The 57,671-nt window shown below is 50.6% G+C and carries 50 protein-coding genes (2 of these 50 running past the window's edge); 26 read left to right on the top strand and 24 right to left on the bottom strand.

All coding sequences use genetic code 11. The features are described 5' to 3' along the window. Positions 1–228: the 5' end (the start) of a LysR family transcriptional regulator gene (locus ACO0LC_RS01290; protein ID WP_422999840.1), read on the bottom strand. 696 nt of this gene lie to the left of the window's left edge; only the first 228 of its 924 coding nucleotides appear in the window; the start codon lies at positions 226–228; the stop codon falls past the left edge of the window. Positions 229–369: 141 nt separating this feature from the next. Between ACO0LC_RS01290 and ACO0LC_RS01295 the strand changes: the two genes are divergently transcribed. The 4 genes from ACO0LC_RS01295 to ACO0LC_RS01310 are packed head-to-tail and all read left to right on the top strand — an operon-like array spanning position 370 to position 3,176. Next, positions 370–1,332, top strand: a complete 963-nt coding sequence (locus ACO0LC_RS01295; RefSeq protein ID WP_422999842.1) for an NAD-dependent epimerase/dehydratase family protein — start codon at positions 370–372, stop codon at positions 1,330–1,332. Positions 1,333–1,377: 45 nt separating this feature from the next. Continuing rightward, complete coding sequence (locus ACO0LC_RS01300; RefSeq protein ID WP_422999844.1) at positions 1,378–1,809, top strand: PaaI family thioesterase; 432 nt, start codon at positions 1,378–1,380, stop codon at positions 1,807–1,809. Between the two features lie 58 nt (positions 1,810–1,867). Beyond that, a complete protein-coding gene (locus tag ACO0LC_RS01305) occupies positions 1,868–2,383 on the top strand; it encodes a flavodoxin family protein (protein ID WP_422999846.1) in 516 nt (171 codons plus the stop codon). After that, positions 2,373–3,176 carry an arylamine N-acetyltransferase family protein gene (locus ACO0LC_RS01310; protein ID WP_422999848.1) on the top strand — a complete coding sequence of 268 codons (804 nt, stop codon included), beginning with the start codon at positions 2,373–2,375 and terminating at the stop codon, positions 3,174–3,176. Before ACO0LC_RS01305 ends, ACO0LC_RS01310 begins: the two co-directional genes overlap by 11 nt. A 583-nt stretch (positions 3,177–3,759) precedes the next feature. Here ACO0LC_RS01310 and dbpA read toward each other — a convergent pair. Continuing rightward, positions 3,760–5,145, bottom strand: coding sequence for an ATP-dependent RNA helicase DbpA (gene dbpA / locus ACO0LC_RS01315; RefSeq protein ID WP_422999850.1), 1,386 nt, complete (start codon positions 5,143–5,145; stop codon positions 3,760–3,762). Positions 5,146–5,278: 133 nt separating this feature from the next. Continuing rightward, positions 5,279–6,931 (bottom strand): DUF4214 domain-containing protein, encoded by a 1,653-nt coding sequence (locus ACO0LC_RS01320; RefSeq protein WP_422999852.1) that lies wholly within the window; start codon positions 6,929–6,931, stop codon positions 5,279–5,281. Between the two features lie 214 nt (positions 6,932–7,145). Between ACO0LC_RS01320 and ACO0LC_RS01325 the strand changes: the two genes are divergently transcribed. The 3 genes from ACO0LC_RS01325 (at position 7,146) to ACO0LC_RS01335 (ending at position 8,973) form a co-directional block, all read left to right on the top strand. Beyond that, positions 7,146–7,670 (top strand): SRPBCC family protein, encoded by a 525-nt coding sequence (locus tag ACO0LC_RS01325; RefSeq protein ID WP_422999854.1) that lies wholly within the window; start codon positions 7,146–7,148, stop codon positions 7,668–7,670. Positions 7,671–7,702: 32 nt separating this feature from the next. Then, on the top strand, positions 7,703–7,993 hold the full coding sequence (locus tag ACO0LC_RS01330) for a hypothetical protein (RefSeq protein ID WP_422999856.1): 291 nt from the start codon (positions 7,703–7,705) through the stop codon (positions 7,991–7,993). Between the two features lie 92 nt (positions 7,994–8,085). Continuing rightward, positions 8,086–8,973, top strand: a complete 888-nt coding sequence (locus ACO0LC_RS01335) for an AraC family transcriptional regulator (RefSeq protein ID WP_422999858.1) — start codon at positions 8,086–8,088, stop codon at positions 8,971–8,973. A 2-nt stretch (positions 8,974–8,975) separates the two neighbouring features. Here the strand turns inward: ACO0LC_RS01335 and ACO0LC_RS01340 are convergent, their stop codons facing one another. Together ACO0LC_RS01340 and ACO0LC_RS01345 are read right to left on the bottom strand one after the other, a co-directional pair. Then, positions 8,976–10,556, bottom strand: a complete 1,581-nt coding sequence (locus ACO0LC_RS01340) for a pyridoxamine 5'-phosphate oxidase family protein (protein ID WP_422999860.1) — start codon at positions 10,554–10,556, stop codon at positions 8,976–8,978. Positions 10,557–10,597: 41 nt separating this feature from the next. Further along, positions 10,598–11,131: a carboxymuconolactone decarboxylase family protein gene (locus ACO0LC_RS01345; protein ID WP_422999862.1), complete on the bottom strand. Its 534-nt coding sequence runs from the start codon at positions 11,129–11,131 to the stop codon at positions 10,598–10,600. Between the two features lie 339 nt (positions 11,132–11,470). Here ACO0LC_RS01345 and ACO0LC_RS01350 point away from each other — a divergent pair, with 339 nt between their 5' ends. Next, on the top strand, positions 11,471–13,636 hold the full coding sequence (locus ACO0LC_RS01350) for a S46 family peptidase (protein ID WP_422999864.1): 2,166 nt from the start codon (positions 11,471–11,473) through the stop codon (positions 13,634–13,636). Positions 13,637–13,848: 212 nt separating this feature from the next. On the opposite strand, the gene ACO0LC_RS01355 is transcribed toward ACO0LC_RS01350, so the two are convergent. The 5 genes from ACO0LC_RS01355 to ACO0LC_RS01375 all read right to left on the bottom strand — a co-directional run bounded on the left by ACO0LC_RS01355 (position 13,849) and on the right by ACO0LC_RS01375 (position 20,633). Then, complete coding sequence (locus ACO0LC_RS01355; protein WP_422999866.1) at positions 13,849–16,086, bottom strand: sensor histidine kinase; 2,238 nt, start codon at positions 16,084–16,086, stop codon at positions 13,849–13,851. Beyond that, positions 16,083–16,568, bottom strand: coding sequence for a cache domain-containing protein (locus tag ACO0LC_RS01360; protein ID WP_422999868.1), 486 nt, complete (start codon positions 16,566–16,568; stop codon positions 16,083–16,085). The genes ACO0LC_RS01355 and ACO0LC_RS01360 overlap by 4 nt, the downstream gene beginning before the upstream one ends. Positions 16,569–16,711: 143 nt before the next feature. Further along, positions 16,712–17,179: a cache domain-containing protein gene (locus ACO0LC_RS01365; RefSeq protein ID WP_422999870.1), complete on the bottom strand. Its 468-nt coding sequence runs from the start codon at positions 17,177–17,179 to the stop codon at positions 16,712–16,714. A gap of 158 nt (positions 17,180–17,337) precedes the next feature. Further along, positions 17,338–17,763 (bottom strand): GFA family protein, encoded by a 426-nt coding sequence (locus tag ACO0LC_RS01370; RefSeq protein ID WP_422999872.1) that lies wholly within the window; start codon positions 17,761–17,763, stop codon positions 17,338–17,340. 44 nt (positions 17,764–17,807) lie between these two features. Continuing rightward, the gene (locus tag ACO0LC_RS01375) at positions 17,808–20,633 is read right to left on the bottom strand and encodes an EAL domain-containing protein (RefSeq protein ID WP_422999875.1); all 2,826 of its coding nucleotides are present in this window, start codon (positions 20,631–20,633) and stop codon (positions 17,808–17,810) included. A gap of 203 nt (positions 20,634–20,836) precedes the next feature. Here ACO0LC_RS01375 and ACO0LC_RS01380 point away from each other — a divergent pair, with 203 nt between their 5' ends. Further along, on the top strand, positions 20,837–21,034 hold the full coding sequence (locus tag ACO0LC_RS01380) for a DUF1737 domain-containing protein (RefSeq protein WP_422999877.1): 198 nt from the start codon (positions 20,837–20,839) through the stop codon (positions 21,032–21,034). 29 nt (positions 21,035–21,063) lie between these two features. Continuing rightward, positions 21,064–21,870 (top strand): lysostaphin resistance A-like protein, encoded by an 807-nt coding sequence (locus ACO0LC_RS01385; RefSeq protein ID WP_422999879.1) that lies wholly within the window; start codon positions 21,064–21,066, stop codon positions 21,868–21,870. 78 nt (positions 21,871–21,948) lie between these two features. Here ACO0LC_RS01385 and ACO0LC_RS01390 read toward each other — a convergent pair whose 3' ends face one another. From ACO0LC_RS01390 to ACO0LC_RS01415, 6 genes are all read right to left on the bottom strand, one after another. Beyond that, on the bottom strand, positions 21,949–23,043 hold the full coding sequence (locus ACO0LC_RS01390) for a hypothetical protein (protein WP_422999881.1): 1,095 nt from the start codon (positions 23,041–23,043) through the stop codon (positions 21,949–21,951). A 98-nt stretch (positions 23,044–23,141) separates the two neighbouring features. Further along, a complete protein-coding gene (locus ACO0LC_RS01395; protein WP_422999882.1) occupies positions 23,142–23,624 on the bottom strand; it encodes an SRPBCC family protein in 483 nt (160 codons plus the stop codon). Between the two features lie 71 nt (positions 23,625–23,695). Continuing rightward, the gene (locus ACO0LC_RS01400) at positions 23,696–24,061 is read right to left on the bottom strand and encodes a response regulator (protein WP_422999884.1); all 366 of its coding nucleotides are present in this window, start codon (positions 24,059–24,061) and stop codon (positions 23,696–23,698) included. Between the two features lies 1 nt (position 24,062). Then, positions 24,063–27,209, bottom strand: a complete 3,147-nt coding sequence (locus ACO0LC_RS01405) for a response regulator (protein WP_422999886.1) — start codon at positions 27,207–27,209, stop codon at positions 24,063–24,065. Positions 27,210–27,260: 51 nt separating this feature from the next. Further along, the gene (locus tag ACO0LC_RS01410) at positions 27,261–28,061 is read right to left on the bottom strand and encodes a hypothetical protein (protein WP_422999888.1); all 801 of its coding nucleotides are present in this window, start codon (positions 28,059–28,061) and stop codon (positions 27,261–27,263) included. Further along, complete coding sequence (locus tag ACO0LC_RS01415; protein ID WP_422999890.1) at positions 28,054–29,115, bottom strand: response regulator; 1,062 nt, start codon at positions 29,113–29,115, stop codon at positions 28,054–28,056. The genes ACO0LC_RS01410 and ACO0LC_RS01415 overlap by 8 nt, the downstream gene beginning before the upstream one ends. 267 nt (positions 29,116–29,382) lie before the next feature. Between ACO0LC_RS01415 and ACO0LC_RS01420 the strand changes: the two genes are divergently transcribed. From ACO0LC_RS01420 to ACO0LC_RS01450, 7 genes are all read left to right on the top strand, one after another. Then, positions 29,383–31,413, top strand: coding sequence for a UvrD-helicase domain-containing protein (locus tag ACO0LC_RS01420; protein WP_423000197.1), 2,031 nt, complete (start codon positions 29,383–29,385; stop codon positions 31,411–31,413). A 166-nt stretch (positions 31,414–31,579) separates the two neighbouring features. After that, a complete protein-coding gene (locus ACO0LC_RS01425) occupies positions 31,580–32,326 on the top strand; it encodes a substrate-binding periplasmic protein (protein ID WP_422999892.1) in 747 nt (248 codons plus the stop codon). Positions 32,327–32,366: 40 nt separating this feature from the next. After that, positions 32,367–32,996, top strand: coding sequence for a pyridoxamine 5'-phosphate oxidase family protein (locus tag ACO0LC_RS01430; protein ID WP_422999894.1), 630 nt, complete (start codon positions 32,367–32,369; stop codon positions 32,994–32,996). A 118-nt stretch (positions 32,997–33,114) separates the two neighbouring features. Further along, entirely contained in the window at positions 33,115–34,020 is a 906-nt protein-coding gene (locus tag ACO0LC_RS01435) for a TraB/GumN family protein (RefSeq protein WP_422999896.1), read from the top strand. Positions 34,021–34,144: 124 nt separating this feature from the next. Continuing rightward, positions 34,145–34,378 (top strand): hypothetical protein, encoded by a 234-nt coding sequence (locus ACO0LC_RS01440; protein ID WP_423000217.1) that lies wholly within the window; start codon positions 34,145–34,147, stop codon positions 34,376–34,378. Next, positions 34,284–35,282 (top strand): acyltransferase family protein, encoded by a 999-nt coding sequence (locus ACO0LC_RS01445; protein ID WP_422999898.1) that lies wholly within the window; start codon positions 34,284–34,286, stop codon positions 35,280–35,282. Before ACO0LC_RS01440 ends, ACO0LC_RS01445 begins: the two co-directional genes overlap by 95 nt. A 136-nt stretch (positions 35,283–35,418) precedes the next feature. Continuing rightward, the gene (locus ACO0LC_RS01450) at positions 35,419–35,835 is read left to right on the top strand and encodes a hypothetical protein (protein ID WP_422999900.1); all 417 of its coding nucleotides are present in this window, start codon (positions 35,419–35,421) and stop codon (positions 35,833–35,835) included. Positions 35,836–35,851: 16 nt separating this feature from the next. Here ACO0LC_RS01450 and ACO0LC_RS01455 read toward each other — a convergent pair whose 3' ends face one another. After that, complete coding sequence (locus tag ACO0LC_RS01455; protein WP_422999902.1) at positions 35,852–36,634, bottom strand: substrate-binding periplasmic protein; 783 nt, start codon at positions 36,632–36,634, stop codon at positions 35,852–35,854. Positions 36,635–36,843: 209 nt separating this feature from the next. Continuing rightward, the gene (locus ACO0LC_RS01460; RefSeq protein ID WP_422999904.1) at positions 36,844–38,043 is read right to left on the bottom strand and encodes a GIN domain-containing protein; all 1,200 of its coding nucleotides are present in this window, start codon (positions 38,041–38,043) and stop codon (positions 36,844–36,846) included. Positions 38,044–38,248: 205 nt separating this feature from the next. Between ACO0LC_RS01460 and ACO0LC_RS01465 the strand changes: the two genes are divergently transcribed. Continuing rightward, entirely contained in the window at positions 38,249–38,866 is a 618-nt protein-coding gene (locus ACO0LC_RS01465) for a YcbK family protein (RefSeq protein ID WP_423000199.1), read from the top strand. Between the two features lie 64 nt (positions 38,867–38,930). Here ACO0LC_RS01465 and ACO0LC_RS01470 read toward each other — a convergent pair whose 3' ends face one another. The 3 genes from ACO0LC_RS01470 to ACO0LC_RS01480 all read right to left on the bottom strand — a co-directional run bounded on the left by ACO0LC_RS01470 (position 38,931) and on the right by ACO0LC_RS01480 (position 45,482). After that, the gene (locus ACO0LC_RS01470; protein WP_422999906.1) at positions 38,931–41,648 is read right to left on the bottom strand and encodes a M16 family metallopeptidase; all 2,718 of its coding nucleotides are present in this window, start codon (positions 41,646–41,648) and stop codon (positions 38,931–38,933) included. 70 nt (positions 41,649–41,718) lie between these two features. Continuing rightward, positions 41,719–44,475, bottom strand: a complete 2,757-nt coding sequence (locus ACO0LC_RS01475; RefSeq protein ID WP_422999908.1) for a M16 family metallopeptidase — start codon at positions 44,473–44,475, stop codon at positions 41,719–41,721. A 182-nt stretch (positions 44,476–44,657) separates the two neighbouring features. Further along, a complete protein-coding gene (locus ACO0LC_RS01480) occupies positions 44,658–45,482 on the bottom strand; it encodes a D-hexose-6-phosphate mutarotase (RefSeq protein ID WP_422999910.1) in 825 nt (274 codons plus the stop codon). Between the two features lie 161 nt (positions 45,483–45,643). On the opposite strand from ACO0LC_RS01480, the gene ACO0LC_RS01485 reads away from it, so the two are divergent. From ACO0LC_RS01485 to dcd, 6 genes are all read left to right on the top strand, one after another. Further along, the gene (locus tag ACO0LC_RS01485; RefSeq protein WP_422999912.1) at positions 45,644–46,027 is read left to right on the top strand and encodes a SirB2 family protein; all 384 of its coding nucleotides are present in this window, start codon (positions 45,644–45,646) and stop codon (positions 46,025–46,027) included. 11 nt (positions 46,028–46,038) lie between these two features. Then, positions 46,039–47,604: an amidase gene (locus ACO0LC_RS01490; protein WP_422999914.1), complete on the top strand. Its 1,566-nt coding sequence runs from the start codon at positions 46,039–46,041 to the stop codon at positions 47,602–47,604. Between the two features lie 296 nt (positions 47,605–47,900). Further along, positions 47,901–48,389 (top strand): MerR family transcriptional regulator, encoded by a 489-nt coding sequence (locus tag ACO0LC_RS01495; RefSeq protein ID WP_423000201.1) that lies wholly within the window; start codon positions 47,901–47,903, stop codon positions 48,387–48,389. Positions 48,390–48,507: 118 nt separating this feature from the next. Continuing rightward, positions 48,508–48,948, top strand: a complete 441-nt coding sequence (locus ACO0LC_RS01500) for a hypothetical protein (protein WP_422999916.1) — start codon at positions 48,508–48,510, stop codon at positions 48,946–48,948. Positions 48,949–49,014: 66 nt separating this feature from the next. Next, positions 49,015–50,286 (top strand): hypothetical protein, encoded by a 1,272-nt coding sequence (locus ACO0LC_RS01505; RefSeq protein ID WP_422999918.1) that lies wholly within the window; start codon positions 49,015–49,017, stop codon positions 50,284–50,286. A gap of 1 nt (position 50,287) precedes the next feature. Continuing rightward, positions 50,288–50,920 carry a dCTP deaminase gene (gene dcd, locus ACO0LC_RS01510; RefSeq protein ID WP_422999920.1) on the top strand — a complete coding sequence of 211 codons (633 nt, stop codon included), beginning with the start codon at positions 50,288–50,290 and terminating at the stop codon, positions 50,918–50,920. Between the two features lie 96 nt (positions 50,921–51,016). Here the strand turns inward: dcd and ACO0LC_RS01515 are convergent, their stop codons facing one another. Continuing rightward, on the bottom strand, positions 51,017–52,618 hold the full coding sequence (locus ACO0LC_RS01515) for a GMC family oxidoreductase (RefSeq protein WP_422999922.1): 1,602 nt from the start codon (positions 52,616–52,618) through the stop codon (positions 51,017–51,019). Between the two features lie 128 nt (positions 52,619–52,746). On the opposite strand from ACO0LC_RS01515, the gene ACO0LC_RS01520 reads away from it, so the two are divergent. Next, the gene (locus ACO0LC_RS01520; RefSeq protein ID WP_422999924.1) at positions 52,747–53,781 is read left to right on the top strand and encodes an AraC family transcriptional regulator ligand-binding domain-containing protein; all 1,035 of its coding nucleotides are present in this window, start codon (positions 52,747–52,749) and stop codon (positions 53,779–53,781) included. Here ACO0LC_RS01520 and ACO0LC_RS01525 read toward each other — a convergent pair. Next, positions 53,772–56,105 carry a PAS domain-containing protein gene (locus tag ACO0LC_RS01525; RefSeq protein WP_422999926.1) on the bottom strand — a complete coding sequence of 778 codons (2,334 nt, stop codon included), beginning with the start codon at positions 56,103–56,105 and terminating at the stop codon, positions 53,772–53,774. The two genes, ACO0LC_RS01520 and ACO0LC_RS01525, sit on opposite strands and share 10 nt — an antisense overlap. 19 nt (positions 56,106–56,124) lie before the next feature. After that, on the bottom strand, positions 56,125–56,592 hold the full coding sequence (locus ACO0LC_RS01530) for a thioredoxin family protein (protein WP_422999928.1): 468 nt from the start codon (positions 56,590–56,592) through the stop codon (positions 56,125–56,127). 298 nt (positions 56,593–56,890) lie between these two features. Between ACO0LC_RS01530 and dinB the strand changes: the two genes are divergently transcribed. Then, positions 56,891–57,671 carry the 5' portion of a DNA polymerase IV gene (gene dinB / locus ACO0LC_RS01535; RefSeq protein ID WP_422999930.1) on the top strand. It continues 377 nt past the right edge of the window, so the window shows 781 of its 1,158 coding nt (coding positions 1–781); its start codon is at positions 56,891–56,893; its stop codon lies beyond the right edge, outside the window.

A 57,671-nucleotide genomic window follows, 5' to 3' on the forward strand; every position in this document is an offset into this window, starting at 1 on the left:
CTCCACCAGGTTTTCACCACTACTGGTCAATTTCAAACCACGTGCCACTCTTTCAAACAAGGCTGCACCTACGCTGCTTTCCAGCTCTGCAATCTGTCGTGACAGCGTGGGCTGACTCAGGCCCAGCACCTCGGCTGCCCGCGTCAAGGAACCCTGTTCAACCACAGCAACAAAGCTGCGTATCAGGTTCCAGTCAGTCTGGCTGGGGTCAAAAGTGAGCTTGGACATGGTATTCCTTGATGGCGATTGTAATAGCGGTATGCAAATTTGAATAATATCTATCCATATATGTCGATTGTAAATGCATAGGCTGTGCTTGAAAATGCTTTCATCAGCTAATTTGCTGACAGGCATAAAAAGGGATTTCCTATGAATCTTGCAAGCAAAGTGAGCAATGTCCAACTGCCTTCGGTTCTGGTACTCGGTGCGAAAGGCCGTCTGGGTCAGGGTGCTGTCGAGGCCTTTGCCGCAGCAGGCTGGCGCGTGATTGCCCAGGCACGTACAGCCAGCCATGACAGGCCGGGGCGCAATATAGAATTCCTGCAATGCGATGTACTTGATACCACCCGCATACTGGCTGCCGTGCCCAGGGTGGATGTGGTGATCCATGCCGTTAATCCCGACTATACCCGCTGGGATACGCTATTGCCCCCAACCACCGAAGCAGTCATACGCATCGCTACCGCCAGCCAGGCCTTGTTGATGGTGCCCGGCAATGTGTATAACTTCGGTGCTGATTTACCGGCGGTGCTGGCAGAAGACACCCCCTTTGTCGCCAATACACCCAAGGCTGCACAACGCATCGCCATGGAAGCAAGCCTGGCAGCTGCTACACAGCAAGGCTTGCGATGCGTCATCTTGCGCGCTGGTGATTTTATTGGTGGCACCGGCACCTGGTTGGACTTGGCGATCACCAAGTCACTCGCCAAAGGCGTGGTCACTCATATGGGGCCAGATGATGTGCCACATGCCTGGGCCTACCTGCCCGATCTGGCCAGGATATTCGTGCGTGTTGCTGAGCAACGTCAAGATCTGCCTGCATTCGAGGTCATGCATTACCCCGGTATCACCGCCACGGGCAAGGATGTACATGCCGCACTCGAGCAATTGAGTGGCCGCACATTGCAAGCCAGGGCCTTGCCGTGGTTGTTGATGCAAGGCATAGCCTGGTTTTCTCCCATGCTGCGCGCGGTCATCAAAATGCGTTATCTGTGGCAGCGTCCACACCAATTGCATGGCGAGAAGCTGGAGCATTTACTAGGCAAGATATCCACCAGCAGCTTGCCAGATGCCTTGCATGGCTATGTGCATAAGTCGCCTACCAGCAATTGATATTGCGCTGGCTTATACTGTGTTCATCTTTTCAGTGGAGATGGTATGAGCAAGCAAAATTTCTTTTGGCAGATACAGGCCGGTGAATTGCCGACGCCACCGGCAGCAAAGACCCTGGGTATACGCTTTACGCAGATAGATGCAGAAGCAGGCACGATAGAAACCGAGTTCCAGGCTGTCCATGAATTTACCAATCCGGCTGGCAATATCCAGGGTGGTTTTCTGGCAGCCATGCTGGACGACAGCATGGGGCCAGCATTAGCCGCCACTTTGGCTATTGGTGAATTTGCTCCTACCCTGAACCTGAATGTGTCTTACCATCGTGCCGCAAAAGTGGGGCTGATACAAGGCAAGGCGCGCATAGTAAAGCGCGGCAAGGATATCTGCTTCCTGGCGGCTGAGTTATATCAGGATGAGCATTTGATCGCTAGCGCGACGGCCACAGCCATGGTGCGCAATATGGCTGTGCAGGCCTGATCTGCAAGAATTGCCATAGCAGAGTATATTCAAGTTTTTCTTGTTGTTCATCGCATCCATGACTGAAACCAGCACCGTCATTATCGTTGGCAGTTCCAGAAGCACAGGCAATACTGCTGAACTCGCCATCGCTGTTGCCAGGAAACTCAAAGCCAGCGTTATCGATCTTAATCAATATCAGATCGCCCCCTTTGATTATGCATTCAAAAACCGGGAAGATGATTTCCTGGCACTCATGAAGCAGGTACTCGGCTTTGAACGCATCATATTTGCTACACCCATGTATTGGTACGCCCCCAGTGCTACCATGAAAACTTTCATGGACAGGATTTCTGATTTGCTGAAAATCGAAAAAAACCTGGGACGGCAATTGCGCAGCAAGAAGGCTGCCTTGCTGGGCACGGGTTGTGATGCTGAGCCAGCAGCCTGTTTTGAGCAAGTGTTCCAGCTGACTTTTGCTTATCTGGGCATGGCTTATCAGGGCATGCTGTATGCGCATTGCGAAAATGAATTTATCCATGCCCAGCATTTACTGGCGATAGACAAATTTACAGAGGCCTTGCATGCTCAATGAAACTCAAACCTCAGCTTATCTGCACAGGCTGGCATATCAGGGCCCACGCACTGCCAACCTGGCGACTCTGACAGCTTTGCATCATGCGCATCTGCAAAAAATTGCGTTTGAAAATCTCGATATCAGCCTGGGGAAAAAACTCGATTTATCGACGGCAGCTTTACTGGATAAATTACAGCAGCAAGGCCGCGGTGGTTTCTGCTATGAGCTGAACCAGGCTTTTGCACTCTTGCTGGAATCCCTGGGATTTAGCGTCAGCCGCTTGTCTGCCCGGGTACACAACGGCAAAGACTATGGGCCAGACTTTGATCATATGCTATTGCTGGTGCACGCGGGTGGGCAAGACTATCTGGCCGATGTGGGCTTTGGCGATTGCTTCCGTACGCCTTTGCAATTAGGTGGTGAGGGTTCGCATGAACTGGGCCTGCATTATTATCTGGCTGCGGATGATGAGCAACATCACGTGCTCATGCAGGCCAGGGATGGCGGTGCCGGACATGCGCAATACCGCTTTAGTTTGCAAGCTTATGCGATTAGCGATTTTTTTGAAATGTGTGAGTATCAGCAGACTTCGCCTTTATCCCATTTCACGCAAAAATCGATTTGTTCCATTGCGACTTTGGCGGGGCGTGTCAGTATGTCGAATAACAAGTGCATAGTCACAGATAGTCTCGGGCGGCATGTGCATACTATCCATGGTGAGGATGAATACAGGGCCTTGTTGCAGGAGTATTTTGGGATGAGATTGGCGGGGGATGTGGATGTAGGGAAGTTGTTGGTGAGGCAGGTATAGGAACTGTTTGCTTCAACCACTGACAATCTCATTAACGTCATTCCTGCGTAGGCAGGAATCTAGGGGCGTTCGTGGCATGCCGTGATGTCTATTAACTTCGATTCGTAGGTTGGGCCGGGCCTCGCTAGGCTAGCCCAACACTCGGCATTTGTTAACGCATTCCTTAAAAAAAAAAGCGATATTTTTGAGTTAGGTTTTTAATTACCTGCTTACGTTATTTAATATTGCAGGCCGGTGGTAGACCGGCGGCTACACACCTTTTTGCTTCGCCAAAAAGGTGTGCCAAAAAGGCGACCCAGGCGTCGCTGCCCCCTGAAGGGTGTCCCCTTTGCTGCAAGTCAAAAAATGGGAAAGTCCGAAAACTCGCTTCCCTTGCAGGGCGCACAATCGCTTGCAAGCGATTGCCGTTACGCAGGCGGACAGCATGCTGTCCGAAACCCCTGCTACACCTCAAACATCGGCCTTTCTTTTTCCATTTTCTGCCTTGCAGCAAAGGCATCGACACATGGGAACTGCAGAAAATCAACTGCAACGTCAACAGCACCATCAATCCAATTGCTGTTGATATTTCATGACACCGCAATCAATCAACAATCCGCATCCTGAATTGCCTGCCCTTGATATTGGTACGGCTCAGCCTATCTACCGTTTTTTCAGCAACCTGTCTGTCGATGGCGACGTAAGTCACAAATTCCGAGACATTGATTTTGCCTACCTGTTCTTTTTTCAAACCCAGGTCGGCAGTCAGCGCGCCGAGTAAGTCGCCGGGGCGGAGTTTGTCTTTTTTGCCGCCCATGATGCAGATGGTCATCATCGGGGCTTGCAGGTCTCTTTCCGGGCCGGCTTCAATTGCGTGGATATCGCCCCAACTGACGGATTCACCCTGATACTCTTCTATGAGTTTGACCCACTTCTTTTCGCCCGGTGTAGCGAGGCTCAGGGCCAGGCCTTTTTCACCGGCGCGGCCTGTGCGGCCTATGCGGTGGATGTGGACTTCGGTGTCTTTTGATACATCGACATTGATGACGGCACCCAGCGTTTGTATATCGAGGCCGCGGGCGGCGACGTCGGTGGCGACGAGGACTGAGCAGCTTTGATTGGCGAAACGTATCAGGACCTCGTCGCGGTCACGCTGTTCGAGGTCGCCATGCAGGGCCAGGGCGCTGATACCCTGAGCGTGCAATTCTTCTGTCAGTTCGCGGCAATGGATTTTGGTATTGCAAAAGGCAATCGTGGATGTCGGCTGGTAATGATGCAGCAGCGTGGCGACAGCGGTATTGCGCCCTTCTGGTGTGACCAGATAAAACATTTGCTCAATGTGATTGGCGGCATGCTGGGATTCGACCTTGATCTCCACCGGGTCGCGCAGCAGTTGTTCGCTGGCCTGGCGTATATCGTCCGGGTAAGTTGCCGAGAACAGCAGGGTTTGCCGGCGCGTGGGCGTGGCGGCGACGATGTCGTAGATATCATCATAAAAGCCCATATCGACCATGCGGTCGGCTTCATCGAGTACCAGGGTTTGTACGGTTTTCAGGTTGATGGTGTTGCGGCTGATATGGTCGATCAGGCGGCCAGGTGTGCCGACCACGATGTGGGCACCATATTCGAGTGAAGCAATTTGTGGCCGCATGGCCGTGCCACCGCACAGGGTGACGATCTTGACGTTTGGCATGGTCCTGGCCAGACGGCGCAATTCATTGGCGACCTGGTCAGCCAGCTCACGTGTAGGGCATATCACCAGGGCTTGTACGGCAAAATAAGTGGGATTGAGCTTGGCCAGCATGCCTATGCCAAAGGCGGCGGTCTTGCCGCTACCGGTCTTGGCCTGGGCGATCAGGTCTTGTTGCTGCAGGATGATGGGCAGGCTGGCTGCCTGTATCGCTGTCATTTCCTTGTAGCCCAGGCTGTCCAGATTGGCAAGCATGGGGGCGGATAGCGGCAGGGTATTAAAGGCGGTGGATTCTGACATGGGATGTATTTTGTATGAAGACGACGACAGCAGGCCGCTCTTTCATGAGCAGCCCGGCGGATATGTCGTCATTGTAGGTTAAGCTGCCGCCAGCGTCGCGGGCTTTGCAGTGTGAAAGAGTAAAACGCAGTATTTATGCCGGCCAGACCAGGTATTCAATGCCATTTTGTATAGAACCTATGACCAGGGCTTGGTTTTCGGCGCTTTCACAAAAACTGGCGAGGGCACCGGCAGCAGTAATTTTATGGGTATTGAGCTGGTCCAGCCAGTAATCGAACCCCGCCTTGTCTGGCGTCCTGTGCAAGACATTCTGGTAAAAATTATTGATCAGGGTGGTGTTCGACGGCGCACTGCCATATATTTTCTGGAACTCTGGGGAGAGCATGAAACCTGCTGCCACTGTAGTCAGGCTGGAGCCATGGTCCATGTCATTGATCCAGTAACCCAGGCCCTTCAAGTCTGGCTTGCGGTCAAAGGCGGCCTGGTAAAGTCGGTATGCCTGCCCAGCTGTGCCACTGATATCAAGGGCTATGTTTTCATCGCTGAAATGCAGACGCTCTACACTGACTAGTGTATCCGTACCTTCTATACCAGTTTTAGCGTTGACGACCGCGGTGATGCCACTTGCCGTGATCGTGTAATCGCCGTGCAAGCCACTGTAGTTGGCCGTATCCAGACCCAGGCCACCGTCTATGGCATCATTGCCACCGTTGCCAGTGAAAGTATTGTTGAGTGTGTTCCCTATCAAGCGATCGTCCCCGGCACCACCTATGGCGTTTTCTATATAGGCACCAAAAGCGATGCCCAGGTTGCCTATGCCGTCATAGGTGGGGACGGTGCCGCCGGTATACCCCTTGGGATTGGGGGCAGATATCATGCGGATATCAGAATAATTGCCAGGTGTGAGGTCTATCACGCAGCCCAGCGTGAAATTGGCGACGGAAATCGTGTCATTGCCACCAGCATCCCAGATGGTTTTGAAAAATGGGGTATTCGGATCAAAGGTGTAGGTATCATTGCCGGTTTTGTAATTATTATTGGCTCCATACAGATATTGCATGACAGCGATATCATAGACCATGGGTGTTTCCTGAACGACATCCTTGAAGGTAAACACGGGCTTGTTATTGCTGTCATAGGTGATGGTGCGGAACAAATCATTGTCTACGCTGGTATACGACATGATGGTATTCTGTCGTGTATCCATGGCGGCTGGCAAGGTCGTGCCAGCGTCAAAAGGATGCTTCAAGCCCAGCGCATGACCAATCTCATGCATCAGTGACATGAAATTATAAGAACCGGTACTCCAGTCCTTACTGGTAGCGCCCGAGCTTTCCGTCGAAATCCAGATATCACCACCATCAGGATAGCTTTTGTTCGGCTGGTAAGCCCAGCCCCAGGCTTTTTTATTCGACACCGTCATATCTATGGCCGAGGTCCAGGCGATGCGTATATCACCGGCACTGTTGATATTGTCAGCTACCGGGACGAAATTCAGGTTCGCGACATCGGCCCAGGCCTGGAAGGCTTTGGTAGCAGAAAGCTGTTGTTCTGCAGTCAAGGCAAAATGGGATGTGGCCTTTTGTTCTTCCAGTGTGGAATACTTGCCGGCAGGAGTGAGGCCGTAAAAATAAGAATCTCCACTTGTCCAGGGAAAGCTATACGAGACGGTCGCGCCTGTGGATGAGCCTCCCCCCCATTTGATGCCATGCAAGATGGCGTCAATAATGAGCTGGCCAGACAGAGGCACGTTGCTGGCGGGTGAGGCAGAATTAGGCGTAGGCATGGCGATGTATGGTCAATGCGGTAAATGCGATAAGTACGACTCTTGGCATGCTCGCATGCCAAGTATCCAAATTCTTATTTTAGCGGGTATTCATCAATTCTGATGGTCCCCTTGATAATAAAGGCAGACTGGTAATAATACGATAAGCGCATTAAGCTAGAAGGCATTCTTCCCTTCGCTCGGGATCATCACTGAATATTTCAGGAGACCTGCCATGATGCTTGCTGCCATAGTCTTGCTTTTGCTAATCGCTTTTATATTGTTTGTCGCCACCCGGCCAGATGATTTTCGTATTGAGCGTTCGCTCATCTTGCAGGCCAGACCGGAACAGATTTTCCCCCTGATTAACGACTTTCATGAATGGGAAGCCTGGTCGCCATGGGAAAAAGCTGATCCTGCTGTGCAGCGCATCTATAGCGGTGCGGCACAGGGGCAGGGAGCCATCTATGCCTGGAAGGGTAACAAAGATCTTGGCGAAGGCAAGATGGAAATTCTCGAAACCCGCCCCCATGATTACCTGCGTCTGCAAATCAATTTCTACAAGCCATTTACTGCGCAAAACACCATCGAGTTCCGCCTTGAAGAAAAAGAGGGTCACACTGTCGTCAGCCATGCCATGTTTGGCCCCAGCAATTTCATGTCCAAACTCATGAGTTTGTGCTTCAGCATGGATAAAATGGTGGGTAGTAAATTCGATGAAGGCTTGCATAGCCTGAAAAACATCGTGGAGAAAACCTGAGCTGGTTGATCAGCCTATAGAAAGGACTACACATGGCAAGACAGCGAAAATTCTATACCTGGTTATGCCAGCACAGTATCACCAGCTTTCTTATATTGACCCTGAGCTTCGTGGTATTTGGCAAACTGTCTTTTGATATTGTCCATCTGTTCAGCGCGAATGCAGAATACCTGCTCGATAATGGCTGGATAGGTTTGGTGGAAGGTGGTTTGCAGCAATTGCTGGAATTGATACTGTGCGCCTGTGCTGCCATGGCTGCATATATGCTCTTCAAATTATGCGAGCAGGCTTTGCTGGAAAGGCTGCGTCACCGCGCTGACTAAAAAAATAAAAAACCAAAAAACAAAACACAGCAAGAACTATCATGCGACAACACTGAGGTCTGGCTATTCTGAAGTCTGTCAGGGAGAAATGATTGAGCGAATCTAATTATCAAACGCGCATGCTGCGAGTATTAAGGTATATCGACAGCCATCTGGATGAAGATCTGTCGGTGGAGCGTTTAAGTGAAGTCGCAGCTTTCTCAAAATACCATTTTCACCGGCAGTTTTCTGAATACTTTGGTCTGGCGGCATTTCGTTATGTGCAGCTATTGAGGCTTAAAAAAGCCATGTATGAACTAGCGTTTCGCAGCCATAAACAGGTCATTGATATCGCCCTGGAGAATGGCTATGAAAGCAGTGAGGCTTTTTCCCGTGCTTTTAAAAAAAGCCTGGGGCTCAGTCCAGCGCAATTCAGGAAACAGCCACAATGGCATGCCTGGCATGCCTGGCAGGACAGCAATCTGACCATAGACCACATGAGAGAACAGCATATGCCTACTACGTATCAAATCGCCGACGTGCGCATCACGAACTTCCCCCAAACCCGCATAGCCGTGCTGGAGCACCGTGGCGCTCCCAGTCTATTGGGTAAGAGCATCCAGCAATTCATTGCCTGGCGCAAGCTCAATAAACTACCACCCAGCATCAGTGCGACTTTTAATCTCATCTACGATGATCCTGAGCAGACACCTGCTGACGATTATCGCTTTGATCTGGCTGCTGCAGTAGCGGCACCAGTGGCAGATAATGAGCATGGTATCGTCAACAAGATCATCCCTGCCGGAGAATGTGCGGTGATCAGGCATATAGGCAGCGACGCACAATTGGGCAATGTGGTACGTTTTTTGTATAACAACTGGTTGCCCCAAAGCGAACGCAATTTACGGGATTTTCCTTTGTTTTTTCAACGTATCAGTTTCTTCCCGGATGTACCTGAGCACTTGATGGTGACAGACGTATTTCTGCCATTGCAAAAATAAACTTACAGATCAAGCACCAGCTCACCTGCTTGAGCACGCGAGACACAGATGCAGATACGGTTTTTTTGCTCTGCTTCTGTCAACACGGCATCCCTGTGCTGGGCTTGTCCGCCCAGCAGTTTCACGGCGCAAGTACCACAATTGCCGGTTTCACACTCGGCATCTGCTGCCACACCATGGGCGCGCACTGCCTGCAAGATACTTTGATCAGCACGGACATGGATGATTTTTTTACTGCGCACCAGCTCCACCCGGATTTCTGCATCATCTGCTGACTTCTGTGCTGCAAATCTTTCATAGCGTATCCTTTGCTTATCCATGCCCAATGCTGCGGCGCTACTCAGCACCGCGGCTATCATGCTGGCAGGGCCGCAGACATAGATCAGACTATCCTTGCTGGCTGCCGCCATGATCTGGGGTATATCCAGACGCTGCTGCTGGTCAGCTGCGTGCAGATGCAGGGACGCCCCCAGCTGCCCCTGCAATTCCTTACGATATGCCATGGCCTGAAGATGACGGCCAGCGTAATGCAATACATATGGCCGGCCTTGGGCCTGCAAGCGCTCTGCCATGGGCTTGATGGCCGTGATACCTATGCCACCGGCAATCAGTATGGCCGGTGCAGCATGGGTATGTAGTTTGAAGTCATTGCGCGGCAGGTCGCAATGCAGATGCATGCCAAGTTCATACAGACCATGCACAGCCAGGGAACCACCACGCCCTTCAGGCTCTGCCAGTACGGCAATTTCATATACCTCCGGCCGCCCAGCAGCGGAGCTGATGGAGTATTGACGGGTTCCGGCTTGTCCATCTGCGAGCAAGACTGGTACGCGCAAATGCGCACCGGCAGTCACCACAGGCAAGTCTCCACCTTTAGGATCACGCAATTCATAGGCACGTATGCGCTGGCTTAGTTGGCGCACGCCAGTAATGACCAGTTCCAGAGGACCGTGGCCCAGACGGCTGAGTTTTACTGGTGAGGGCTGTTGCTTTAATTGTTCTTCGAGCTGACGGTTTTCTGCCAGCAGGCTGGCCAGCATGGCTTGCACTTCTTTATCGGTAAACCGGGGCGTGATGTGTTGCGGGCAATTCCATTCTATGGCTTCCACCGTGATTACTACGGCACGTTCGACACGAGCGCGGTAGCTGGACATTTCCAGTTTTGCGATCAAACGGGGATCTTCACTTTCATGGACGATCCTGGCCCGGCCCCAGATTTTCAGGCGGCGGCGGTTGGCGTAATCCATGAGTATCAAAGAGATCTTGTCGCTGGCAAACAGGTTGCCTACGCTCAGGTATTGGGCATTGCCGGAAAAATCGGCATAGCCTATGGTTTTATCATCAATGACTTTGAGAAAACCGGCCGGGCCACCACGGTGTTGCACATAGGGCCAGCCGTTTTGCGAAATCGTTGCTTGATAAAAGCTGTCACGGGCAGTGATGAACTCCATGTCCCGTTCCAGCAAGTAGTCACGTTTTTCTTCCGCCAGTTCAAAACCTCGATTGGCTTCACGGCTGCCATACAGGCTTTGTGCAGCTTTCACGCTAGGGGTAAAACTGATATCGGCGAATGCGCGTGACATGATGATTTCCTTGTTGTTACGGGACGGGAGTATTGCTGGAATCAGAGGCTGACTTTAGGGAAGTCAATTTCCAGGCGGCTGGCCTTGCCCAGGATATTCGTCAGGATATTCATCCCTACATGGGTGATGACCTCGACTATATCCGCATCGCTAAAACCCGTGTCGCGCATTTCCAGAATTTCTGCCGTGGTGACTTCGCCACCATGCTCGACCAGTGAGCGGGCAAATTTCACGGCAACGGCTGCTTTGGCATCCTGGCTGCTGCCAGCACGATTGGCCGCCATTTCTTCATTATTCAAGCCTGTGCCGCGACCTATCGCAGTATGGGCAGACACGCAGTACTCACAGGAATTCTTCTGTGCTACAGCCAGGGCGATACGCTCACGGGTTTGCGGGTCCAGGCTGCCCTCACTGGCGATACCATGCAAGCCCAAAAAAGCGCGCAAGGCAGCGGGTGAATTGGCGAAGGCCTTCAAAAAATTGGGGACCATGCCCAGTTTTGTTTGTATTGCTTCCAGCAGGGCCAGTTGCTCAGCGTTGGCAGTTTCTTTAGTGACGAGATTGATGCGGCTCATGATTTTTCCATTCAAAGTAGGGTAGTAGCAAGTGCTATAGGGAGCAAGTGCATGGACTACAGTTTGTGCCTTCCTTTGAAATATAGGAATAGACTAATTTATTAATTAATTATTTCATTAAGTGGAATAATATGGAAAACCCTGCATAAGCCTGGAGAAATGCTGGAACTATTTAAACTGGGATATGTCTCTATTTACGCCTAATTCCAGCTATTTCATGCTAATTAGCTAATTGATGTGCGTATTTTTTTAAAAAATTGAAAAATCTTCACTGGCCCTACTGTTCAGTCTGCTTGCAAGTGGCAGGCGCAGCTATACTGCCGCCCAAGATTCGTGCTCATGCTGTCAGAATTTAATTTGGAGTGTATTTTGTTGAAGACCCTTGCTTTTCCGCTGGCCCTGGCTGGCGTTTTTTCATCTGCTTATGCTGACGAAGGTCAGTGGCAGCCCTATCAGTTGCCGCAACTTAAATCTGAATTGAAACGCATAGGCATTAATGTGCCAGCAGAAAAATTGGCAGATTTGAACAAACACCCTATGTCAGCCATGGTCTCACTAGGGGGGTGCTCGGCTTCTTTCGTCTCCAGTACAGGCCTGGCGGTGACCAACCATCATTGCGCCTATGGGGCAATACAAAGAAATTCGACGGCAGAAAAAAATTACATCGCCAATGGTTTTCTGGCCAGGACCATGGCAGAAGAATTGCCAGCGGGTCCCGATACCCGCATGTATATCACTGACAAGGTCGAAAATGTCACGGCGCTAGTCACACAAGGTTTGACAGCCGCCATGTCTGGCCGCGCCAGAACAGAACATGTAGAAAACCGTATCAAGGCCCTGATTGCAGAATGCGAACAAGACAAGGCCTATCGCTGTTCCGTGCCGGGCTTTCACCGTGGCCTGGAGTACTACCGTATACGCCAGATGATGATACGTGACGTGCGCCTGGTATATGCGCCCTCAGACAAGGTAGGCAATTTTGGCGGTGAAGTCGATAATTTTGAATGGCCGCGCCATACTGGCGATTACTCCTTCCTGCGTGCCTATGTAGGCAAGGATGGCCGCCCTGCCGACCCTGCTGCCGGCAATGTGCCATATCAGTCCAAAGACTTCCTGGTGGTATCTGCGCTGGGCTTGAAGGAGGGCGATCCTATCCTGCTGGCCGGTTATCCTGGCCGTACCAGCCGCTACAAGCTGCCAGCAGAAATACGCTTTGCCCGCGATGTCAGCTATCCCGCCAAGGTGGCAGAATCCAAGGCCGACCTGGCTGTAATTGCTGCTGCGACGCAGGGCAACGCTGGTGCTGGCGTACGCTATGCGAGCGTGGTCAAAGGTATCAATAATGGATTGAAAAAAACCGAGGGCTTGCTTGACGGTTTTGCCCGTAAAGATATCGCTGCCATCAAAGATGGCCAGGACGCCGAGTTTCGGCTATGGTTTGCCCAGCATGGCAGTAACAAGAATTTGCTGAAGGAACTGGATGACATCATCGCTGCCGACATGGCCATGTCGGACGAAGAGTTCGCCTGGAACGTTGCCAATACCAGTGAATTGCTGAAGAGTGCACGCACGCTGTATCGCCTGGCCATAGAAAGCGAAAAACCGGATGCAGAACGCTATACTGGCTACCAGCAAAGGGATATGGCTATTATTGCCGGCAAACTCAGTCGCCTGGAGCAATCCTATTTGCCCAATGTGGATCAGGCCAGGTTTACGGCGGCCTTGCAAAGATATAACCTCTTGCCTGCTGCATCCCATCCGAAAGGCTTGGATGCATTGCTGCCGACTCCTGAAAGTGTTGCCAGCTTGTATCAGCAAAGCAGCATGGGTGAAACTGCCGAGCGTCTGGCCTGGATGAGCAAGGACCGCAAGGCTTTCGAACAATCGGACGATGCCTTTATCCGCCTGGCGGTGAAATTGCATGACACCGGTATGTCGCTGGAAAACCACCACAAGGAACTGGACGGCAATCTGGAACGTGTCATTCCCCAATATATGCAAGCCGTCATCGAGTGGAAAAAATCCCAAGGCAAACCAGTATATGCTGATGCCAATTCCACCCTGCGCGTGACGTATGGCACGGTAGCCCCCTATTCACCACGTGACGGCATCAGCAAGGGGCCGTTCACGACTGTTGAAGGCATAGTCGAAAAACACACAGGCAAGTCACCCTTCAATATGCAAGAAAGTTTGCTGACTGCGGTCAGGGAAAAACGCTATGGCCTGTTCAAGGATAATGTCTTGCAGACTGTGCCAGTCAATTTCTTGTCGAGCGCCGACACCACCGGTGGTAATTCTGGTTCTGCGGTCTTGAATAAAAATGGTGAACTGGTGGGTTTGAATTTTGATTCCACCTATGAGTCCATCACCAAGGATTGGTATTTCGATAGCGCCATTACACGTGCGATCCATGTCGACATACGTTATATGCTATGGGTCATGAAAGAAGTCGATCATGCCGATAATCTCTTGAAAGAAATGACCATCAAGTATCCAGGCAAATAAGGCTGGTATGCATGAGGTAAGGGGCTGATTTTTTTCAGCCCTTTTTTTATTTTTGGCAAATTTATAGTGTGGCTCCGTGCCCAGCCCTTGCGGCATAAGACAAACAATTTAATTTCTGCGGCTAGCTCTGGTGCATTTGACATATGCCTGTTTTTTTAGTCTGTGTTGTGTGCGGGACACATCTGCCTGATCGCATTCTGGACCATACTGACCTAGGCTGTATGAATATCAGTCTCTGCTGTATCCGTTGTGTGCTTACCCCTGACTTTCAAGGGCAGGTGGATGATGATGCGGGTGCCTGCGCCAGATGGGCTTTCTACTTTTATACTTCCTTCCAAAGTGCCAGTTACCAGGTTGTAGACGATATTCATTCCTAACCCCGAGCCACCCTGCCCCAGTTTGGTGGTGAAAAACGGATCAAAGATGCGGCTCAGATGTTCAGGGGCGATACCCAGGCCGTCGTCGGTGAAGATCAATTCCAGTTCTTCATTTGGCAAGCGGCGACTGCACAGTTGCATGGTTCCGCCTGCCCGGCCTTCAAACCCATGGACGATGGCATTACTGACCAGGTTGGTGATGATCTGTGCCAGGGCACCAGGATAACTATCCATGTTGAGCCCTGCTTCCAGATCCAGGTGGAGTTGATGCTGTTTGACGAACATGGGTTCTATTGTCACGATCAGCTCTTGCAATACTTGCTGTAAGTCGAAACTGCGTCTGCGGTCACTGGACTGGTCTGCCGCCACTTGTTTGAAACTGGCGACCAGGGTGGCGGCTCTTTCCAGGTTACGGATGACGATGAAGCCGCCTTTATGGATGAGTTCAGCGGTAGAGTTAAGTATGGAACGACGCGGGCGCTCACTTTTCAATTCTTCCAGCAAGTCATCAGCATAGGCCTGCACGCTGCTGGAAGCGGTCAGGCTGTTACCTAGCGGTGTATTTAATTCATGGGCGACGCCAGCAACCAGCATGCCCAGTGCTGCCATTTTTTCGGTGCGCACCAGCTCACTCTGCATGGCAGTGATGGAACTCAGCGCTTCCTGCAAATTCGCGGTACGGTCGGCGACACGTTGTTCCAATTGCTCGTTGAGCTGACGAATTTCGCTCTCGACTTCACGTTGCCTGCTGATATCAATGGGCGAAAAAATCACTACTTTCTGTCCCTCGGATTCCAGCATGCGTGCCGATAACAGGCAGGTAATGATCTTGCCATTCTTTTGCCGGAGCAAGGCTTCATAATTGTCGACAAAAGCTTGTGACTGTAATTGCTGCAGATAAGGGGCACGTGCCTGAGGGTCTTTCCAAAGCGCGAGCTGTAGCGGGGTCTTGCCCAGGAATTCCAGACGGGTATAACCGAATTGCAGGAGCAGGGCATTATTGACTTCCATCAGCACATCATCGTCGACGGCCATCAGGGCCAGCGGTACCGGCGAGCTTTGAAATAAATCCACAAAGCGGCCCTCACTCGCCCGCAACTTGTTTTCCGAGCGTTGCAATTTGTCCATATGCAAGACCAGGTACCAGGTCAGCAATAAGTGAAAGACGATGAAAATACCGGAAAAAAACAGCCTGTCCCTGGTACGGGCCTGCCAATTGACCAAGACCTTATCGAGTTCACGTCCAAACAAAGTGGTAACTGGAAAACCATTGACCTTGCGATAGGCATATTGATACAAGTGCTGCTGACTGTCGTCATGGTAGGCTTCAAATGCGCCTTCCACCGCTGTGGCTTGCAAAGCATGCAAAACCGGTGCCGGTAATTTGTTTTGCCTGAATTCGCGCCCGGCAGAGGCCGAGCTGACGATCACCAGTCCATTATCAGACACCAGTTGCACCAGGGCCTGGCTATCCTTGGCGACACGGTCATACACTGTATTGAAATAACTCAGCGACACTTCTGTGCTGATCAAGCCGACGTGGCGGCCATGGCGATCATACAGATTGCGTGCCAGGGGCAGCACCAGCTCCGCATCGATGAAGCGCTGCAAAGGGGACCCTATCGTTACCAACCGATATTGTGGGCGCTGCAGCAACCATGTCATGTAATCCCTTTCTTCAGTATTGAAGACATAGGAAGGGAAATCCATGGTGCTGACCCAGCGTTCACCCTGGCGATTGGCGAATTGCAAGGCACCGGCAGAGCGGCTGTTTTTCAAGGTTTCTTCTATAACATCATGGATGGCGGCATCGTCGCTCGCTTTTTCCTGACGGATGGCTTGCACACCGTTGGCGACCGTATCAAGCCGGATGGAAGCTGTGGCCAATTGCTGCTGCGCATGTTCTTCCAGCAAGCGCACAGCAACCAGGCCATTTTCTCGCTCAGATGCCAAAGTGATACGGCGATCTTCGAAAATGGCCCAGGCAGTTTGCAACAAGATGGCGATGGAAGTTAATCCCACGAAGAAGAGCAGTACGGTGCGTGGATTTCCCAATTGCCGCCAGCGCATCATCGGGCCCATTCCTTGGGTATGCCGCAACCAAAAAACAAATCGCCAGCACGTTCTATATACGATGTTTTCAATTCAACGAATTTGCCACGGGTGGCGCCAGGCCATTTGTAATCTACCCAGCCTTTGCCGCTCTTGCCATTGGCGACATCGAGGAAGCGCCGGATAATATAAATACCATCGGGGTCCCGCATATCCAGCAAGTTCTTTCCTACCAGCGCGGGGAACGCGGTGTTGGCCTGGGTGATGCCATCACCCTTCAAATTAAAGGCAAACAGATACAACTCACCGTCAACCAGCACGCCTTTGGGATTATTGATTTCTGCCAATGTGCGTTCACGACCATGCTGGTTTTGGAAAGCGATGGCTTTCTGGACCAGGGCAATGACTTCATCAGGACGCCTGATTTTGCGCTCGGCCCTTGACTCTGCCGTGACACTGCTCAAAAGCAGACCGACAAGCAAGCTGACAAGAAATTTCCACACTAACCTCTCCCTGGCATGAAGCTGGTCGTACAGAACAAGTTTGGATAGTGCCGCCCGCTATAAGCTTGGAGGGGAAGCCACTGCTTCCCCCATGGCGTAGAAGAATTGGCTGCTAACAATGATGGCAAACGGATTAAACGGATTTATTTGTAGATACCGCAACCTATCCAGATATCGCCCACGCGTTCTATATATGATTTTTTTGCCTCCAGTGCCTTGGTGATGGAATTGGGCCATTTATAACTGACCCAACCCTTGCCTTCCGGGCTGACGGCTATCTTGTTGGCTTCGCGTATCAAATAGACACCGTCTACATCTTTCATATCCAGTAGTTGCTTGCCTATCATCTTCTGGTTTTGCCCGTGTGCCAGGACGATGCCATCGCCATTGGCACCGTACACAAAAAAATACAACTCGCCTTTGACAAATTCACCATTCGGATCACTGAACGCTGCCAGGGCTTTTTCCTTGCCATTTTTCTTATAGTATTCCACGCCCTTCTTAACAAAGGCAACGGCCTGTTCTTCTGTCGCCTTTTCATTCGCACTGGCGGTGCCGCCAGCAACTAAGCCAAACAACACTATCATGAACTTTATCAATAAACCTCTCATTGCCTATCTCCATGTTGTCAAGTGGGCAGGGATGGCTGCATTTGCAAGTGCTACCATGCTTACAATCTAGATGAACTGAATAGGTTTTCCTATAGAAATTTTGCAAAAAAAGGTTATTTAACTTTATAGAAAATTTGAATGGAAATTAAATAGTGTAATTATTGTTGCCTGGGCGGACGAGTAGGTGCCTGCGCAAACTGCCTGCAATCGTCACTTACCTGTAGCCAGCTTAACTGGCTTTCACAATACAAGGCCAGGCGCGGCGCCAGTTCTTCATGCACTGCGACCGTACCCAGATAGAGCATGGCCAGGCCAGCATATTTTTCCGGATTGGAATTGTAAACAGGCGTGCCGCAGTGACGGCAAAAATGCCGAGTAGTTTGCGCTGTGACTGGATAGGCGGACAGCGCTGCCTGACCTCGAGTAAAGCATAATTCTGCGGCCTGTACTACCACGTACGCAGACAGCGGGGCTCCCGTCATACGGCGACACAGGCCGCAGTGGCAAATCACGACTTGCAATGCTGGTGAAGGACAATGGTAGAAAATTTTCTCGCAACTACAAGCACCAGATATGGTTTGCATATGAGTTTTCACAAGTGAATGCAGCCGGTAAGGAAGATGAGTATTTACGCACTTTCCCATTCCAGGTTTTTGCCATGCCCCCAGATGACAGGGGGTACATAAATTTTTGCCCATGCCGCTATGTGTGCGGCTGGCATGGGGCGGGCAATGCCATAACCCTGGGCCAGATCGCAACCCAGACGCATCAGCGCCACGCCGTGCTCTGCGGTTTCCACACCTTCTGCAATGACGCTGCGCTTGAAGGCACTGGCCAGGCCGATGATGGCGCTGATGACAGCCAGGTCATCCTTGTCTTCCAGCATGTCACGTACAAAGCTCTGGTCGATTTTCAAGGTATCGGCTGGCAGTCGCTTCAGGTAAGACAGTGAGGAATAACCGGTACCAAAATCGTCAAGTGCAAAACTGACACCAATTTGCTGGCACGCCAGCATGACTTCGCGCACATACCCGATATCCTGTATGGCGGCAGATTCCAGTATCTCTATCTCCAGTTTTTCTGGTGCGACATCAGGATAGGCGGCGAGTATCCCGCGCAGGCGTGCGACGAAATCCTTGCATTGAAAATGGCGTGCGGCGATGTTAACGCTGATGACCCAATCTGCATGCGATTCATTCCACGCGCGCAATTGTGCCATGGCCTGATGCAAGACCCAGTCACCGACATCGATGATCAAATCCGTATGTTCTATCAGCGGTAAAAAATGCAGCGGGCCAACTATGCCCTGTTCGGGATGCTGCCAGCGCAATAAGGCTTCCATGCCTGTAATGCGGCCTTGACGCATATTCACCTTGGGCTGGAAGTACAGACGCATTTCACCTTGCTGCAAAGCCTGGCGTATGCGGGTGCGCTGATTATGATGGGTGCGCAACTGCTGGTCTTGCTCGGCATCGAATAAATGAAACTGATTGCGGCCATTTAATTTGGCCTGGTACATGGCCTGGTCGGCGCAGCGCAGCAGGGTATCGGCATTGACATCGTCGCGCGGATAAATCGCCACGCCTATGCTGGCTGACAGGCTGATGCTGTGCTGCTCTATTTGATAGGGTTGTGCCAGTTCTGCCAGGAGCAGGGCCAGGTTCAATTCCACACCAGCGACATCGCGCTGGTTTTGCAACAACACCACAAATTCATCACCACCCAGGCGTGCCACATGATGTTCACTGGCGGTGCTGTTTTCCAGGCGACGGGCGACTTGTTGCAATAATTTGTTGGCGAATTCCTGGCCGTGACTTTGATTGATGGCTTGAAAATGATCGAGGTCGAGCAAGCAAACCGCCAGCCACTTTTTCTGGGTGCGTGCGGCTTGTATCGCCGCGCTGAAACGTTCGTTCAGTGCTGCGCGGTTTTCCAGTCCGGTCAGGACATCGTGGCCAGCCTGCCAGCTCAGTTGCTGCATGAGCTGCTGCTTTTCACTGACATCACGAAACACCAGTACACAACCCATGACCTTGCCATTTTTTTGACGTATCGGAGCTGCCGTATAGTCGACCGTAAAGCGTTGGCCACCCCGCGCATGCAGGCTTTGATTATTCGCTTGCAAGATGTCGCTGCTCTGGCAAATTTTTTGCAAAAATCCTGCCAGTTGCTGGTGCTGTTGTTCATCACCCAGAGAAAACACTTCTGTCAGTGCATGTGCCTGCGCTTCCTTGCGGCTCCATCCACAAATTTGCTGTGCGACCTTGTTGAGCATCAGTATGCGTCCATGGACATCGGTACTGATGACGGCATCACCTATCGATGCCAGCGTGGTTTCCACTCTCTCGTTTTCTGCTGCCAGGGTGGCCTGCGCCTGATTGCGTTCACTGATGTCTATCAGTGCTCCTATGCTGCCGGTGGCCTGGCCTTCGACATTGGTAAAGCTGGCCTGGTAGTAAATCACATCCAGAATTTTCCCGTTTGCCTGTATTTGCATTTCCATGACAAGTTTGTCGTGGCCATTTTCTTGTGGCGGTCTCTTGCTGGCGTGCAGGGCCAGCACTGGCATGGGGCGTCCGACTACATCGATGGCGCTCAAGGCAAACAATTCTTCCCAGGCGCGATTGATGCGCTGGCAGATGCCATGCTGGTCCTGGAAAAAAATAGGGATGGGCAGGGCATGCAACAATTGCCAGGTGAAGTGCAGTTGCTCGCTATTGGCGCGCTGGCTGCGCTGCAGTGTCAGCAGCAAGGCTTGTACTTCGGTCGCCATGCTATTAAAGGTGAGCGCCAGGGCGCGCGCCTCGGCTGTGCCAGTAACGGCCATGCGTATCGTATGCTGGCCCTTTTTGAATTTGTCGCTGGCTTCCGCCAGTTTATGCAGGCTGCGCGCATTGGCGCGCAGTATCAAACCCAGCAAGAAATAAATCGTGAAAATAATGCTCACAGAAATTTTTGCCTGGCTCATGACTTTTTGCCAGATATGCAGGTGTTCATTATCTGCACTGCTGTCCAGGCGCAAGAGCGCTACCTCACCATCCGGCAGTTTGACTTCTGTGGCCACACTCTCTGCTGGCAAAGACAAGTACCTGACAAACCATGCCGGTACTGCAGATGCAGGGGGAACTTCATCCTGCTGCTGGATTTCTTGTTGCCGGTATTGCCAACTGATGCGCCAAATGGCCGGGCTGGATGCGACTTCCTGGGCCAGCAAATTGCGTATGGCTGGCGTATTGGCTTGCTCTGACAAGCTGCTCAGTGCCGGGATCAGGTAATGTACGCTGTGGCGCAATTCTGTGCTCTGCCTTTGCCGGGCATCCCTGACTTCGCCATCTATCATCAGGTAGTAACGCAAACCACTGACTATGACGATCAATACAAAGATGGGTATGAATAAACGGGTATATACGCCTCGCTGCTGCCATCGCTGTAAAAGATCTTGTAATTTTTGCACAAATTCGACGAATTCCAGTAGTAAAGACGGTTTGCTTGAGTATGCGAGCGGGTCAGGAATGGGGACAATTTTAACCTGAAGATGCATATTGTCACATTGAAAAAAATTGATACTCAGCAAAGAGGCGGCAACCAGCCAGCATGTACTCATCGAATATAATGAAGCACTCAGCTTGAACATATTATCTGGATAGCAAACTCATCATGAAACTCTATCGTTACCTGACTGGCCCGGACGACAAGGCTTTTTGCCTGCGTGTGACAGCAGCCCTGAATCAGGGCTGGAATCTGTATGGCGGGCCTACCCTCAGTTTTAATGGCCAGCAGACCATCGCAGGCCAAGCCATCATCAAGGAAGTGGATGGTGAGTTTACGCCAGACCTGGATTTATCCAGCTTGTAGGCTGGAGCAGGCTGATACGGTAACTGACGATGCAAGAAAAACACAAAAATTTCCCTTCAGGGCTGGAAGCTTTTTTCCTCATCGTCTTCTTGCTGGGCATAGAGTTCATCATTGCTATCCTGGTCCATGACACCAAGTCCTGGACTGGCGTGGGGGCGGAAGACATCGATGGTGTCATTGCGGTCTTGTCGAATGCTGTCTTGTTCTCGGCCATATTGCACTACAAGGGCTTGAGCTATACAGAGTTGTTTCATTCCTCTGCGGGTAAATCCAAAGGCAGTATTTTTCTCTTGATCTTGCCTATATTATTGTTGCTGCCAGGACTGGACATGTTGCTGGTTTTTTTGGGGACCTTGCTGGAAGCATGGCAACCCGTGCCAGCTGGTCAGCAAAGAATGTTTGATGAGATGATGAACAATGGGGTGCACTCCATCATCACGGCCTGCCTGGTCGCCCCCGTATTGGAAGAAATGCTGTTCCGTGGCATTATCCTGCGCAGTTTTTTACATCTGTATTCACGCTGGGTGGCGATACTGGGTTCGGCCTGCCTGTTTGGCCTGGCGCATCTGAATATATACCAGTTTCTCTGTGCCACAATAGTAGGCGTGGTCTGTGCATGGCTGTATCAGAAGACCCTGTCCTTGTGGCCAGGTATCATCTTGCATGCGTGCTCAAACGGGGTGACGATCTATCTGTACAGAGCCTCTGTGACCCGAGGGGTGAATATCGCCTGGCAGCCCAGCGCGGGCGTGTATGCCGCGGTATTGCTGGCAGCCGGTCTGGGTATTTATTTTTTACGACGCCTGCTGGTCAGTGAAAGTCATGCTGGCGTATAGATGCCATTAAAAAAGGTGCTGAAAACGATGGTTTTCAGCACCTTGCGATACCACATTTCAATTATTCAAAAATCAGCCTCAGGCTGGCAGCATTTCACGCTTCAGGCGACGTGGTACTTCCCAATCCAGTTCGGTTTCGCGTTTTTTTTCCAGCGCATCGATATGCTTGAGCTTTTTGCCTTCGACAAACTGGCCAGACAAGAGCAGGCGGGGTTTGCTGACGGCAGATACCATGCCATGCGTGGCCCAGCGTGAGCGCGGCAGGCTGGTGGCAGCCAGGATGCCATAATCGGCACCGCAACTGATACCTTTTTCAGCGACGATGGACTCTCCGGACTTGATGTATTTGGCGGCATAGATGCTGCCCTTGGTGGCGATCCAGCGACCGCAGTGGATTTCACCACGCAGGCTGCTGACTTCGCCAGTGGCACGCAAATAACCCCAGGTGCTGATATCGCCCTGGCTATGGATGCTGACCACATCCAGGTTACCCTGGCATATCAGGTTGGCAGCAAACAGAGCACCTTCGACCTGGATATCGGTTTCGCTGAACAGCTCGCCCTGGCAATTGCAGTCACCCGCAACATGGATGGCCGCTGCTGACAAATGGCCGCCAACAAACTGGATTTCACCGACTTCCAGCACATCATCAAGTTGTACATTGCCATGGCAATCGAGGTCGGCGCAGGCCACATAACCGAGTGCCTGGATATCGCCAAAACCACCAAAGGCATCATGATGGTCATACCTTGCCAGGATGGCGGGGTGCACCAGAATATCCATATAGCTGCTGCCATCGGCTGCTGGTTTGCGTTGGTCCAGTTCCAGCATGCGTGCCATCCAGTCGGCGCTGCAACCGGTTTTGATGAGGTATTCGACATCGATATTGCCACCTGCATCAAGGGCATGACCGACATACAAGGATTGCACACGGATGTCACCAGTCACCGTCAGCTTGCCCAGGCAAAACACTTCTTCCGCTTCTAAATCGCCATCAATGAGGCAATCGCCACCGACGATGAACTGAGTGGCAATCACCGCATCACCCTGAATGTGCACATCGCCAGTGCTGGCAAATTGCTTGCGTTTCAAACGTGTGGTTTGTACCGGGGCAGGCAGGGGCTGCTTGGCCAGGACGGGCTTCTTGCTTGCAGGAGTGGTACGCTTGGTCATGGGAGCCTTGGAATAATGATAAGTGAGAGGGATGACAGAGCCGCATTATCCCTGAAATGCCGGCGACTCAGCAATCCTTCTGCTGATTACCGCTTTGATCAGGATGGCAGGGCATCGAGCCGCCCGCTTTCGGCCAGTTCGCGGATGATGCGTATGGTCTCTACATCGGCTTCCTGATAGGCGGATTTGCGGTATTCGTTATACATCCTGTTTTCTGCATCTTCTGCTTCAGCATGTCCGCTGTCATAGACGAAACGCACAAACAGCGCCTGTGGTTGTGGCTCTTCTATACTCATGCGCAGGGAAGATTGGGGAATATCTTTCTGGGCCGCGACATCGTAATGCACATGTTCCAGATGGACAAAGCTGACGCGGTCAGTGATTTCCAGCGCACCGTACTTCAGGGTGCGTGTCATGCTGGCTTCGTTGCGGTCCATGATGCTGGCATCATCGAGGTAAGAGACAAACAGTTTTGGCATTTCTGCCCGCAAGACCAGGCCACGCCACAATTGTTCGCGACTGATGACTTCGACCATGGGATTGGTCAAGTCATTGATTTCAATTAAATGTTCAAATTTCATGGAGCACCTTTGTTCTGATGCCAGCAGTTTACTCCGCTTGCTTCTGCTTGTCCCAGCTTGTCTCCGCCTGATCAAGCTTTGAGTATGGACTCAACCAGGGACAAAAACGCCTGATAGCGTATCGGTTTTGCCATATATGCATCACAACCGGCTGCGCGAAAGCGATCTTCATCACCGCTCATGGCAAAAGCAGTCAGGGCAACGATCTTGATATGGGTAGTTGCCGCATCGGCTTTTAGCTGACGGGTAGCGGTGATGCCATCTATGCCAGGTAACTGCATATCCATCAGTATCAGCTCGGGTAATTCATCGCGGGCAATTTGCAATCCCGCTTCTGCGTCTACAGCTTGTAGCACCTTATAGCCAGCGTTTTGCAGCAAGAAGGCCGCCAGCTTCATATTCACGGGATTGTCTTCTATGATCAGTACGCGCGTCATCTCACTTACCCCTGCCTGTCATGGCACGCCTGACTTCGCCTATAAAACGGCCATGATTGAAATCGGATTTTTCCATGACTTTTTTGACATCACCATTCAAGCGCATCCTGTCTTCTGCCGTGACCTGTTTGGCGGTCAGGACAATAATTGGAATACTTGCAGTTACTGTATCACTTTTAAGAGCTTCCACCACATCAAAACCATTGATTTCTGGCATCATCAAATCCAGCACGATAAGATCAGGCTTGTGTTGTCTTGCCATATTGATACCATCCTGTCCACCCAAAGCTGCCACAGTGCGATAGCCCAGGGAGCCGAGCTGGGTCGTCACCAGTGTCACGGCCTTGGGATCATCATCGACCACCAGGGCGGTTTTTTGTGCTGCTGCCGGGTCGTTGCAAAAACCCAGTACCGTCAGGGCGGTCGTTAAATTTTCTCGTGCGATGGGTTTTTGCATGACATGGGCTGCCCCCAATGACAGGCCGCGGCCTCGGTCTGCCACGATGGAGATGATGACAACGGGCGTAGATGCAAACAGAGGATGTTGCTTGAAGCGCTCCAGGAATTCCCAGCCATCCATGCCGGGTAATAAAATATCCAGGGTAATCAGGTCGGGGTGGGCTTCTTCTGCCATGCTGAGTGCTGCTTCGGCTGACGTTGCACGCAGTATGCGAAAGCCTTCACTCTCCAGTTGGACTCGCAAAACTTCGGCAGCCTGGTCATCGTCTTCTATGACCAGGGCCAGCAATTCTCCATGCGCCAGACTGTTAGCAGTATGGGCAGCAGCAGTAGTTACCAGTGCTTTGGCGTGCTTGCCTGGCAGGTTGGCAGTGCGCCAGGGCAGCAAGATAGTGAAAGTCGAACCTTTGCCAACAATACTACTCATGCTGACACTGCCTTCATGCAATTCTGCCATGCGCTTGACCATTGCCAGGCCCAGACCCGTTCCCTGATGCTTGCGTGACAGGCTATTGTCGATTTGGGAAAAGGGTTGGAAGAGCAGCGCCTGGGCATCTTGCGGTATGCCTATACCGCTATCGCTGACCATAATTTCCAGATAATGTTCAAAGCGGCCAGCAGGCACCTGGTGTCCATCGATACGGCGCGCCGACAAATGCACGCGGCCACCCTCTGGGGTAAATTTAACGGCATTTGACAAGAGATTGTAGATGACTTGCTTGACCTTGATTTCATCGAGCCAGATGTGGCCCAGGCCTTCCTGAACCTTGGCCGAGACTTGTAGGCTTTGCAGGACAGCCTGCTCGCGTATGACCTGCAAGCTGGCTTGTACCAGTGAGGCTATGTCGGTGGATTCCAGATTGATCTGCATCTTGCCGGCTTCTATCTTGGACAGATCCAGTATGTCATTGATCAACGCCAGCAAGTGCTTGCCACTATTGAAGATATCGACGGCAGCGTCTTTTTGCTGCGGCAGTAAATGTCCCATCAGGCCATCCTTGAGAATTTCGGAAAAACCGACGATGGCATTCAGAGGGGTGCGCAGTTCATGTGACATATTCGCCAGGAATTCTGACTTCATGCGGCTGGCCTGTTCCAGTTGCTGGTTCTTGGCAGCGATTTCATCACTGCTGGTGCGCAGTTGATCTGCCAACAGTTTAAGGTCACTATATTGACGCAGATTGTGCAGGGCAACCCCGAGCTGGCCAGCCAGCCTTTCCAGAAAAGCCTGCTCACCTGCTATCACATTATTAGTGGTGGCCAATACCATCACGGCCAGGCGGCGTTCCTGGTAGACCACCGGTATCATCAATACATGTTTGGGGCTGAAATCTGCCAGCCCGGTTTGCAGGCTCAGGCGGCTGGCATCCAGGGAATAGCTTTTGCCAGTCAGGGCCGCCTGACCTAACAAACCCTCGCCCATTTCAAATTCACGCGGTATATCCCGACCCAGGCCGTAACTGGCTTCACAGCGAAAACGTGCATACCACTCGTCATAGCTGTACAGCGCCGACATCAGGTAGCCATGACGTTCGGCCAGCAGTGACAGTAAACCATCGAAGATTTTGTGTCGCTCGAAGCTGGCAGCGAACAGATTTTGCGCCTTGACCTGAGTGTCATCATAATGGGCGGCTGCCCTGAGTTTGCGTTCGGTCAGTGTGAATTCAGTTACGTCTACGTTCACTGACAAACCACCAACGAGCTGGCCAGCATTGTCAATCAGGGGGGCAGTACTATTCGAGATGGTTTTGCGGCTGCCGTCAAAACAGCGTATATCAGCCAGTTCATTGAGTATGGTTTCACCGGTTTTCAGGGTGCGTGCCAATGCCCATTCGTCGGCGGTGATGCGTTTGCCACTGTCTGGCCACCAGCCAGCATATTCACCATACTGTTCCGTCCCTACATGTCGAGCTCCCCCCCAAATTGCTTTGCCACCGGGGTTGATCTGGGTCAGCATGCCTTCGCGATTACAAATAAAGACCCCAACCGGCAAAATATCCAGGACTTGCTTGAGCAAGGATTCGCTATCGCGTACCGCTGCTTCAGCCTGGCTTCGTTGATCCACATCGCGCCTGAACTGCCACCACAATGCCGCACCACCCAGCAGAGTAATGATGAGTACCAGTATGCCTATGTTGCGCGCCTGCACGAAATTGTTTTCCACCTGGACCTTGCGCTGCTGCAGTAAGACACGCTCTTCTTCTTCCATGCTGCTGATCTGTGCCAACAGGGCTTCCATGATGAGGCGTGGTGTGCCACTGATCAAATGCTGGCGTACGGCAGGGTAGGCCTGGTTTTGATAGATTTGCAAGGCTTTGTCGAGGGAAATCAGTCTCTCTTCAAGTTTTAGTGCCAGGGTTTTATACAATAATTGCTGGCGTGGATTATCGTTCGTCAGTTCGGCTACTTTTTTTGCTGCCTGACGAATTTGTGTTGCCTTACTGTCTCGTTGACTCGTGAAGACATCATCACCGGTGATGAAGTACAGGCGTTGTATGCTTTCTAGTTCAAGCACGCCCGATTTGACTTCATTTAATTGATCGAGTACCTGATAAGTGTGTGTGACCCACAAGGAGTTTTCCCGGTAATCTTGCAGCGAGCGATACAATTGCCACCCAGCCGAAAAGAGCAAGGCCAGCCCGAACATAAGCCCTGCGAGCAGTCTGAATTCGGTGCTGAATTTTTTCATGATGCAGCTTTCTTGGTGAGCATATGCAAAATGGAAGGGTCCTGTTCATGATTATGCGTGGTCCGGCGGCCTGCCCAGCCTGGGTTCCGGGGCAAAAGCGATCATGGTACCTATGCTCAGGTCCAGCACAAAGTAATCCAGCCTGCGCTGTTCATTCAAGCGTGCCTGCACACGTTGTTTGCGTTTTGCATCGTAGGCTTGCCTGAGTACCGATGGCAATTCTTCCAGCAAGCTGGCGACGTTGATCGGCGCCAGATCAAGCTCCTTGAGATAGCGATTGGCATTGGCATTCATCATGTGAACTGCACCATCCACCAGCAAGCAAACCCCCATTGGTAATCTGTGTATGGCATCTGCAGCCATCTCCTTATGGATGGAGTGCATGAGTGCGTCCAGGCTGCGAAAAGCGTGGGCAGCTTCGGCATTATGGAGTATGCCGTTGTATTCCCGCAGCAAACGCTCACGTTCTCGATTCAAGACATATTGTTCCAGGGCCTGGTTGACTGTCGCCAATAACTCTTCATTCAGCCAGGGTTTGACCAGTAATTTGAAGGGATGAGCCTGGTTGACTGCCCGCAATACACTACTCAGGTCAGGGTAGCCAGTCAGTATCAATCGAACCACATCAGGCTGTTTTTCTCTGGTGGTTATCAGGAAAGCGGCCAGACGTTCATCCCGTGGTTCACAAATCAAGACCCCTATGTGATGTTCTGTCATGAGTGCATGTGCTTCAACAGCATTTCTGCTACAAAACATGGGATGTTGCAAAGGCCTGAGCAAGCGCACGAGTGCCTGTTGCAGATCAACATCATCATCTATCAGCAAAATGCCGGGACGTAGATTGTCAGGCATCGGCATGCTGGTCAAAGATGGCAGCAAAGCGTTCAGACTGGGTAACAAAGCAGGACAAGACATTTGGATCAAAATGCGAGGGCCGGGTACGGCTGTCACCTTCGATAATAATGCTCATACTTTGCTGGTGATCGAGTGAGGGTTTATACGGGCGACGGCTGCGCAGGGCATCATACACATCGCAGATTTGCATGACCCTGGCTGCTATGGGTATGGTCTCGCCCTTGAGTCCATTCGGGTAACCGGTGCCGTCCCAGCGCTCGTGATGATTCAGGGCGATTTCTGCACCCATTTCTGTATAAGGTGAAGTACCACTGGCGAGTATGCTGGCACCAAGGGCGCAGTGGGTGCGCATGATATTCCATTCTTCATGATTGAAGCTGCCAGGTTTCAGCAAGACATGGTCAGGTATACCTATCTTGCCTATGTCATGCATAGGGCTGGCCTGGAAAATCGCATCATGGAAGTCGACAGGCAAATCCATGGCTTCTGCCAGGGCACGGCAATAGTAGCTGATGCGGCGCACGTGATGGCCGGTTTCTTCATCTTTGTGTTCGGCGGCACGCACCAGAGTGAAAACGGTATCGCGATAAGCATTTTCCAGTTGCGCCGTGCGTTGCACCACCTGGTTTTCCAGTATACGGTTATGATCGTTGAGGAAGTCGCCATATTCTTTCAGGCGCAAGAGATTGCGTACCCGCACACTGAGATCAGCCCGGTCTATGGGTTTGGTCAAAAATTCTTCCGCGCCGGCTTCCAGCGCGCGCAACTTGGACGCGCGGTCATCCAGCGCTGTCAACATGATGACAGGTACAGGCTGGGTCAGAGGATTGGCCTTGAGTTCTGCGACTGTGGAAAAACCATCCATGTCCGGCATCATGATGTCGAGCAGGATAAGATCAGGTTGCGCAAAGGCGGCTATTTTGAGTGCATCACGACCATTATTGGCGCTCAGCGTAGTATAGCCTTCGGCATGCAAAAGCACTTCCAGCAGGCGAATATTTCTATCCTCATCGTCAACAAGCAGGATACGAGCGGGTTTCAGATCTTTCATAAAAAGCATCCTCCTGATTAAGAGAATAGTCTGAGCTTATCCAATTGTCTAGCCTTTAATTCTATCTTTTTGATAACAAAATCCCTGTTTTCACAGTCAAATCATCAGGATAGCGATTCTCTCTCAAGTGTTGCATGTTTATCTGTGTGCATCCTCATATACTGCACAAGCTAATTGCTTAAGGTGAAGGTTCCCAAGCTATTGCAGGCTACAATAGCACCTGCAAGTTTTTGCGGATCAAACCGTCTCCCCTTATTGTCTCCCCCTATGTCGCATGGCCTGAATACCCCCCAACGTAATGCAGTCAACTATATGGATGGCCCCTGCCTGGTGCTGGCCGGGGCTGGCTCGGGCAAGACGCGGGTGATTACCCAGAAAATCGTCAACCTCATCGAACTGCATGGTTATGATCCAAAACATATTGCCGCCCTGACCTTTACCAACAAGGCCGCGCTGGAAATGCAGGAGCGTATAGGCAAACTGCTGGCCGAGCCGCGTCAGGCCAGGCAGTTAACGGTATCCACCTTTCACTCGCTGGGCGTCAAGATACTCAGGCAGGAAGCCCAGGCCCTGGGCCTGAAAGACCGTTTTTCCATCATGGATAGTGATGACTGTTTTTCACTGGTGCAGGATCTGGCAATTACCACTGACAAGCAATTGATACGCCGTATACAGACGGCCATGTCCCTGTGGAAAAATGGCCTTGTTGACCCTGAGCTTGCAATGAAACAGGCACAGGACGAAGACGAGGCGATTGCCGCCAGGGTCTATCGCAGCTATGTCGCCACCCTGTCTGCTTATCAGGCGGTGGATTTTGATGATTTGATACGTTTGCCGGTAGAACTTTTTCGTAGCAATGAACAGGTACGCGACAAATGGCAGCGCCGCCTGCGCTACCTGCTCGTCGATGAATATCAGGACACTAATACCTGTCAGTATGAATTGGTGAAATTGCTGGTCACAGGCGTGGGCAAAAAGCCCATGTTCACTGCTGTCGGTGATGACGATCAGGCTATCTATGCCTGGCGCGGCGCCACCATAGAAAACCTGACGACCCTGCAAGTAGATTTCCCTAATCTCGAAATCATCAAACTGGAACAAAATTACCGTTCCAGTACCCGCATCTTGCAGGCAGCCAATTCTGTCATTGGGAATAATCCCAAGCTGTTTGAAAAATCCCTGTGGTCTGAGCATGGCCTGGGTGATCCGGTCAAGGTACTCGGTATGCAGGATGATGAACAAGAGGCTGAGCAAGTCGCCATCATGATTTCTGCTCATCGCTTCGAGCGCCAGGCCAAGTATTCTGATTATGCGATTTTGTACCGTGGCAATCACCAGGCGCGTGTCATTGAGCAGGCATTGCGGCGTGAGCGCATCCCCTACACCATCTCCGGCGGCCAGAGCTTCTTTGACCGTGCCGAGATCAAAGACATCATTTCCTATCTGCGCCTGATCGCCAATGAAGATGATGACCCGGCATTTATCCGCGCCATCACCACACCCAAGCGTGGTGTCGGCCTGGCCACGCTGGAAGTGCTGGGTGAATTTGCCGGACAATGGCAATGCTCGTTGTTTGCCGCCGTCTTTAAAGGCGGCATAGAAGCCAAGTTACCCGACAAGCAGTTACGACCCTTACGGAACTTTTGCAGCTTCATCAATCAGGTAGAGGCCCATGCCCATAGGGAAGGCCATGCCACAGAATTGCTGGATGACCTGATGAAAGAAATCAATTACGAAGGCTATCTCTACGACAGTTTTGAAGACCGTGCCGCCCAAAATAAATGGCAGAATGTGCTCGACTTTACCCAATGGCTGAAAACCAAGGGCAGTGGCGGCAAGGATGGTAACGACGATCACCGCAGCCTGCTCGACCTGACCCAGATGGTGGCCCTGATGACCATGATGGAAGGCAAGGATGAAGAGCCGGACGCCGTGCGCATGTCCACCCTGCATGCCTCCAAGGGACTGGAATATCCGCATGTGTTTCTGGTCGGTGTCGAAGAAGGTATCTTGCCGCACAAGGGCGACCCCGACGCGCCTATAGAAACTTTTGCCGCACGCATAGAAGAAGAGCGCCGTTTGATGTATGTAGGCATAACCCGCGCCCAGCGCAGCCTGCATATTACCTGGTGCAAAAAACGCAAACGTGCAGGCGTGCAGGTACATTGCGACCCTTCCCGCTTTATCAAGGAAATGAAACTGGATGAAGGTGATGCCCTGCCTGCCGAAGGTGAAGTCATGACACCCAAGGAAAGACTGGCTGGTTTGAAAGCCTTATTGAGCAAACCCAGGGAATAATGAACTGAATTGGTGTATTTTGAGCTTTTGGACAAGCAAAAATGCTAATATTGCTCATGGAGTATGTATTTTGATTACCCCAATAGCCAGAACTAATTAGCCAGATATTTTGCAAAAGTGATTTATGCACCGTTTGCTTAGCTTGCTTATTTTTATACTCTGCAACATGCTCATGTTGCCAGCAATGGCGCGTAGCAGTTGCGAGCGTGTGATAGTCTCGGCAGATCCTGCCTACCCTCCTTTACATTGGTATGATGGCAAGCAGTTGCGTGGTGCCAGTATCGTCATTATTACCCGCATCCTGACTGACTTGGGTTTGCCCTATGAACTGCGCTATCTGGGGCCTTGGAAACGCGTTTTGTATGCTGCCAAAAATGGCAACATAGATGTCATCACCACCCTCAAGATCACACCAGAACGCCGCAGTTTTTTAATCTTCAGTGAGTTGGTGCTGAACAATCCTGTCGCTGCCTTTGTTAAAAAAGATCGTCCTCCACCTTTTAGCAAGTGGGACGATTTGATAGGCTTGCGTGGCGGCATCGCGCGCGGTAATCGCTTTGGTTCAGTCTTTGATGAATTCATGGATGAGCGCTTGAACGTCAGGGAAGCCGATAACCTGGAAACCGCTTTCAACATGTTATTGGCGAATCGCTTCGAGTATGTCATTACCGGCTATCATGTTGGCCAAGCTTACATAGCATCAGCGAATATTGACGACAAGCTCATCGCCTTGCAACCATTTTTGATTGATTCACAAAACCTGTTTGGTTTTGCTGCACAAAGTCCATGCATAGCCTATTTACCTGCGATCAACAAGCAATTGGAAAAATTGCATAAAGAAGGTTTTATAGAGCGTGCCTTGGCACAAGCCCGGGCAGACTGGCGAAAAACCCCTATCATAGGAAAAAATTGAGGTCTGGGGTTTTCCCAGTTAATTTAATCATTTACTAACTATGTCGAATTCACTATCTCCGCACCTGATTACCAGCAATGAACAATTGACCAAGCTGTTTGATGTAGTCGGCGCAGCCTCCATCAAAAAGGAAGTTTCTTATATCCATCCACATTACCGCACGATGATAGAGGCCTCGCCCTTTGCCGTGCTGGCCACACGTGGAGTCGATGGCCTTGATGCTTCCCCCAGAGGCGATGCACCTGGTTTCATCGTGGTCGAAGATGAACATACCCTGCTCTTGCCTGAGCGGCGCGGCAATAACCGCATAGACAGTCTGCGCAATATCCTGTTTGACCCTCAGGTTGGTCTTTTGTTTTTGATTCCTGGTATAGGTGAAACTTTGCGTGTCAATGGCAGGGCCAGCATTTCTGTTGATCCTGATCTGCTGGAAAGAATGGCCGTGGATGGCAAGGCCCCCAAATGCGTGTTGCGCATCAAGGTGGAGAGTGTTTATTTCCAATGCGCGCGCGCCATTCTGCGTTCGCAATTATGGCAACGTGCCAGCCAGGAACCAAAAGCGCAGATCGCTAGCCCGGGTACGATTTTGGCAGCACTCAGTAATGACGAAGTCGGTGGTGAAAAATACGATAGTGAATTACCTGCCAGGCAACGTGCCAGCTTGTACTAACCCAGGAAAGCTTCACATAGCCTGCATGGATGAAATCTGTGCAGGCTTTCTGTTATCCTGTGCCGCCTGATACCACAGCCGCCAGACCAGATTAAATAATCACATGGAAATAATGACAATGAAATTCAAGACTACACTTACTCAGCTGACGCTCAAATACCTGGCCGTCTTGGGATTGGCTGTTGCAGCCAGTCACGCATTTGCCCAGACAGAAACGCCAGCCAAAGGGGTGTTGTGGGAAGTTAAATCTGAAAAAAATACCGCCTATCTGTTTGGTTCCATCCACCTGGCCAAGGCCAGCTTTTATCCTCTCCCTGAGGCAGTAGAGACTGCTTATAAACAGGCCGATATCCTGGTGGTGGAAGTTGACACCACGGATGCCAAGGCCAGTGAAAAAGTCATGCCCTTCTTTACTTATGCAGCACCCGATAAACTGGAAAATCATATCAAGAAAAGCACCTGGGAAAGCCTGCAATCCATGGTCGGTCCGGCTGCCACGCAATTCCAGAGCCTGAAACCCACCATTGTCGCCACTGCCCTCAGTATCGGTGTCTTCAGGCAGCAAGGCTATGATGCATCCAAGGGAGTGGACCTGCATTATGTCTTGCGCGCCAAGCAAGATAAAAAAGAGATAGTTGAGCTGGAAAGTACAGCATTTCAGGCCAGTGTCCTGGGCAGCCTGCCGGATGAAGATGCGGATGCTATGTTGGCCCAAACCCTGGAGGGTTTGAAGAGTGGTGACACCCTGCGTGAAACCGCAGGAATGATCAGTGCCTGGAAAAGTGGCGACGTCGAAGGGCTGGCAAAAATACTGCAAGATGCCGCCAATAAAGATGCCGGTTCGAAAAAACTCATGAAATTATTGCTGGATGACCGTAACCAGGGCATGACCAAAAAAATCCTGGATTTGCAAGAGCAAGGCAAGAAACTCTTCATCGTGGTCGGTGCTGGTCACTTGTCTGGTGCCAATAGTATTATCGAATTACTGGAAAAACAGGGTCTGGAAGTAAAGCAAATCAAATAAATCCTGTCAGTGCATGACCAGAGGCCAGGCGCAGAGTGCTAAACTCTGCGCCTTTGTTTTTTAGCCTGGCTAAGAAATGTCCATACCTTGTTAAAATGCCCAAACGATAAAATGCTGTAAAGATATGTCATCTGATAAAAACAAGATTTTATTTGCGCATCAGCTCAGGGGTATGGCCGCTGTTCTCGTGCTGGTCTCACACTGGTTTGGCGTGTACTGGGGGATGAGAGAGGCAGTGTCTTACTACACGGCTTCGCCAGTCCATGCCGGGGCCAGTCCGCTGGTCTACGATATCATGTCCTACTACCCCAATTTTGGTCTTGGGCCTTTGGGGGGTATCGATCTTTTTTCTGATTAGTGGTTTTGTGATTCCGCTCTCTCTTGAGAAGAATGCCTCATCGAAGTTTTTGACCATGCGGTTTTTCAGAATCTATCCTACCTACTGGATGAGCTTGTCCATAGGTTTGTTATTTGTCTATTTCTCCAGTCAGTTTTGGGGGGTGCCAGTTTTTTGGAATGCAAAAATTCTGGCATCCAATATCCTCCTGATCAATGATTTCTTTTTGCTACCCAGTGTTGACCTGGTCAACTGGACGCTGGTGGTGGAATTAAAATTTTATCTCGTTGCAGCCTGCCTGAGCCCGGTAATTCGACAAGGAAAAGTTCTGCCATTTTTTATTTTTTCTCTGACGATATTGATGCTGAACTGGTGTTTGAACAGCTTACATACTACGCCAGATAGTGCGGCGTTTTTATCTGTTCTCAAGATGCTGGTTTCCGGCTTTGTGTATGTACAATTCATGTTGATAGGACTGTTTTTTTATTATGCCTATCAACAAAAGATACCAAACCAAAAATTGGTTTTCTGCGCATTGCTGCAGTTGATGATATTTGCAATGACCTGGTCATGCAGCAGCATACAAGATCAATTTCCTATTGTGACGAAGATTTATTTTTTTGGATTTGTGCTCTTTTCACTGGCCTATGTCTTCAGAAATACATTCAGGAAAAACCGCTTGTTCGATTTTCTCGCGGATATCAGTTTTCCTTTGTATCTGGTGCATTCACTGGCCGGGTATGTCATGATAAAAATTCTGATGTCTTACGCCTGTTCATTTTATTTATCTGTCTTGCTGGCTCTCTTTGTCGTCACTGCGCTTGCCTATGCGATCCATATTTTTGTAGAAATGCCGACCAACTCATTTGGAAAGACTATAGTTCACTACGGGATGTCTAAACGGATGCTCAGGAAAAACATGTAATTTTTTTTAATATTTGCATGGGCATACCGTGCCACTTAGCCCGTGCTGCTATAAACATTTGTGTCAAAATGCGGCTTTAGCACTTAATGCTTGCCTCATTACTTCCGGGGTTGTGGACAAGCAATAAAGAAACAAAATGATGTTTAATGACAATCTGCCATCTGATACGCCCCCCTCTTTACAAGAGCACCCCTGGATTTCCCTGGAAACGGCGCTTGATGTCGAAGCCTGGATGGATTTGCAACACCGCGAATTACAGCAGGCCCTGGGTGACAAGCCCACCACAGGCCAGGGCATATGTCTGAGCCTGGTGCATGGTGGTCAGCTGTACCTGCACACCAATTCTGATGGCGATGTCTTGCTGGACCTGACTGAAGAGGCATTATGGGTGACACCAGTCTTGACTGCCGTGACGCGCACGCCACCACCACGTGGGCAAGTCTGGGCTTTGCCTGGACATGTATTGATACAACTGCTACTCGGCTTGAATAGCCTCATCGCCAGCAGCCGCCTGGTCTTGCGGCATCAATACAAGGGTGCCAGATCAGCCTGATCTGGTGATGCTCGCCTTACCTGGACGAGTAAATCCGCGCCAGTTCCCCATCCTGGCGTCCGCGCAATATGGCCTGGTCGATTTGCTGCAGCAAACCGGCATCATGGTCAAGACGTATGGCAATATGGATATCCACAGAAGACACGGGTTTGGGCAATATGCAAAACAGTTTGTTATTTGTCGACTTGTCAGCAAATTCTGTTGCATATTGCTGGTTGATATAATTTTCCAGACGGCTGGTATTGGTCGTCGAGCTATATAATAAAAAAGCATCCATGCGGCGCATGAATAATTTCCTGAAGCGACCCAGGTTATTGCCAGTGTCATCTTCGACCTTGAACAAGACATTGCTGAGCCGGTCAAATTCTTCACCATAGCTGGTGCCGCGCACTATGCCTATGGTCTTACCCTTCAAATCATTCACAGAGTTATAACTGAATCTGGCACTGCATAAAGTCACCAGCACAGCCTGATCGGCAAAGATGGGCAGGCTGAATGTAAACAGGCGCAGGCGTTCGCGGGTTTTCGAGATGCCAAAGATCAGGCCTTCACCGTTTGCCGCATTTTCCAGCGCCCTTTTCCAGGGATAACGTCTTACCTCGAATGTGAGTTTGCTATGCAACTCCAGATAGCGTAGCAGATCCATGACTTCATTCGACAGCGGAATGACGGCCCCTTTGCCATCGAGTTCCTCACTCATCAGCAATACAGCGTTTTGTCTGGCCTGCGCATGCACTACATCGACCCAGCAGGCGCAAACAAGCAGGGTGCAGGCAAGTAAGCGCGCGTAGCTTGGCATTGTTATTCCGGGCTGATCTCTGTCGCTTTATCTTAGCGCAATTTATCTGCTTTGGCTGCTGGCCCTGGCATGTTGAGGGCTGGTCATGCCACAATCTCTGTTAAATATGGCAAACCAGATATTCGCTAGAGATACTAAAAAAACAAAAAAGGGTACATGCCATGAGCATGTACCCTTTTTTTGTCTGGTGGGAATCAGTCCTGCATGTCTTAATCTGCTACCCCATTTCTATCTATCCTGACGGTACGCGAGCCACCGGCCTTTTTAACATTGACTTCGGCTTCGCTAGGGCCGGTCACCTTGATACTGGCGCTATCGAGCAACAGTTCACTGGCGCGCAAGTCGCCGCTACCGGTCAATTTGGCATTCAAGCTCTTGGCCCTGCCTTTCAGCCTGGTTTCACCCGGACCATTCATGATAATTTCCAGAGCCGCTTCAGATTGCAAATCTACCTCAAAATCACCGGAACCGGCATTTTCCAGTTTGAGTATACCGCTGATGCCGGTATAGCTCTGGTTGGAAGGGCCGCTATTGACGACTTGCAAATCCTTGATTTTCAAATTGTCTGCATTGACATCACCAGATCCGCTGCTGTTCAGGCTCAGGTTGGCGACTTCGCCACTGAGTTCGATTTCACCAGGGCCACTGGCACGAATATTCACTTGCTCAGCCTGGATATCATGAATCTTTGCATCGCCTGAACCAGACATGACCAGATCCAGCGCTTTTACCTTACCCGACAATGTTGCGTCTCCAGGCCCATGCTGTACCAGTTTCACAGGCACCGATTGCAAATCGTCCACACTTAATTCACCACTGCCATTCAGGCTGGCATCGAGTGACTGGGTGATGCTGTGCATATGCGTGTCACCCGGGCCGTGAATTTCCACTTCTGCCTTGCCGACTTGCAGTTGCTGCAAATCGATATCGCCGCTGCCAGAGGCGGCCAATTTCAGGGTGCCGACCTTGCCGCTGATCTTGATATCGCCAGAGCCATTCAGATTCAGCGCCAGATTATCTGACTGCAGGTTACGCACATCCATGTCGCCACTGCCGGTATTATTAATGCGGTTCAGGCTATTGACCGTGACCGTGACTGTGCCCGGGCGATTATTCCAGGTGAAACTATAGGACTTGCGCTTGCTGCGTATGATCAGGACCTTGTTTTCCACCACGGTTTCTATTTCTGGCACCAGATTATCATCGCCACTGATTTCCACCGCAGCAGTAGTCCCACTCATCACGACTACATCAAAGAAGCCAGCGTTTTCTATGGCGCTGAATTCAGTCACCGTGCGCTGCTCGGTCATGATTTTGCCACTACCCTTGATGGCATCGCCATTGACCCTGACTTCACAAGCGCTGAGTGAGAGCGTGAGCAACAACAGACATCCGAATGATTTGTACATGATATCGTAGGGGAAAGATTAAACAGGTGCCTAGTGTAATGTTGTTTTGCCTGGATTTCATCGTGCAACAAGACAGAATGCCATTTTCTAGCCATCAACTGCAAATTTGCCGGATAAAACGTAAGCCTTTGCAACAGCTGCCATTTGTTTTTCCAGCAGATGTACACTAAGCTGGTTTTCATCGTCAAACCAAGAACAAAGTATGATGCCTACCCGCCGTCAACTATTAAAAAAGGGACTCTTGCTCGGCAGTGCCGGCCTGGTCGCCCCGCATGCACTGTTGCAGGCAGCAGAACCAACGCCGCCGCCCGACTTGTTTGATTCGCAGTCACTGGATATAGAATTCTGGGTCAAGCCCCGTACCCTGGACCTGATACGCCCGGCGACCGGCGAGCGCAGCAAGCTGCTGTACTGGAAAGATGGCGATGTACTGGAGTCAGCCTACCAGCAACTCTGCCATTTGCTGCGTGACGTGAATGGCAAAGAAACGGCCCCGATAGATCCTAAATTGCTGGAAACCCTGTGGGCCACCCAGGCCTATATCGCCCGCCTGGGCATGACCAGGCCCCTGGAAGTATTGTCCGGCTTTCGCACCCAGGCTTCCAATATGCGCCTGATAGAACAGGGTGTCCCCGCCGCCCGCAAATCCCTGCATATGGAAGGTAAGGCGGCGGATATACGCATCCCCCAGTTGCATGAAGAAATCCTGGGTGAACTGATACAAAGCTTCCGTCAGGGCGGTGTCGGCTTCTATTATCGCCAGACCGCCAACGGTGGCTGGATACATACCGATACCGGCTTGCAAAGGAGCTGGAAGGGCTGAGTCTGGCGACCAGACTCAGTACATCAGCCCCGATCACGCACGCGCACTAGGTCGGCAACAGGCGTTAAGGGTTCTTGGGTATCTTGCTGGCATCACCGGTGGTAACGATGCTCCAGCGGTCTGGTTGCAGATATTGTCTGGTGGCCTTGTTCAATTGTTCCAGGCTCAGATTTTGCAAGGCCGCATCCCTTTGGATTTGCCAGGAGTAATCGACACCTTGATGCAAGAGACTACTCCATTCTGTCGCCAGATAATCATTATTGTATCTGGCTTGCAGCTGCAAATGGCTTAAGGAAGATTTGGCCACTTGCAATTCATTTTGCGTAAAGCCATTGATGACCAGCAATTGCATTTCTTCCAGGATTGCCTGTTTGAGTTTCTCTATATTCGTGCTGGCGGCACTTGCCGTGATTTCCCAGTTGCTGACAGCATCTGTGGCATATGGGGTCAGGCTGGAAGTGACACCATAACTCCAGCCTTCCTTCAGGCGCACGCGTCTGCCCAGCCTGGATTCTATAGGGTGGCTACCCAGCAAATAACTGGCAACCGTCAAGGCGGTAAAATCGGCCTCATTAATGCCAACCGGGACATCCAGTTGTCCCAGGAAAGTGCCATTTTCTTTGCCTGGTGTATCCAGAAATTTACGTAATGGCTGCCGTTCGATAAAGTGCTGGTGGGCAGGCTGATAGGGTGATTTGCTTTCCCATGCCTGGAATTCTTGTTCCAATACCGCCTTGGTCTCTTCTATATCAAAATCACCAACGATGGCAATATGACCGTTACTGGCACCATAAAACTGCTTGTGAAAATCAATCAGATCAGTTGCCCTGACGGTGCTCAATGCAGTGAGCACTTGCTGTGAGGTTTCCAGGGAACGTACGTCTCCTGGTGGAAAATTGTTGAAATGTCTGGCCAGCTCGTCCCTGGCCATGCGCTCTGGTGTGCTGGCTGATTTCGTCCACAGCAGCCGTTCATTGGAGAGCGCGCTGTAGACCTGGGCAAGATTAGGTTCTTTTAGATTCAACATCATCAGCTGGAGGGCTTGTTTCAGATGCGCCTTGTCTGTGGTGAACTTGGTGGTGCCACCGCGTATATGGGCTTTTACCCGTTCAGCATCCAGGCTTTCTTTTCCATAAGAATTGGTGCCATTCGGCAAAACTTGCGCGGTCAGGTTCTCTATCCAGCGTTTGCCAGCCAGGGACTTTTCATCTCCCCAGTGCAAGACCAACTCTACGCTCACGGCCTGGCCACGCGTGGGTTTTGCCAGCAAGGCTGCTTCTATATTTCCTATCTTGAGTCTACGGGTACTTTGTTGAATATTTTCGGCCGAGGTATCGAATTCAGCGACCGTAGCATATTCATCGCGATGAGAAAATCCTTTGAGTGCCTCACTGGCTTTGGGAACCGGGGGGATGCCACTGTCTGTGCTTTTCTCTTCTGACAGCAGCATGCCTGTAGTACGGTTTTCCCTGACAAAATAACGCAATGCGGCTTTTTGTATTTGTTCACTCGTCATGCTGAGCATACGATCCTTTTCCAGAAACATCGAGCGCCAGTCTCCGGCTGCGATGTATTCCGAGATCCAGAAATTCAGGACACGGGGGTCATTCATGGTAGCTGAAAAGCCCATCACATATTTGCTCTTGATAAAATCCAGTTCTTGCTGCGGCCAGGTATTTTTCCCAAAAGTTTCTATGACCTTGGTCAAGCCTTTAGCGCTGTTTTCATCGAGACTACCTGGCGCATTACTATGACCAAAAAAAATCAAGCCATTCTGGGCCGTGCCTTCGAGATGAAAACCTACGCCCGGATTGGCGGGAAATATGTCGCCAGCCTCATTTCTCAATTCGCGGCCAGCACTCAGCATGAAGGCGGCGAATTTCAAGCTGACGTGGTCTGGATGCAATAGTGAGGGTAGGTGGTAGGCAAGTATGACTGCGTCGGCGTTTTCTTTTTTTCTGAGGATGATCTGACGTTCACCCTGCTGTGCCGGTTCTATCGTAGGAATATTCGGCAAGGCAGATTTAGGTGCTGGAATACTGCCAAACTCACGTGAGATGGTCTGTAACACCGTGCCAGTATCAAACTTGCCTGCTACCAGCAATACCACATTATCAGGCCGGTAATAATGATGGTACAACCGCTGTAATGATTCTATGTTGACATTCTCAATATCGCTTTTTTCACCGATGACACTATGGCCATAGCCATGCCAGTCAAAGGCTACCGACTGTACCCGGCGCTTCAGCGCATCGTGCGCATTATTCTCCCTGCGCTCAAGTTCATTACGTACTACCGTCATCTCTGTGTCGAGTTCTGATTTCAGGATGCGGGCATTTTGCATGCGGTCTGCTTCCATACTCAAGAACCAGTTGAGCTCGCTGTCATTCGCCTCAAAGTTGGCGAAATAGTGTGTGCGATCTGGAAAGGTCATGGCATTTGAGTACATGCCTTTTTCATTCATCTGTCTGGAAATTTGTGGATAATTTTTACTGCCCTTGAATAACATATGCTCAAGCAAATGCGCATAACCAGTTTGTCCTGCACCCTCGTTCCTGGAGCCGACCAGATACGTCATACCGACTGTCGTCGTCGACGTGGAATTGTCAGGCATCAGCAAGAACCTGAATCCGTTTGGCAAGCGATATTCAGTGATGCCCTCTACGGTTTGCACCTGCACTATGTTGGCAGGCAAGGCAGGAGCTGCCAGTGCCGGACTGTGTAGCGATAGCATGCATATGGCAAGAGTGAGCGCAAGGACGGGCGTTTTAAATGTGTGCATGATGGAGCTTGAAAATTCGCAATAAAAAAACCGGAAATCTCAGATTTCCGGTTTGAAGATAAATGTAAATTTATTTAGTGGTAGCGGCTTTGGCCTTGGCTTCATCGGCTGCGATAAAGATACTCATTTTTGCCGGGTCTATATAACGGCGGAAGGCATCGTTCACCTGCTCGACGGTCAGTGCCTGTATCTTGTCGTCCATGGCTTGTGACCATGCCCATGTGCGTTTCAGGTAGAGATTGCTGTTCCAGCCGCTGGCGACGGCACCGTCACTGGTGCGCCCCTGTACTCTTTGTTGCAAGAGTCCGGATTTGGCCTTGGCCAGCTCATCGGCAGTGAAACCATCTTTGAGGGCGCGTGCCAGTTCTTCCTTGATGGCGGCTTCCAGTTTTTCCAGGTTTTGCGGTGCTGCCGTGGCACTGATGCTAAAGCTGCCGGTCGGGTCTATTTCACCCGCAGTCAGGCTGGAACCACCACCGTAAGACAAACCATCTTTTTGGCGTATGCGTTCCATAACGCGCGAGTTCATACCAGCACCGCCACCAAAAATATAGTTGGCTATACGCAGTGCAGGGAAGTCAGCATCATCTTCCCGCAAACTCAGGTTCATGCGGCTGGAATAGATACCGTTTTCCTTGTCTGGAGTATTGAAAGTCTTGCGTACTGCGGGGATTTCTTCGCGTTTGCTTGCCAGGCGGGTATAGGGTGACTTGCTGGTCCAGCCATCAAATACTTTGGCGACAGTCTGTTTGGTGCTATCCACGTCAAAATCACCGACGATGGACAATTCACCTTTGGAGACACCATAGAAATTTTTATGGAAAGCCTTGATGTCTTCCAGCTTGACATTGCGTATGGCTTCTAAAGTTTCATCCAGTGTCAGCGAGGCACGTACGTCGCCTTTAGGATAGGTATTAAAATGCTGCGCCATGGCGCGGCTGGCAATGGCGGAAGGTTCATTGCGTGAAGCTTCGGTACCGACCAGGGCTTTTTCCTGCATTTGCTTGAATTCACTCTCAGGGAAGTTGGCATCTTTCAAGACATGCGCCACCAGCGCCAGCGCTGCTGGTAAATTGGCCCTGGTGGTCTGGAATGAATACAGGCCGCCACTCATTTTCAGTTTGGACATTTCATCTGCCAGCTGGGCACGGCTATATTTGCTGGTCCCTGTAGCGAGCAAGCCGCCGGTAAAGCCTATTGCGGTAGCTTTGCCGAACAGGGTTTTTTCATCACCCCAATGCAAATTCAGAGAGACGTTCACAGTCTCACCGCGGGTCTTTTTAGGAAGCAAGGCCACTTGCAGATTGCCGATATTGCTTAGCTGTGTGCGTTTGTCGATATTTGCCGGTGATGGGTCAAACACTTCGCCAGTCAGCGTTGCTGCTTTCGGTTTGAAGTCTTTCATGACCTCTGCAATACTTGGCGCAGCCGGTATTTCGGCACGTTGTGGATTATCTTCAGGGATGAATGTACCGACAGTACGGTTGTCGCGTACCAGATACTTTGTTACGGCCGTAGTGACTTCTTCTGCTGTAACTTTGCCAGCATCGTCCCTGTCCTTGAACAGATAGCGCCAGTCACCCATGGCGATATATTCAGACATGCTGATGCCTATGGATTCATGATTATTCAGCAGCTTTTCATAGTAATTGGCATTCTCGCGTTGCAGGCGCTCAAGTTCTTCCTTGGTCGGTGGATTCTTCTTGAAGTCCTCTATGCCTGCCAGCAGTGCATCTCTGGCAGTTTCGACAGATTCGCCTTTTTTGACGACCGCGCCGATGATGGCGAGACCAGGCTCAACATGCCCCATGCTACTTGAGAATACCTGCACCAGCTTGCCGCTCTCTACCAGTTGTTTGTGCAGCCGACCATGTGGTGCACTTGCCAGTATGCTGCCTGCATAATTGAGGGCATCGCGGTCATGGTGCAAACCAGCCGGTACTTTATAGGCGATCATGACCATCTGGGTATCACCCTTGCGGCGCACGACAAAGCTGCGCTCACCATCCTGGGTAGGCTCAGTGGTCCAGAACTGAGGCAGGCTGCGGGTAGGTTTGGCTATTTTGCCAAAGGACGCATTTATCCATTGCAAGGCTTTCTCTGCCTCGAATTTACCTGCCACCAACAACACGGCATTATCTGGCTGGTAGTACTGACGGTAAAAGGCTTGCAGGTTTTCTATCTTGACGTTCTCTATATCACTGCGGTTACCTATGGTGGAATTGCCATAGTTATGCCAGTCAAAAGCCACGCTTTGCAGACGTTTCATCAGCACTGCACCGGGTGAATTTTCGCCACGCTCATATTCATTGCGTACTACGGTCATCTCGGTGTCGAGGTCTTTTTTCGCTATATTGGAATTAACCATGCGGTCGGCTTCCATCTCCAGCGCCCATTTCAGGTTTTCATCACTAGCCTGGAATAGTTCAAAATAATTGGTGCGGTCCAGGGAAGTCGTGCCATTGATGCGCATGCCACGCTTATTGAAATCTTCCGTGATTTTAGGATTGGTCGGCGTGCCCTTGAACATCAGGTGTTCCAGCAAATGCGCCATGCCGGTTTCGCCATAGTTTTCATGACGCGAACCGACCAGATAAGTCACATTGACTGTGACGGTAGGTTTGGATGCATCTGGCATCAGTAAAACACGCAAGCCATTTGGCAAACGGTATTCAGTAATACCTTCCACGCTGCTGATCTGGCTGACGCCTTTGGGCAGATTGTCTGCCAGGGCTGCGGGCGCATTGAAGAGAAAAACTCCTCCTAGTACAAGGGCGCGCAAAATGGGTTTGAGGCTAAATTGCGTGGCTGAGCATAGTTGTTGCATAAAATCCTATCATCTGGAATTGAAAACAAAGTAAATCCGCCAGGCGGGTAAGCTGGCAGATAAGATTGATGAAAATAGAGAAAGTTGCAGCTATTTTGTCATATGGATAGACGATGTTTGTTGCATAAAGCCAGTATTGGCAATATGCTCAATTGTAACTATGTGTTAAATGTGCTTGTTTGTCAACTGCCTGTGGCGATCACTTCCAGTGTCTGGCTGCCACTCCAGCTATCGCCTGGTGCCAGGTTGATGGGGCGCAAAATAGTGGCAGCTTCCACACAGAGCATGCGTTGCTCGCCGCCGGCTTCCATATCATTGATATTGGCTGCTGCCGCACCTGGATTCCAGACGACGGCATCAGCAAAACCGCTGCTGCGTATGAGGGTAGTTTGTTCTTTCTGACGCAGCTCCAGTTGTGTTGGTACAGCGCCATAAATGCGGTCAGTTTCACCAGAAATACGCAAAAAGGGATCAGCTTCGAGGCAATGTGCAGCACCATTGACAGTGTCACGATAATGCAAGCCTTGCAAACCATGCAGGCTGATTTCGGCAATATCCTGCACCGCCAGGTAAGTGTGCAAGGCTGTCGTGAAGCTGAAATTGGTGTCGCCGGTATTCTCAATCTCCAGGGCCATTTGCAAGGCATTGCCGCCTATGCAGATACGCAACTGGGCGCGGAAGACATGCGGCCATATTGTCAGGCGGGCGATATTTTCCCTGAGTTCATAGACCGCTTCGGCGGCTCCGTTTGCCAGCAAGCCAGATTGCAAGAGCTTCCATTCAGAGTTGCGGGAAAAGCCATGCTTGGGCAGAGTGCCCTGGTTGGAAAACTGTGGAAACACCACCGGTACGCCGCCACGTATAGCCACACCCTCCTGGAAAGCCGTGCTCTTGCTCATGAATAATTGCTCCACTCCACTGGCAGGTATCCAGGAACATAGATGTGCGCCCTGGCTGGCAATTTTTGCTGTGGCACCGTCTTGGGAGTGGATGTCGAGGAAATTCATGCAGGCTTTCTTTCTGTAGATAGGAATATTTGCCAGTGTAATAGATAGTGAGCAAAACGCTACTGCTTTAAGCTGCTTTAACAGCAAATCATGATGACAAAAAGCAGCCGCTTTCGGTTAGTATTGCAAGCACAAAAATATACTAGGGATTGTCGTCTATCATGTCCATCAGCTATCTCGCCATCAAACACCTGCACCTGACTTGCGTAGGCTTGAGTGGCAGCTTGTTTTTGTTGCGCGGCTTTTGGAGGATGCGTGACTCTGTACTGTTGAATCAGCGCTGGGTCAGGATAGTGCCGCATTTGATCGATACGCTTTTGCTTGCCAGTGCCCTGACACTGGCTGTCATGAGTGGGCAATACCCCTTCCAGCAAAACTGGCTGACTGCCAAATTGCTGGCCTTGTTGTTGTATATCGTATTGGGTACCATTGCCCTTAAACGTGGCAAGACGCCAGCAATACGCACTGCCGCCTTCGCCGCTGCCATCCTGACTTTTGCCTATATCATCAGCGTTGCCCTGAGCAGGCAAGCTATTCCCATCTGAAGGAAACATTCATGACGTGCCGTCCATCGCGCTTGCGCCACCTCAGCCTCAGCATACTTGCCGCCCTGCCTCTGCTAAATGCACCTCATGCCAGTGCCAGTGATACCCTGCATGAACTGGCGCAAGACTTACAGTCAGGTAAGACTACCGCGCAGCAAATTTACGATACCTATGATGCGCGTATACAAATGTATAACCCTGGCATACAGGCAGTCACTACACGCAATCCCCAGGCCAGGGCTGATGCGCAGGCGGTGGACCAGCAAAAGACAGCCCGTGGCAGCCTGGCTGGCTTGCCCCTGCTCTTGAAAGACAATATCGCCGCCCGTGGCATGGTAACTACCGCTGGTTCAACCGCTTTGGCTGATAACCTGGCCGAGCAAGACGCACCCCTGGTGGCACGTTTGCGCGCTGCCGGTGCCATCATCCTGGGCAAGGCCAATCTCAGTGAATGGGCAAATCTGCGCTCCAACCAGTCCAGCAGTGGCTGGAGTAGCGCAGGCGGCCAAACCCGCAATCCCTATGCCCTGGAGCGCAGTCCCTGTGGTTCCAGCGCAGGCTCAGGTGCGGCGGTGGCAGCACGTCTGATCCCGGCGGCGATAGGCACAGAAACGGATGGCTCCATCGTCTGCCCCGCATCAGTAAATGGCCTGGTGGGTTTGAAACCCACTATAGGCCTGGTCAGCCGTACTGGCATAGTCCCGCTCAGCCATAGCCAGGATACGGCCGGGCCCATGACCCTGAATGTACGTGATGCTGCCATGCTCTTGAACGCCATGGCTGGCAGTGATAAACAGGACGTTGCCACCCGCCAGGCAGACCGTCTGCGCAGTAAAGACTATACGGCAGGCTTGCAAACCACAGCCTTGCAAGGCAAACGCCTGGGCATAGTACGCAAAATGGTGGATGGCTATGATGCCGACACCAAGGCCTTGTTCGACAAGAGCCTGGCTATCCTGATCGCACAGGGAGCCACCGTGGTAGACCAGATAGACCTGCCTTACCTCGAAGAGCTGGACAAAGACGAACTGACCGTCTTGCTGTATGAATTCAAGGCTGACCTGAATGCCTATCTGGCCAAGACACCTGCGAGTGTCAAAACCCGCAGCATGGCTGATGTGATCGCCTACAATAAGCAACATGCGGATACTGTCATGCCTTATTTTGCCCAGGAATTGATGGAGCAGGCGCAAGCCAAGGGCAAGCTCAGTGACGCCGCCTACCGCCAGGCCAGTGCCCGTATCAAACTGCGCGCTGGCAAGCTGGGCATTGATGCAGTGCTCAAAAAATATAAACTCGATGCCCTGATCGCACCGACCACAGGCACAGCCTGGCTGATAGACTATAAAGCGGGCGACACAGTAGAGGGCAGTTCCAGTAGCCCGGCTGCAGTTGCCGGTTACCCCCATCTGACCGTGCCCATGGGCCAGGTCAGGGGTTTGCCAGTTGGCCTCTCACTGTTTGCCGGTGCCTGGTCAGAAGCCAAATTGCTCAATATGGGCTATGCCTTTGAACAAGCCAGACCAGCCCTGCCAGCACCTACTTTGGCAACGACAGCAACCGCTGAGGCAAAATAATCTGGCGAAGGCCAGTCCTTTCCTCGACTCCATTATGAAGGGCATGATGGAGTTCTTCATATTCTTCTCTAGGCGTGGCCTCCATTTTTCATAAACTCTCATGCCTGTGACTTCGGTTAGCTTTGCTTTCTTCTAGGAAGTTTGATTGAATTTATCTATCGAATTGGCAACTTAAATTGTGAGTAAAAATGAGTGCATTCTACAACGCACCAATTCGATGTTTTTCATTGACAATCAATAGCTTATGAACGATAAATACAAAAGATGTTTTATTTATTCATAAATTGTTGATTACAATGATTAATAGTCGATATTTCACTTCAAAGGAAGTAATTTCCGCGACAGGTGTAAAATATCGTCAACTTGATTATTGGATCCGAGGCGGGATAATTAAGGCGTCAGGACGTAAAGCAAAAGGAAATGGGACTAGGCGGCTGTTCACGTTTACTGATATTGTTGAAGTCCGAGCCGTAAAGAGACTAACCGAATCCGGAATGCGTCCCAAAGCGCTAAAACAATGCTTACTGCATTTACGTCTACATTTACCAGAATTAATTTCTTCATCTCTTGGAGCTCATCGATTTGTGACTGATGGGAAAAGTCTTTTTAAAATTTTGAACGAAAACACGCTAGAAGATATTAGCCAAGCAGGGCAGTTTTGTTTTACTTTTGGTGTAGATGAGGAAATTAAAGAGGTAACGAAATTTGCACAAGAGCAAAAAAGACCAATCAGATATCAGCGATTTGATGTAGTCAGAAAAATGGCAAATCTGAAGCAAGGTTAAATATAGAGCGTTATAAAATACTTATTTTTTTAAGTAAGATAGAATCTGAAATTTGTTTGTGCTTTTTATAGCTACTAAAAAATTTGGTAGTCGTTATTATTTATTAGGAGGTAAAGAAATGAGCATTATCTCTACCCAAACTGGTGACAAAAGCAATTTTTTATGTAAACGCTTTGCTTTGCTTGCGACTACATATTTTGATAATCCAGATGCAGCGAGAAGTGAAACCGCGCAAGTTCCACTCGAAAACCTTTTTCGAGTTCTGGAAATGTTTCGAAATGATACTTTTTCTGATGAAAGTCGCAGAGGGGTATTGGCTTTGGAAGGCCAAAGCCCGATATCCTTAAACACTCATAAAGAAGATTTTTGGCATACCGATATAAAAAAAGCAGTGCATAAATCTATTGTTGTTGCTTTTGGTGCTGCAAAACCTGAAACGGATGCGGTTGTTGAGCTACAGAGCGCATTGCGAGGATTAGTTGTAGATGGTGCAGCATCGCCAGCAGATGTAGCATCAAGGGCAAAAGTGTTCTTTACTCAATTAAGTGATGCATTGTAAGAATGGTCGAAAAAAGTGTACTCACCAAAAGAATTCTTACTTCTCGAATGTAATAGCGTTAGGTCAGTGCTTCAAGAAACTCTGCGCTATGAATATGGCGCAGAAGGTAGCCGTCAATTTTTCGAGCAATGTGAAATTCGCCTCGAATACATCAGAAAAGAAATCTCAAATACAAATCCTGATGAACACGAATCTTTGGAAAATAATGCAGCGTTATTGAATGCGCTTTCTGATTTGATCTCCAGGATTGAACGCTCTTCAATTGGTGAGTATTCTTGGCCGTTTGTAGATGAGTTAAAAAAAATTGCAAACGCAATTTGCACAGAAAATACTTTAATAAGAGCTCAAGCTCCGCCAAAGATTCATGTCCTGTCGGATGGCGGATTGGATAAGTATGCCATTGCTATTGAACCGAAGCGACCATCTGGTGGTACTCGGCGTATTCTTACAATTGTTTTCCCTCGATCGCTGAAGCATTATGTACTTTTGCATCCTGTACTAGGACATGAGCTAGGACATGCGATTTGGCAGGGATCTGAGCACGAAAGGTCACTACAGAAAATTATTGAAGATAAGCTGCTTCAAACAAATCAAAAATTCATGAACCCTGACCTGGCAGCTGCTTGGATGTATTCGCCACAAGCGCCTCAGGGAATAAAAGATGAGCTCGCCGCTTATCATTCAAAATATGGGATTGATCAAACGACGTTTTTTCAACATGTCGCAAATTGGCAAGCATGGGTAGAAGAAATTACCTGTGATTTGATTGGCCTTGCAACATTTGGTCCAAGTTTTGTTGCCGCATTAAATCAATTACTTTATGGCCTTATGTCGTCTGGAGTTGGCTTCTCTCCCGCCCATCCACCAGTAGGATGTAGAGTTAACTTGATGTTATCTGCAATACGGTTGTTGGGCTACGATAAAATGAGCGTAGCCAATCAGCATCACCAAAAAGACATAGATGATTTTTGGGGACAACTGCATACACAGAAACAAACTAATTCTTGGTTTGATATTTTTTCTGATCAAGAATTGTTAGATACCTTAACAGAAATTAGAGGTCTACTCAGTCTCCATCCTCCAGCGTGTTACGAGAGTCCTAATCCTATACAGTTTGATAAATTGCTGCAGCAATTGTTGAACCAAATTCCTCCTCTAGATTTTAATGTTAATAGCGATGGAACTTTAAGCTGTGTTGATGTAGATTTTAGACATATTCTTTATGCCGGATGGGTTTCATCTAAGAAAGACTCTAAGACATCATTTTTTGATATAAATCGATTGTGCGAGCATGCAATTATGCAGCTAGGCGCGATAAGAACTTTTAAGAGCCCTTAATATGAGTGCACTTTCAAGAAGCTCAATTATTGATCGCATTCAGAGCAATAGTTTAACAATATCTCCTATTTTATCGAGTAACCAGTTAGGTCCTTCCTCTGTTGATTTGAGGATGGGTACAGTAGTTTTGTTAGCTAGAGCGGGTGCCCAATCACATGTTGATCCACAAGCCTATTTGAAAGAATCAAATCCGCTAGCTGATCACGATACTATTAGAAACAAAAAACAAAAGCATGAGAGGTTTGATGTTCCTTTTCAGCATTCATTTTTGCTTCATCCAGGTAAGCTCGCTTTGGTACCTACTCTGGAATGGGTGAAATTGCCGTACGACCTTCAAGGTGTTGTTACGGCCCGTTCATCTTGGGCACGAGAAGGACTCAGTATTGCTACCGCTACAATTGTGAATCCTGGATACACCGGAATTGTTACTTTAGAATTGGCAAATTTGGGTGAGGTTCCAATTCGCCTCTATCCTGGTTTACGTTTGGCGCAAATTGCTTTTTATCTCTTAGAATGCAAAGATAAAACAAAGGACGAGGCAGCACTTAAAAGCCAATTTGATTTAAGTTTTGAACCATCCGGCGGGGACATCGCAAAAGAAGACCATCCATTCATCCCCAAACCAGGTAAATGAACTTACCTAATAAATGCATTGTGGTAATTACAGATAAAACCTAAAGCATTTTGGCTAACGCAATATCGAAAATTAGAGTAATAATTCCTCTTAGAATTATTTCTTATTTTCACCTCGAATGAAATCCGCTGCCTTCTCCCCTATCATCATGGTAGGGGCATTGGTATTGCCACCGATCAGGGTAGGCATGATGGAGGCATCCACGATACGCAAGCCTGTCATGCCATGCACGCGTAATTGCGGGTCGACCACGGCCATGGCGTCCACACCCATCTTGCAAGTGCCTATGGGGTGATACACGGTGTCGCTGGTTTGGCGCAAGACGGCGCGTATCTCATCATCCGTATGCACATTGGCAGTCTGGAAGTCGCTGGTGCGCGCTGCCACCAGTGCTGGCGCATCCATCAGTTTGCGCGTCAGTTTGAAACCCTGGAGCATGGTTTCTATATCGTCCGGGTGTTCCAGGAAACGTGGGTTGATGAGAGGCGCTGCCAGAGGGTCTTTGCTGGCCAGTGTCACTTCACCTATGCTCTTGGGGCGCAACAAACACATATGGCAGGAATAGCCATGACCCAGATGCAGCTTGCGCGCATGGTCATCCAGCATCGCCAGGACGAAATGCAATTGTATGTCGGGCGCGCTCAGGCTGGGATCAGTTTTCAGGAAGCCGCCGCCTTCCGCACCATTGGAAGTCAGCAAGCCGCGTCGCTGTTTTTGATAACGCCAGAATTCCCTCACCATGCGCACACTGCCACCGGCTGAGACGCCCAGCAAATCCAGGCTCTTGGCGCGGTATTTGAAAACAAAGTCCGGATGGTCTTGCAAATTCTGCCCTACACCTGGCAAATCGTGCACCACTGGTATACCCATGTCTTGCAAGGCCTTGCCATCCCCCACGCCAGATAGCATCAGCAATTGCGGAGTCTGGAATGCACCCGCTGCCAATAAGACTTCCTTGCCTGCCTTCAGTGTCTTGAGCTGTCCACCCTGCTTGTATTCAACACCGATGGCGCGCTTGCCTTCAAACAATATGCGCGTCACATGGCAGCCAGTTTCCACTTGCAGATTATTGCGCTTGCCCAGATGCGGGTGCAGGTAGCCACGGGCGGCAGTCCAGCGTTCACCATTGTACTGGGTGACTTGGTAAATACCCACGCCTTCCTGCTCTTCACCGTTGAAATCCGTATTGATATTGAAGCCAGCCTGGCGGGCCGCTTCCAGGTAAATTTGCTGAAAGGGATTATCGCTGCGCAATTCACTGACATGCAGGGGGCCAGATTGCCCATGATAATGGCCGCCATGGGTCTGGTTGTTTTCTGACTTTTTGAAGTAAGGCAAGACTTCCTCAAAAGACCAGCCGGTATTGCCGAGTGCTGCCCACTGATCATAGTCTTGCCTGTGACCACGGATATACACCATGGCATTGAGGCCTGATGAGCCACCCAGCATCTTGCCACGCGGCTGGTAACCGCGCCTGCCATTCAGGCCGGGTTGCGGCAGGGTTTCAAAAGCCCAGTTATTCAGCTTGGTCGGCAACATCGCCACCACCCCCGCCGGGGTATTGACTACCCAGCTATCCCCCTTGCCACCGGATTCCAGTATGGTCACATGCAGATTAGGGTCTTCCGTCAGGCGGCCAGCCACGGCACAAGCGCCGGAACCGCCACCGACGACGATGTAGTCGGGTGCTTTGGTCATATTTGTCTCTTTGATATTTTAGTTTTTACAGTATTGCCGATTTTTTTGTTCGGGTGTAGCTTAAGATAGTAAATCTTCAGACTCCAGAACGTAAGGACAAATCCTGCCACGTTGCAGCCAAGGTGCAGATGAACAACAAGGTACTCTCAGTACAGGATGCAGTATTTCCGGCACACCCTTTCTCGGGTTTGCTGGCGATAGGCCGCGAGCGTGACTGGCGTCTGCAAGAGATCTTCCCTGCGCTGGGCCTGGATGTTGATGGGCTGGCACCCGAAGATGTGCGCGTCAGCTATACCCAGGCGCGCGAGAGTTTGCTGAAGGCGCGTCATCAGGGCGGTGCAGACCTGGGCATCTTGTCCGGTGCCCGCAAATCCCTGCCGGCACTTGGTGTCATGGCCAGTGGCATGCTGGCCCAGGCAAGCCTGGCTGAGGCCATGCATTTTGGTCTGGAATACCAGTTGATTGCTGGTGCCATGGTGCAATTGCAACTGGAGCAAGGTGAACACAGCTCGGTGCTGACAGCCCGTCCTTTGTTTGATGATAGTGAGCTGCAGGACTTTCTGGATGCTGACCACCTGGCAACGGCCATCAATGTCAGCCGTGCCCTGTGTGGTCCCGCATTGCAAATAGAAAGAGTGGAGTTGCGCGGCAACAGCAGGGCTAGCCGCGCTGTTGCAGAAGATTTTTTTTGCTGTCCCGTCATTTATGGCGCTGATGACAGTCGTCTCATCGTCAGCAACAATGTGCTCGCCACCCAGTTGATCAATCCTGATCCCGGGCTGGCTGCCGACAGTAAAATGCGCTGTGATGCAGAACTGGCAGCAGTCGGTTTGACGGGCAAACAAAGCCTGCTACACCAGCTGGTTGGCCTGCAATGTGAGTTTCATAGTGTGCCTGAACTGGCACAGGTGCTGGGTATCAGCGAGCGCTCCCTGCATCGCTTGCTGGCACGCGAAGGCTGTTCTTACTTCCAGATTGCAGAAAGCCTGCGCATGGAAAAGGCCAGGCATCTGTTGCGTAATACCAGCATCAGCCTGGACGATATTGCAGCGCAATTACACTATTCGGACAGCCGCAGTTTTCGCCGTGCATTCAAGCGGGCCGTGAACCTGACACCCTCAGAATTCAGGCAGCAGTATGAGAGCAGGACTGTTCAACGATAAACATCAAACTCAAACCAGAAAGTCGTTCCCTCTCCAGGAGCGCTGTTGAAACCGATTTGCCCATGCATTTTTTCCAGCATGGCCTTGGTGATGGATAAGCCCAGGCCAGTGCCACCTTTTTGCCGGGTATCGGTGCCATCGGCCTGGGTGAAGGGTTCAAACAAATGTTCTTGAAATTCAGGAGCGATGCCGGCACCCAGGTCACTGACTTCTACGCGGTAACGCGACTCTGTATTGACGATGCGCAGGACGACGGCTTCGCCCTCTTTGGAAAACTTGGCGGCATTGGAAATCAGGTTGGCCATGACTTGCATGAGCCTGTCATGGTCGGCCAGTATCCAGGCTTGTTTGGGATGCTGTTGCAGTTGCAGGCCAACCTTGAGTGAGGCCGCATAAGCCATATTCGATTCCAGCGAGCTTTTAACCAGGGCCACCAGGTCCACGGCTTCTGATTTGAAGATCATCTTGCCGCTGGCCAGTTTGTCCATGTCCAGAATATCATTAACCAGGGTGATGAGGCGCTTGCTGTTATTGTGGGCGATGCGTATCAGGTGCTCTGCCTGCCTGGGCAAGACCCCGCTGACGCCAGATTCCAGCAGGCTCAGCGAACCACGTATAGACGTCAGTGGCGTGCGCAATTCATGGCTGACGACAGAAATGAATTCTGTCTTCAGGCGATTCATGCGCAGCCTGTCGCTGATATCCATGGCAAAGGCCACCCAGTCACGCTCGGAGTTTTCCAGGTGGCTGAGACCCACCAGGATAGGGACACCGACATTTTCTCCTTGCTGCAACATGATTTCGAAGGGGGCGGTGGTGCCAGTCTGTATCAACTCCTTGTACGCCTGCTGGCAGATTTTCAAATCCTGTGGTGACAACAGGGTGTCCCAGACACTGGCTTGTGTCAGCAGGTAATTGCGGTCATAGCCGCTGAACTGGGTAAATACATCATTCACATCCAGTATCTGGCCTGATTCATTGCCCTGGATAATCCCGATCAGGCTGGAATTCATCAGCCTTTGCAGGCGTTGCTCACTGGTACGCAAGGCATCCAGGGTACTTCTTTGTTCTGTGACGTCCTCTATCATCCAGACTGCGCCACGGACATAGCTTTCTGTCGGCAAGGCACGCCCTGCCACACGGCCAGTGAAAGATTCGCCATTGTAGCGACGCAATTGCCATTCCAGTTCAACCAGTTCGTCAGCCTGCAAGCCGGGCACGACCTGGGCGCTAAAGGCTTGATAATCGTCCGGCCCCTGGTACAGGAAGGTGGTCTTCACCCCTATCATGGCCTGGGCATCGGGGAAGCGGCATAGTTCTGCCAATGCCTTGTTGGCCCTGACGATGAGACCGTCGCTGACAAACATGATACCTACTGGCGCATTGGTGATGAGGATTTCCAGTTCCCTGGCCAACTCCTTGTAGCGGTTCTTGTTGGCTTCTAGCAGCTCCTGGTTATGCCTCAGCATTTCCTCGGTTTGCTTGCGCTCGGTGATATCGATGTGCGTACCCACCATACGCAAGGGCTTGCCCTTGCTATCCCACTCGACGATGCTGCCCAAGGACATGATCCAGCGCCATTCACCCGCCCGGTTCCTTTGCCTGAACTCGGCGTGGTAATCCGCATTGCCCTGGGTGGTGGCATGGTTTTTATAGGCGCGCTTGAGATTGGCGACATCATCAGGATGCACACCGGTACCCCAGAAATAATCCCAGAAATGCTGGGGATTGTTAAAGTCTCCGGGTTCATAGCCCAACATCTGCAAATATTCGGCACTGAAGCTGCCTTCACCCGTTTGCAGGTTGATGTCATATAAACCCTGGTTCGAGGCTTTCATGACCAGGCGACGCTGGCGCTCGGCAGCCTGCAATCTTTGCTCTGTCAGCTTGCGTTCGGTATTGTCACTCAGGAAACCATGCCAGAGCACACTCCCATCATCGAGTTGCTCGGGAGTGGCGTCGCCAACCACCCAGCGGTCTTGCTGACCAGCAGAAACGATGCGGTATTCCTGATGCCAGGGGCTGAGTTCGGCGAAGGACTTGCGCACGGCCACTATCATCTTGGGCAAGTCTTCGGGATGGATTTTGGCAAACATGAAGCTGGCATCTTCACGTAATTGCTCAGGCTGGACGCCAAAAAATGCGACTACCGCATCGCTGGCATAGGGTAGGCAAAAACGGCCATCCGGATAACGCCGGAATTGATAAAACATGCCCGGCAGACAGCGTGAAAAATTTGATAACAAGGCATGGCTGCGCTGTAAAGCTGCCAGCTCGGTTTCTTCCGATGTGAGCTTGGCAGACATGGCAGGATCTTCAGACATGCTTGTTCATCTTGTATGCTTAGCGGTACAGTGCCGTGATTTCATCAAAGAAGTCGTAGACACCTTGCTCACTCATCTTGCGCGCATTCGACAATTCACCTCCCTTGGAGGCGTACAAGACCGTGTTATCCGGTCTTAGCAAGACGGCTGCTGGTATGCCTTTCTTGGTGGGGTTGCCATATAAATCCACCAATTCCTTGTTTTTATCAAACTGCCCTACATTCACCTTCACAGTGATGAACTTGCTGGCCAGCAGCGGCTCATTCTTGCCATGCATGGACTTATCCAGTTCCAGACAATCCTTGCACCAGTTGGCACCAAAAATGACCAGGACTTTTTTATCTGTCTTTTTGGCATCTGCCAGGGCCTTGTTGACAACAGCCTGGGCATCCGCAGCTTCATCATAGGCTTGTGGCGTGGCAGCGCTGGCCGAACTGATACCTGAAACCAGGCTGAATGCAAAAATAAGGGAAAGCAGTTTTTTCATCATCGTTCCATCAGAAAATTCAGGAAAAAAGCAGGAAATGCAGGATCGGTCTATCTTAGCTCAAACTACATCTGGCTGTAATTCCTTGTTGCGGCTAAAATCAATTTCGCTGTATGTATGTCCAGTTATATGTCGATTTCAGGATAAAATAAGGTATTAGCGTATAAGCATAAGAGCTTGCCAGGATTTTTTTGAAAAAAATTATTAATAGGGGCAGTGATTGCTCTTACGCAGCGACAGAAAAGTGCGATGCAGCCACGCTGCAAAGTGATGTATTTCCAGGCGATTTTTGATTACTATGAATAATAAACAACGCCGGATTGCCCATTTGGATATGGATGCTTTTTATGCATCTGTTGAGCTATTGCGATATCCAGAACTGCGGGGGCAGGCGGTGCTGATAGGAGGCGGCTCTGCGCATCGCCCTATACCCAAAGGCGATGGCACGCATGAGTTTTCACGGATAAAAGACTATGTCGGTCGCGGTGTTGCTACCACGTCGACTTATGCGGCGCGGGCACTGGGCATCTTTTCTGCCATGGGCATCATGAAGGCCGCCAAGCTGGCGCCGGATGTCTTTTTGCTGCCTACGGATTTTGAATCCTATCGTCACTACTCCCGGCTGTTTAAAGAAGCAGTAGGCAAGATTGCCCCCAAAATTGAAAATCGCGGCATAGATGAAATCTATCTCGACCTGTCAGATCATCCGCAGGAGACGCGCGCCCTGGCCAGCAGTTTGAAGCAGGCAGTCTTTGAGTCGACTGGTCTGACTTGCTCGATTTGTGTGGCACCCAATAAGCTGCTGGCAAAGATAGGCTCTGATCTGGAAAAGCCTGATGGCCTGACCATCCTGAATATGGAAGATGTGCCAACACGGATATGGCCCTTGGCCGTGAAAAAAGTGAATGGCATAGGCCCAAAATCAACCGAGCGCCTGGCTAGCCTGGGTATCAATACGGTTGGTGAACTGGCAAGTGCAGACCTGGGTTTGCTGCAAACCACTTTCGGCAGCAATTATGCTGGCTGGCTCTACAATGCGGCGCGTGGTATTGATGACAGGGAGATTTCCACCGAGTCAG

Source organism: Undibacterium sp. JH2W (genome assembly GCF_049340425.1).
Classification (GTDB): domain Bacteria; phylum Pseudomonadota; class Gammaproteobacteria; order Burkholderiales; family Burkholderiaceae_D; genus Undibacterium.

Bases quoted from the DNA above. Each gene is read 5' to 3' on its own strand.
- ACO0LC_RS01470 (WP_422999906.1), bottom strand. From the start codon at position 41,648: ATGCACACATTTAAAACGCCCGTCCTTGCGCTCACTCTTGCCATATGC.
- ACO0LC_RS01410 (WP_422999888.1), bottom strand. From the start codon at position 28,061: ATGCCTGACAATCTACGTCCCGGCATTTTGCTGATAGATGATGATGTT.
- ACO0LC_RS01305 (WP_422999846.1), top strand. From the start codon at position 1,868: ATGACTGAAACCAGCACCGTCATTATCGTTGGCAGTTCCAGAAGCACA.
- dcd (WP_422999920.1), top strand. From the start codon at position 50,288: ATGAGTGCACTTTCAAGAAGCTCAATTATTGATCGCATTCAGAGCAAT.
- ACO0LC_RS01460 (WP_422999904.1), bottom strand. From the start codon at position 38,043: ATGTACAAATCATTCGGATGTCTGTTGTTGCTCACGCTCTCACTCAGC.
- ACO0LC_RS01445 (WP_422999898.1), top strand. From the start codon at position 34,284: ATGCCGGGGCCAGTCCGCTGGTCTACGATATCATGTCCTACTACCCCA.
- ACO0LC_RS01495 (WP_423000201.1), top strand. From the start codon at position 47,901: ATGATTAATAGTCGATATTTCACTTCAAAGGAAGTAATTTCCGCGACA.
- ACO0LC_RS01300 (WP_422999844.1), top strand. From the start codon at position 1,378: ATGAGCAAGCAAAATTTCTTTTGGCAGATACAGGCCGGTGAATTGCCG.
- ACO0LC_RS01340 (WP_422999860.1), bottom strand. From the start codon at position 10,556: ATGTCACGCGCATTCGCCGATATCAGTTTTACCCCTAGCGTGAAAGCT.
- ACO0LC_RS01500 (WP_422999916.1), top strand. From the start codon at position 48,508: ATGAGCATTATCTCTACCCAAACTGGTGACAAAAGCAATTTTTTATGT.
- ACO0LC_RS01350 (WP_422999864.1), top strand. From the start codon at position 11,471: ATGCTGTCAGAATTTAATTTGGAGTGTATTTTGTTGAAGACCCTTGCT.
- ACO0LC_RS01420 (WP_423000197.1), top strand. From the start codon at position 29,383: ATGTCGCATGGCCTGAATACCCCCCAACGTAATGCAGTCAACTATATG.
- ACO0LC_RS01425 (WP_422999892.1), top strand. From the start codon at position 31,580: ATGCTCATGTTGCCAGCAATGGCGCGTAGCAGTTGCGAGCGTGTGATA.
- ACO0LC_RS01380 (WP_422999877.1), top strand. From the start codon at position 20,837: ATGAAACTCTATCGTTACCTGACTGGCCCGGACGACAAGGCTTTTTGC.
- ACO0LC_RS01415 (WP_422999890.1), bottom strand. From the start codon at position 29,115: ATGAAAGATCTGAAACCCGCTCGTATCCTGCTTGTTGACGATGAGGAT.
- ACO0LC_RS01355 (WP_422999866.1), bottom strand. From the start codon at position 16,086: ATGATGCGCTGGCGGCAATTGGGAAATCCACGCACCGTACTGCTCTTC.
- ACO0LC_RS01390 (WP_422999881.1), bottom strand. From the start codon at position 23,043: ATGACCAAGCGTACCACTCCTGCAAGCAAGAAGCCCGTCCTGGCCAAG.
- ACO0LC_RS01475 (WP_422999908.1), bottom strand. From the start codon at position 44,475: ATGCAACAACTATGCTCAGCCACGCAATTTAGCCTCAAACCCATTTTG.
- dbpA (WP_422999850.1), bottom strand. From the start codon at position 5,145: ATGTCAGAATCCACCGCCTTTAATACCCTGCCGCTATCCGCCCCCATG.
- ACO0LC_RS01530 (WP_422999928.1), bottom strand. From the start codon at position 56,592: ATGAAAAAACTGCTTTCCCTTATTTTTGCATTCAGCCTGGTTTCAGGT.
- ACO0LC_RS01295 (WP_422999842.1), top strand. From the start codon at position 370: ATGAATCTTGCAAGCAAAGTGAGCAATGTCCAACTGCCTTCGGTTCTG.
- ACO0LC_RS01490 (WP_422999914.1), top strand. From the start codon at position 46,039: ATGACGTGCCGTCCATCGCGCTTGCGCCACCTCAGCCTCAGCATACTT.
- ACO0LC_RS01430 (WP_422999894.1), top strand. From the start codon at position 32,367: ATGTCGAATTCACTATCTCCGCACCTGATTACCAGCAATGAACAATTG.
- ACO0LC_RS01485 (WP_422999912.1), top strand. From the start codon at position 45,644: ATGTCCATCAGCTATCTCGCCATCAAACACCTGCACCTGACTTGCGTA.
- ACO0LC_RS01395 (WP_422999882.1), bottom strand. From the start codon at position 23,624: ATGAAATTTGAACATTTAATTGAAATCAATGACTTGACCAATCCCATG.
- ACO0LC_RS01405 (WP_422999886.1), bottom strand. From the start codon at position 27,209: ATGAAAAAATTCAGCACCGAATTCAGACTGCTCGCAGGGCTTATGTTC.
- ACO0LC_RS01520 (WP_422999924.1), top strand. From the start codon at position 52,747: ATGAACAACAAGGTACTCTCAGTACAGGATGCAGTATTTCCGGCACAC.
- ACO0LC_RS01385 (WP_422999879.1), top strand. From the start codon at position 21,064: ATGCAAGAAAAACACAAAAATTTCCCTTCAGGGCTGGAAGCTTTTTTC.
- ACO0LC_RS01465 (WP_423000199.1), top strand. From the start codon at position 38,249: ATGCCTACCCGCCGTCAACTATTAAAAAAGGGACTCTTGCTCGGCAGT.
- ACO0LC_RS01400 (WP_422999884.1), bottom strand. From the start codon at position 24,061: ATGACGCGCGTACTGATCATAGAAGACAATCCCGTGAATATGAAGCTG.
- ACO0LC_RS01370 (WP_422999872.1), bottom strand. From the start codon at position 17,763: ATGCAAACCATATCTGGTGCTTGTAGTTGCGAGAAAATTTTCTACCAT.
- ACO0LC_RS01365 (WP_422999870.1), bottom strand. From the start codon at position 17,179: ATGAGAGGTTTATTGATAAAGTTCATGATAGTGTTGTTTGGCTTAGTT.
- ACO0LC_RS01320 (WP_422999852.1), bottom strand. From the start codon at position 6,931: ATGCCTACGCCTAATTCTGCCTCACCCGCCAGCAACGTGCCTCTGTCT.
- ACO0LC_RS01455 (WP_422999902.1), bottom strand. From the start codon at position 36,634: ATGCCAAGCTACGCGCGCTTACTTGCCTGCACCCTGCTTGTTTGCGCC.
- ACO0LC_RS01515 (WP_422999922.1), bottom strand. From the start codon at position 52,618: ATGACCAAAGCACCCGACTACATCGTCGTCGGTGGCGGTTCCGGCGCT.
- ACO0LC_RS01450 (WP_422999900.1), top strand. From the start codon at position 35,419: ATGATGTTTAATGACAATCTGCCATCTGATACGCCCCCCTCTTTACAA.
- ACO0LC_RS01480 (WP_422999910.1), bottom strand. From the start codon at position 45,482: ATGAATTTCCTCGACATCCACTCCCAAGACGGTGCCACAGCAAAAATT.
- ACO0LC_RS01330 (WP_422999856.1), top strand. From the start codon at position 7,703: ATGGCAAGACAGCGAAAATTCTATACCTGGTTATGCCAGCACAGTATC.
- ACO0LC_RS01525 (WP_422999926.1), bottom strand. From the start codon at position 56,105: ATGTCTGAAGATCCTGCCATGTCTGCCAAGCTCACATCGGAAGAAACC.
- ACO0LC_RS01345 (WP_422999862.1), bottom strand. From the start codon at position 11,131: ATGAGCCGCATCAATCTCGTCACTAAAGAAACTGCCAACGCTGAGCAA.
- ACO0LC_RS01310 (WP_422999848.1), top strand. From the start codon at position 2,373: ATGCTCAATGAAACTCAAACCTCAGCTTATCTGCACAGGCTGGCATAT.
- ACO0LC_RS01435 (WP_422999896.1), top strand. From the start codon at position 33,115: ATGAAATTCAAGACTACACTTACTCAGCTGACGCTCAAATACCTGGCC.
- ACO0LC_RS01325 (WP_422999854.1), top strand. From the start codon at position 7,146: ATGATGCTTGCTGCCATAGTCTTGCTTTTGCTAATCGCTTTTATATTG.
- ACO0LC_RS01440 (WP_423000217.1), top strand. From the start codon at position 34,145: ATGTCATCTGATAAAAACAAGATTTTATTTGCGCATCAGCTCAGGGGT.